Annotated in this window: 53 protein-coding genes, 1 tRNA gene and 3 pseudogenes (1 of these 57 only partly in view); 25 read left to right on the top strand and 32 right to left on the bottom strand. The window is 60.5% G+C overall.

Going from position 1 to position 56,884, the window contains the following annotated elements; genetic code table 11:
* From arcD to Q1W70_RS16565, 12 genes are all read left to right on the top strand, one after another.
* Positions 1-789: the 3' portion of an arginine-ornithine antiporter gene (gene arcD, locus Q1W70_RS16620; RefSeq protein WP_182341999.1), read on the top strand. It extends 639 nt beyond the left edge of the window; only the last 789 of its 1,428 coding nucleotides appear in the window; its start codon lies off the left edge, out of view; the stop codon is at positions 787-789.
* A gap of 37 nt (positions 790-826) precedes the next feature.
* On the top strand, positions 827-2,083 hold the full coding sequence (gene arcA, locus Q1W70_RS16615; RefSeq protein ID WP_166591011.1) for an arginine deiminase: 1,257 nt from the start codon (positions 827-829) through the stop codon (positions 2,081-2,083).
* 68 nt (positions 2,084-2,151) lie between these two features.
* Entirely contained in the window at positions 2,152-3,162 is a 1,011-nt protein-coding gene (locus Q1W70_RS16610) for an ornithine carbamoyltransferase (protein ID WP_166591010.1), read from the top strand.
* A 169-nt stretch (positions 3,163-3,331) separates the two neighbouring features.
* Complete coding sequence (gene arcC / locus Q1W70_RS16605; RefSeq protein ID WP_166591009.1) at positions 3,332-4,261, top strand: carbamate kinase; 930 nt, start codon at positions 3,332-3,334, stop codon at positions 4,259-4,261.
* 12 nt (positions 4,262-4,273) lie between these two features.
* The gene (locus Q1W70_RS16600; protein ID WP_166591008.1) at positions 4,274-4,636 is read left to right on the top strand and encodes a DUF5064 family protein; all 363 of its coding nucleotides are present in this window, start codon (positions 4,274-4,276) and stop codon (positions 4,634-4,636) included.
* 136 nt (positions 4,637-4,772) lie between these two features.
* Positions 4,773-6,281, top strand: coding sequence for a transcriptional regulator GcsR (gene gcsR / locus Q1W70_RS16595; protein ID WP_185819033.1), 1,509 nt, complete (start codon positions 4,773-4,775; stop codon positions 6,279-6,281).
* Positions 6,282-6,630: 349 nt separating this feature from the next.
* Entirely contained in the window at positions 6,631-7,014 is a 384-nt protein-coding gene (gene gcvH / locus Q1W70_RS16590) for a glycine cleavage system protein GcvH (RefSeq protein ID WP_166591779.1), read from the top strand.
* Between the two features lie 11 nt (positions 7,015-7,025).
* Entirely contained in the window at positions 7,026-9,878 is a 2,853-nt protein-coding gene (gene gcvP / locus Q1W70_RS16585) for an aminomethyl-transferring glycine dehydrogenase (RefSeq protein WP_166591778.1), read from the top strand.
* Between the two features lie 107 nt (positions 9,879-9,985).
* Positions 9,986-11,362: an L-serine ammonia-lyase gene (locus tag Q1W70_RS16580; RefSeq protein WP_302097597.1), complete on the top strand. Its 1,377-nt coding sequence runs from the start codon at positions 9,986-9,988 to the stop codon at positions 11,360-11,362.
* Positions 11,363-11,405: 43 nt separating this feature from the next.
* On the top strand, positions 11,406-12,530 hold the full coding sequence (gcvT, locus tag Q1W70_RS16575) for a glycine cleavage system aminomethyltransferase GcvT (protein ID WP_166591776.1): 1,125 nt from the start codon (positions 11,406-11,408) through the stop codon (positions 12,528-12,530).
* A gap of 401 nt (positions 12,531-12,931) precedes the next feature.
* Positions 12,932-13,144, top strand: a complete 213-nt coding sequence (locus Q1W70_RS16570; protein WP_166591775.1) for a cold-shock protein — start codon at positions 12,932-12,934, stop codon at positions 13,142-13,144.
* 97 nt (positions 13,145-13,241) lie between these two features.
* A complete protein-coding gene (locus tag Q1W70_RS16565; protein ID WP_166591774.1) occupies positions 13,242-13,730 on the top strand; it encodes an RDD family protein in 489 nt (162 codons plus the stop codon).
* 74 nt (positions 13,731-13,804) lie between these two features.
* On the opposite strand, the gene nadA is transcribed toward Q1W70_RS16565, so the two are convergent.
* The 19 genes and pseudogenes from nadA to Q1W70_RS16470 all read right to left on the bottom strand — a co-directional run bounded on the left by nadA (position 13,805) and on the right by Q1W70_RS16470 (position 29,030).
* The gene (nadA, locus tag Q1W70_RS16560) at positions 13,805-14,863 is read right to left on the bottom strand and encodes a quinolinate synthase NadA (RefSeq protein WP_166591773.1); all 1,059 of its coding nucleotides are present in this window, start codon (positions 14,861-14,863) and stop codon (positions 13,805-13,807) included.
* A 273-nt stretch (positions 14,864-15,136) separates the two neighbouring features.
* A tRNA-Lys gene (locus tag Q1W70_RS16555) sits at positions 15,137-15,212 on the bottom strand.
* A 63-nt stretch (positions 15,213-15,275) separates the two neighbouring features.
* Entirely contained in the window at positions 15,276-15,968 is a 693-nt protein-coding gene (queC, locus tag Q1W70_RS16550; RefSeq protein ID WP_166591772.1) for a 7-cyano-7-deazaguanine synthase QueC, read from the bottom strand.
* Between the two features lies 1 nt (position 15,969).
* Positions 15,970-16,617 carry a 7-carboxy-7-deazaguanine synthase QueE gene (queE, locus tag Q1W70_RS16545; RefSeq protein ID WP_166591771.1) on the bottom strand — a complete coding sequence of 216 codons (648 nt, stop codon included), beginning with the start codon at positions 16,615-16,617 and terminating at the stop codon, positions 15,970-15,972.
* Positions 16,618-16,784: 167 nt separating this feature from the next.
* Positions 16,785-17,612: a tol-pal system protein YbgF gene (gene ybgF, locus Q1W70_RS16540; protein WP_166591770.1), complete on the bottom strand. Its 828-nt coding sequence runs from the start codon at positions 17,610-17,612 to the stop codon at positions 16,785-16,787.
* Positions 17,613-17,618: 6 nt separating this feature from the next.
* Positions 17,619-18,116 carry a peptidoglycan-associated lipoprotein Pal gene (gene pal, locus Q1W70_RS16535; RefSeq protein ID WP_003178634.1) on the bottom strand — a complete coding sequence of 166 codons (498 nt, stop codon included), beginning with the start codon at positions 18,114-18,116 and terminating at the stop codon, positions 17,619-17,621.
* 52 nt (positions 18,117-18,168) lie between these two features.
* On the bottom strand, positions 18,169-19,449 hold the full coding sequence (tolB, locus tag Q1W70_RS16530) for a Tol-Pal system beta propeller repeat protein TolB (protein ID WP_166591769.1): 1,281 nt from the start codon (positions 19,447-19,449) through the stop codon (positions 18,169-18,171).
* 17 nt (positions 19,450-19,466) lie between these two features.
* Positions 19,467-20,546 (bottom strand): cell envelope integrity protein TolA, encoded by a 1,080-nt coding sequence (gene tolA / locus Q1W70_RS16525; RefSeq protein ID WP_166591768.1) that lies wholly within the window; start codon positions 20,544-20,546, stop codon positions 19,467-19,469.
* Positions 20,546-20,998 carry a protein TolR gene (gene tolR, locus Q1W70_RS16520; protein WP_162530237.1) on the bottom strand — a complete coding sequence of 151 codons (453 nt, stop codon included), beginning with the start codon at positions 20,996-20,998 and terminating at the stop codon, positions 20,546-20,548. Before tolR ends, tolA begins: the two co-directional genes overlap by 1 nt.
* 23 nt (positions 20,999-21,021) lie before the next feature.
* Positions 21,022-21,717 (bottom strand): protein TolQ, encoded by a 696-nt coding sequence (gene tolQ / locus Q1W70_RS16515; protein WP_034149144.1) that lies wholly within the window; start codon positions 21,715-21,717, stop codon positions 21,022-21,024.
* Positions 21,707-22,174: a tol-pal system-associated acyl-CoA thioesterase gene (ybgC, locus tag Q1W70_RS16510; RefSeq protein WP_027619828.1), complete on the bottom strand. Its 468-nt coding sequence runs from the start codon at positions 22,172-22,174 to the stop codon at positions 21,707-21,709. Before ybgC ends, tolQ begins: the two co-directional genes overlap by 11 nt.
* 136 nt (positions 22,175-22,310) lie before the next feature.
* Positions 22,311-23,373 (bottom strand): annotated as a pseudogene (gene ruvB / locus Q1W70_RS16505) (Holliday junction branch migration DNA helicase RuvB).
* Entirely contained in the window at positions 23,374-23,985 is a 612-nt protein-coding gene (gene ruvA, locus Q1W70_RS16500) for a Holliday junction branch migration protein RuvA (protein ID WP_166591766.1), read from the bottom strand. It lies immediately after the preceding pseudogene.
* Between the two features lie 118 nt (positions 23,986-24,103).
* Positions 24,104-24,628, bottom strand: coding sequence for a crossover junction endodeoxyribonuclease RuvC (gene ruvC, locus Q1W70_RS16495; protein ID WP_008147379.1), 525 nt, complete (start codon positions 24,626-24,628; stop codon positions 24,104-24,106).
* A 157-nt stretch (positions 24,629-24,785) separates the two neighbouring features.
* Positions 24,786-25,532, bottom strand: a complete 747-nt coding sequence (locus Q1W70_RS16490; RefSeq protein ID WP_166591765.1) for a YebC/PmpR family DNA-binding transcriptional regulator — start codon at positions 25,530-25,532, stop codon at positions 24,786-24,788.
* Positions 25,533-25,645: 113 nt separating this feature from the next.
* Complete coding sequence (aspS, locus tag Q1W70_RS16485; protein ID WP_166591764.1) at positions 25,646-27,421, bottom strand: aspartate--tRNA ligase; 1,776 nt, start codon at positions 27,419-27,421, stop codon at positions 25,646-25,648.
* Positions 27,422-27,528: 107 nt separating this feature from the next.
* The gene (locus tag Q1W70_RS16480) at positions 27,529-27,750 is read right to left on the bottom strand and encodes an FmdB family zinc ribbon protein (RefSeq protein ID WP_010457489.1); all 222 of its coding nucleotides are present in this window, start codon (positions 27,748-27,750) and stop codon (positions 27,529-27,531) included.
* 176 nt (positions 27,751-27,926) lie between these two features.
* On the bottom strand, positions 27,927-28,262 hold the full coding sequence (locus Q1W70_RS16475; RefSeq protein ID WP_166591763.1) for a ribbon-helix-helix domain-containing protein: 336 nt from the start codon (positions 28,260-28,262) through the stop codon (positions 27,927-27,929).
* Between the two features lie 294 nt (positions 28,263-28,556).
* Complete coding sequence (locus Q1W70_RS16470; RefSeq protein WP_166591762.1) at positions 28,557-29,030, bottom strand: Dps family protein; 474 nt, start codon at positions 29,028-29,030, stop codon at positions 28,557-28,559.
* A 380-nt stretch (positions 29,031-29,410) separates the two neighbouring features.
* On the opposite strand from Q1W70_RS16470, the gene Q1W70_RS16465 reads away from it, so the two are divergent.
* On the top strand, positions 29,411-30,016 hold the full coding sequence (locus Q1W70_RS16465) for a cold-shock protein (RefSeq protein WP_166591761.1): 606 nt from the start codon (positions 29,411-29,413) through the stop codon (positions 30,014-30,016).
* 96 nt (positions 30,017-30,112) lie between these two features.
* Here the strand turns inward: Q1W70_RS16465 and Q1W70_RS16460 are convergent, their stop codons facing one another.
* From Q1W70_RS16460 to Q1W70_RS16450, 3 genes are all read right to left on the bottom strand, one after another.
* A complete protein-coding gene (locus tag Q1W70_RS16460; protein WP_166591760.1) occupies positions 30,113-30,319 on the bottom strand; it encodes a SlyX family protein in 207 nt (68 codons plus the stop codon).
* A gap of 3 nt (positions 30,320-30,322) precedes the next feature.
* Positions 30,323-30,748, bottom strand: a complete 426-nt coding sequence (locus Q1W70_RS16455) for an HIT family protein (protein ID WP_095166122.1) — start codon at positions 30,746-30,748, stop codon at positions 30,323-30,325.
* 315 nt (positions 30,749-31,063) lie between these two features.
* Complete coding sequence (locus Q1W70_RS16450) at positions 31,064-31,306, bottom strand: hypothetical protein (RefSeq protein WP_166591759.1); 243 nt, start codon at positions 31,304-31,306, stop codon at positions 31,064-31,066.
* A 354-nt stretch (positions 31,307-31,660) separates the two neighbouring features.
* On the opposite strand from Q1W70_RS16450, the gene Q1W70_RS16445 reads away from it, so the two are divergent.
* Positions 31,661-32,959 (top strand): OprD family porin, encoded by a 1,299-nt coding sequence (locus tag Q1W70_RS16445; RefSeq protein WP_166591758.1) that lies wholly within the window; start codon positions 31,661-31,663, stop codon positions 32,957-32,959.
* A 247-nt stretch (positions 32,960-33,206) separates the two neighbouring features.
* On the opposite strand, the gene Q1W70_RS16440 is transcribed toward Q1W70_RS16445, so the two are convergent.
* Positions 33,207-34,043: a mechanosensitive ion channel family protein gene (locus Q1W70_RS16440; RefSeq protein ID WP_166591757.1), complete on the bottom strand. Its 837-nt coding sequence runs from the start codon at positions 34,041-34,043 to the stop codon at positions 33,207-33,209.
* A 135-nt stretch (positions 34,044-34,178) separates the two neighbouring features.
* The gene (locus Q1W70_RS16435) at positions 34,179-34,664 is read right to left on the bottom strand and encodes a YajQ family cyclic di-GMP-binding protein (RefSeq protein ID WP_166591756.1); all 486 of its coding nucleotides are present in this window, start codon (positions 34,662-34,664) and stop codon (positions 34,179-34,181) included.
* A gap of 144 nt (positions 34,665-34,808) precedes the next feature.
* Here Q1W70_RS16435 and Q1W70_RS16430 point away from each other — a divergent pair, with 144 nt between their 5' ends.
* From Q1W70_RS16430 to Q1W70_RS16420, 3 genes are read left to right on the top strand one after another with little or no spacing between them, the layout of a single operon-like run.
* Positions 34,809-35,726: a putative 2-dehydropantoate 2-reductase gene (locus Q1W70_RS16430; RefSeq protein ID WP_166591755.1), complete on the top strand. Its 918-nt coding sequence runs from the start codon at positions 34,809-34,811 to the stop codon at positions 35,724-35,726.
* A gap of 45 nt (positions 35,727-35,771) precedes the next feature.
* On the top strand, positions 35,772-37,808 hold the full coding sequence (locus Q1W70_RS16425; RefSeq protein ID WP_166591754.1) for a sensor histidine kinase: 2,037 nt from the start codon (positions 35,772-35,774) through the stop codon (positions 37,806-37,808).
* Between the two features lie 2 nt (positions 37,809-37,810).
* Entirely contained in the window at positions 37,811-38,392 is a 582-nt protein-coding gene (locus tag Q1W70_RS16420; RefSeq protein WP_182342013.1) for a cob(I)yrinic acid a,c-diamide adenosyltransferase, read from the top strand.
* 146 nt (positions 38,393-38,538) lie between these two features.
* Here Q1W70_RS16420 and Q1W70_RS16415 read toward each other — a convergent pair whose 3' ends face one another.
* From Q1W70_RS16415 to secA, 4 genes are all read right to left on the bottom strand, one after another.
* Positions 38,539-39,483, bottom strand: coding sequence for a Nudix family hydrolase (locus Q1W70_RS16415; RefSeq protein WP_166591752.1), 945 nt, complete (start codon positions 39,481-39,483; stop codon positions 38,539-38,541).
* Complete coding sequence (locus Q1W70_RS16410) at positions 39,480-40,112, bottom strand: glutathione S-transferase family protein (RefSeq protein ID WP_166591751.1); 633 nt, start codon at positions 40,110-40,112, stop codon at positions 39,480-39,482. Before Q1W70_RS16410 ends, Q1W70_RS16415 begins: the two co-directional genes overlap by 4 nt.
* Positions 40,113-40,212: 100 nt before the next feature.
* Complete coding sequence (argJ, locus tag Q1W70_RS16405; RefSeq protein WP_166591750.1) at positions 40,213-41,430, bottom strand: bifunctional glutamate N-acetyltransferase/amino-acid acetyltransferase ArgJ; 1,218 nt, start codon at positions 41,428-41,430, stop codon at positions 40,213-40,215.
* Positions 41,431-41,568: 138 nt separating this feature from the next.
* The gene (gene secA, locus Q1W70_RS16400; protein WP_095165709.1) at positions 41,569-44,304 is read right to left on the bottom strand and encodes a preprotein translocase subunit SecA; all 2,736 of its coding nucleotides are present in this window, start codon (positions 44,302-44,304) and stop codon (positions 41,569-41,571) included.
* Between the two features lie 307 nt (positions 44,305-44,611).
* Here secA and Q1W70_RS16395 point away from each other — a divergent pair, with 307 nt between their 5' ends.
* Positions 44,612-45,067 (top strand): DUF721 domain-containing protein, encoded by a 456-nt coding sequence (locus Q1W70_RS16395; RefSeq protein WP_095165711.1) that lies wholly within the window; start codon positions 44,612-44,614, stop codon positions 45,065-45,067.
* Between the two features lie 55 nt (positions 45,068-45,122).
* Here Q1W70_RS16395 and Q1W70_RS16390 read toward each other — a convergent pair whose 3' ends face one another.
* Positions 45,123-46,610, bottom strand: a complete 1,488-nt coding sequence (locus Q1W70_RS16390; protein WP_166591749.1) for a helicase HerA-like domain-containing protein — start codon at positions 46,608-46,610, stop codon at positions 45,123-45,125.
* 188 nt (positions 46,611-46,798) lie between these two features.
* On the opposite strand from Q1W70_RS16390, the pseudogene Q1W70_RS27310 reads away from it, so the two are divergent.
* Positions 46,799-47,830: pseudogene (locus Q1W70_RS27310) on the top strand (HAMP domain-containing protein); the annotation flags it as partial.
* A gap of 93 nt (positions 47,831-47,923) precedes the next feature.
* Positions 47,924-48,688, top strand: coding sequence for a methyl-accepting chemotaxis protein (locus Q1W70_RS27305; protein WP_371927886.1), 765 nt, complete (start codon positions 47,924-47,926; stop codon positions 48,686-48,688).
* Positions 48,689-48,706: 18 nt separating this feature from the next.
* Here Q1W70_RS27305 and Q1W70_RS16380 read toward each other — a convergent pair whose 3' ends face one another.
* Positions 48,707-48,880, bottom strand: coding sequence for a hypothetical protein (locus Q1W70_RS16380; RefSeq protein WP_166591747.1), 174 nt, complete (start codon positions 48,878-48,880; stop codon positions 48,707-48,709).
* A 72-nt stretch (positions 48,881-48,952) separates the two neighbouring features.
* Positions 48,953-49,801, bottom strand: coding sequence for a formyltetrahydrofolate deformylase (gene purU / locus Q1W70_RS16375; protein ID WP_095165714.1), 849 nt, complete (start codon positions 49,799-49,801; stop codon positions 48,953-48,955).
* 347 nt (positions 49,802-50,148) lie between these two features.
* Between purU and mvaT the strand changes: the two genes are divergently transcribed.
* The gene (gene mvaT / locus Q1W70_RS16370) at positions 50,149-50,523 is read left to right on the top strand and encodes a histone-like nucleoid-structuring protein MvaT (protein ID WP_083356977.1); all 375 of its coding nucleotides are present in this window, start codon (positions 50,149-50,151) and stop codon (positions 50,521-50,523) included.
* Positions 50,524-50,622: 99 nt separating this feature from the next.
* Here mvaT and sbcB read toward each other — a convergent pair whose 3' ends face one another.
* Complete coding sequence (gene sbcB / locus Q1W70_RS16365) at positions 50,623-52,050, bottom strand: exodeoxyribonuclease I (protein WP_166591746.1); 1,428 nt, start codon at positions 52,048-52,050, stop codon at positions 50,623-50,625.
* A 183-nt stretch (positions 52,051-52,233) separates the two neighbouring features.
* On the opposite strand from sbcB, the gene Q1W70_RS16360 reads away from it, so the two are divergent.
* From Q1W70_RS16360 to Q1W70_RS16345, 4 genes and pseudogenes are all read left to right on the top strand, one after another.
* The gene (locus Q1W70_RS16360) at positions 52,234-52,959 is read left to right on the top strand and encodes an RDD family protein (protein WP_166591745.1); all 726 of its coding nucleotides are present in this window, start codon (positions 52,234-52,236) and stop codon (positions 52,957-52,959) included.
* Positions 52,956-53,936 carry a stage II sporulation protein M gene (locus Q1W70_RS16355; protein ID WP_166591744.1) on the top strand — a complete coding sequence of 327 codons (981 nt, stop codon included), beginning with the start codon at positions 52,956-52,958 and terminating at the stop codon, positions 53,934-53,936. Before Q1W70_RS16360 ends, Q1W70_RS16355 begins: the two co-directional genes overlap by 4 nt.
* Positions 53,923-55,459: pseudogene (locus Q1W70_RS16350) on the top strand (DUF4129 domain-containing protein). Before Q1W70_RS16355 ends, Q1W70_RS16350 begins: the two are co-directional and overlap by 14 nt.
* Complete coding sequence (locus Q1W70_RS16345) at positions 55,456-56,616, top strand: DUF4350 domain-containing protein (protein ID WP_166591742.1); 1,161 nt, start codon at positions 55,456-55,458, stop codon at positions 56,614-56,616. Before Q1W70_RS16350 ends, Q1W70_RS16345 begins: the two are co-directional and overlap by 4 nt.
* The last annotated feature ends 268 nt before the right edge of the window (positions 56,617-56,884 follow it).

Here is a 56,884-nt window from a genome sequence, read left to right as displayed (position 1 = left end):
ATCGAGGGCGCGAGCATCTTCTCCTCCCGTGCGGAAAAACGCTCGGACGTGGGTAAAGCCACGGTGATCGGCTTCATTACCGTGCTGCTGTTCCTGGTACTGGTGAACGTGCTGTCGCTGGGCATCATGACTCAACCGGAACTGGCCAAACTGCAGAACCCGTCGATGGCCGCCGTGCTGGAGCATGTGGTGGGTCACTGGGGCGCGGTGCTGATCAGCGTCGGCTTGATCATCTCCCTGCTCGGCGCCCTGCTGTCGTGGGTCCTGCTGTGTGCGGAGATCATGTTCGCCGCCGCCAAAGACCACACCATGCCGGAGTTCCTGCGCAAGGAAAACGAGAACCACGTACCGGTCAATGCCCTGTGGCTGACCAACGCCATGGTGCAGTTGTTCCTGATCATCACCCTGTTCTCGGCCAGTACTTACCTGTCGCTGATCTACCTCGCCACCTCGATGATCCTGGTGCCTTACCTGTGGTCGGCGGCCTACGCCCTGCTGCTGGCAGTGCGCGGCGAGACGTATGAGAACGCCCTGGCCGAACGCAAGAAAGACCTGTTCATCGGTGGCGTGGCCCTGATCTACGCGGTCTGGCTGATTTATGCCGGCGGCCTCAAATACCTGCTGCTGTCCGCCCTGCTCTATGCCCCTGGCGTGATCCTGTTCGCCAAGGCCAAGCGCGAGTTGGGCAAACCGATTTTCACCAACGTCGAGAAGCTGATTTTCGCCGCGGTCGTCATAGGTGCGCTGGTAGCGGCCTATGGGCTCTACGACGGCTTCCTGACCCTGTAACACTCAAGTTTGTATTGTCATCTGGAGGATCACTGTAATGACCACGGAAAAAGTTAAGTACGGCGTACATTCCGAAGCCGGCAAACTGCGCAAAGTCATGGTTTGCTCCCCCGGCCTGGCCCACCAGCGGCTGACCCCGAACAACTGTGACGAACTGCTTTTCGACGATGTGCTGTGGGTTGCCCAAGCCAAGCGTGACCACTTCGACTTCGTCACCAAGATGCGTGAACGCGGGATCGACGTGCTGGAAATGCACAACCTGCTGACTGACATCGTCGCCATGCCCGAGGCACTGGACTGGATCCTGGAACGCAAGGTCACCGCCGACTCGGTGGGCCTGGGCCTGATCAACGAAGTGAAGTCCTGGCTGAAAAGCCTCGAGCCGCGACACATTGCCGAGTTCCTGATCGGTGGCGTGTCCGCCGACGACCTGCCGGACAGCTTCGGTGGCAAGACCATCCAGATGTTCCGCGACTTCCTCGGCCACACCAGCTTCATCCTGCCACCGCTGCCCAACACCCAGTTCACCCGTGATACCACGTGCTGGATCTACGGTGGCGTGACGCTGAACCCGATGTACTGGCCGGCCCGTCGCCAGGAAACCCTGCTGACCACCGCCATCTACAAATTCCACCCACAGTTCACCAACGCCGACTTCGAGATCTGGTACGGCGACCCGGACCTGGATCACGGCAGCTCCACCCTTGAAGGCGGCGACGTCATGCCGATCGGCAACGGCGTGGTCCTGATCGGCATGGGCGAGCGCTCGTCCCGCCAGGCCATCGGCCAACTGGCACTGAACCTGTTCAAGAACAAAGCCGTAGAGAAAGTGATCGTTGCCGGCCTGCCGAAGTCCCGCGCGGCGATGCACCTGGACACCGTGTTCAGCTTCTGCGACCGCGACCTGGTCACGATCTTCCCGGAAGTGGTGAAGCAGATCGTCGCCTTCACCCTGCGACCTGACGAAAGCAAACAAGGCGGCATCGACATCCGCCGCGAAGAAACCAGCTTCCTCGACACCGTGGCCAAGGCCCTCAACCTCAAGGCGTTGCGCGTGGTGGAAACCGGTGGCAACAGCTTCGCCGCCGAACGCGAGCAGTGGGACGACGGCAACAACGTGGTGGCGGTAGAGCCAGGCGTGGTCATCGGTTATGACCGCAACACCTACACCAACACCCTGCTGCGCAAGGCCGGGATCGAGGTCATCACCATCAGCGCCGGCGAGCTCGGCCGCGGCCGTGGCGGCGGCCACTGCATGACCTGCCCGATCATCCGTGACCCAATCGACTACTAACCTATAAACCCTGGCCGCCACTTATCGAGTGCGGCCGGGGGGATAACCGAAACCCAAGGAGATCCAAAATGGCTTTTAACATTCATAACCGCAATCTGCTGAGCCTGGAACACCACACCCCTCGCGAATTGCGTTATCTGCTCGACCTGTCCCGCGACCTCAAGCGCGCCAAGTACACCGGTACCGAGCAGCAGCACCTCAAAGGCAACAACATCGCACTGATTTTCGAAAAAACCTCGACCCGCACCCGCTGCGCGTTCGAAGTGGCCGCTTATGACCAGGGCGCCAACGTCACCTACATCGACCCGAACTCCTCGCAGATCGGCCACAAAGAAAGCATGAAGGACACCGCCCGCGTACTGGGGCGCATGTACGACGCCATCGAGTACCGTGGCTTCAAGCAGGAAATCGTCGAAGAACTGGCGAAGTTCGCCGGCGTACCCGTGTTCAACGGCCTGACCGATGAATACCACCCGACCCAGATGATCGCCGACGTGCTGACCATGCGTGAACACGCCGACAAGCCGATCCACGAGATCAGCTACGCCTACCTGGGCGATGCGCGCAACAACATGGGCAACTCGCTGCTGCTGGTCGGCGCCAAGCTGGGCATGGACGTACGCATCTGCGCCCCCAAAGCCCTGTGGCCCCATGACGACCTGGTGGGTCGCTGCAAAAAGTACGCGGAAGAAAGTGGCGCCCGCATCACCCTGACCGAAGACCCGAAAGCCGCGGTCAAGGGCGTGGACTTCATCCACACCGACGTCTGGGTATCGATGGGCGAGCCCGTGGAAGCCTGGGCCGAGCGGATCCAGCAACTGCTGCCGTACCAGGTCAACGCCGAGCTGATGAAAGCCACCGGCAACCCACGCACCAAGTTCATGCACTGCCTGCCAGCCTTCCACAACAGCGATACCAAGATCGGCAAGCAGATTGCCGAGCAGTATCCGCACCTGGCCAATGGCATCGAAGTGACCGATGACGTGTTCGAATCGCCAGCCTGCATCGCCTTCGAGCAAGCGGAAAACCGCATGCACACGATCAAGGCGATCCTGGTATCGACCCTGGCTGACCTTTAACAGCTCACTCGGCTCCCACTGACTGGACCCAGTCAATGTGGGAGCTGGCTTGCCTGCGATGGCAACACCTCGGTGCTCCTGACAGACCGTGGTGATGCTATCGCGAGCCAGCTCGCTCCTACAGGGGGCCGCGTAACCGGCTTATATTTCTTCGAAGAAGGACAGCATTATGCGTATCGTCGTTGCTCTGGGCGGTAACGCCCTCCTGCGTCGTGGTGAACCCATGACGGCAGACAATCAACGCGCCAACATCCGGATCGCCACCGAGCAGATCGCCAAGATCCACCCCGGCAATCAACTGGTGATCGCTCACGGCAATGGCCCGCAAGTCGGCCTGCTGTCGCTGCAGGCAGCCGCCTACACCTCCGTTTCCCCCTACCCGCTGGACGTGCTCGGTGCCGAAACCGAAGGCATGATCGGCTATATCATCGAACAGGAACTGGGCAACCTGCTGGACTTCGAGGTGCCGTTCGCCACGTTGCTGACCCAGGTTGAAGTCGACGCCAACGACCCGGCGTTCAAGAACCCGACCAAGCCGATCGGCCCGGTCTACAGCAAGGCGGAAGCCGAAGCGCTGGCGGCAGAAAAAGGCTGGGCCATCGCCCCCGATGGCGACAAGTTCCGCCGTGTGGTGGCCAGCCCGAAACCCAAGCGTATTTTCGAGATCCGCCCGATCAAGTGGTTGCTGGACAAGGGCAGCATCGTGATCTGCGCCGGTGGTGGCGGGATCCCGACCATGTACGACGAGAACCGCAAGCTCAAGGGCATCGAAGCGGTGATCGACAAGGACCTGTGCTCGGCGCTGCTGGCCGAACAGCTGGAAGGTGACTTGCTGGTGATTGCCACCGACGTCAGCGCGGCGTTCATCGACTTCGGCAAGCCCACCCAGAAAGCCATTGCCCAGGCGCACCCCGACGAAATGGAAAAGCTCGGCTTCGCCGCAGGCTCCATGGGGCCGAAAGTCCAGGCCGCCTGCGAGTTCGCGCGCAACACTGGAAAAGTCGCGGTGATCGGTTCACTCTCGGACATCGAAGCAATCGTCCAGGGCAAGGCCGGCACCCGTATCAGCACGTCCAAGCCTGGCATTACCTACCTGTAAGGAGAGACGTCTATGGCAATGTTTGAGCCAGGTCATTTGCATATCGAACGTCATGCGCTGACCCCGGATGATGTCAGCTACAACGTGCACCTCGACTATGAAGTCAGCAAGAACCCCAAGGGCGAGAAGGGCATCCAGTTCACCCTGCATGGCAGCATGCAGGGCAAGGACATGAGCGAGACGTTCTTCCTGCCCAAGGAAGAAGCCTACAACTTTGCCAACAACGTGACTAAAATCGCCGAGAAGTACGGCATTCCCAAGACACACAGCCAGATCGGTTCGGTGCACAAGCATTACGACCTGATGTTTGAAGACATCCGGGCGCAACTGAACATGAAATCCGGCGACCCGGTGAATATCGAAAACTTCGAGTAAACCCACCCTGTGGGTTCAAGCCTGCTCGCGATGGCGCACTGTCGACTGACACATCGCTATCGCGAGCAGGCTTTCACCACGCGCCCGCCCCAAGGCATACTTGCCCCCTCCGCACCTCAGAACCAACAAACGCCCCATGCGTATCCACGTCAGCTTCATCGACCGCGTCGGCATCACCCAGGAAGTCCTGGCCTTGCTCGGCGGGCGCAATCTCAACCTGGATGCGGTGGAAATGGTCCCGCCCAACGTCTACATCGACGCCCCGACCTTGAGCCCGCAAGTGCTCGAAGAGCTGCGCGATGCGCTGTTCAACGTGCAGGGCGTGCAAGCGGTGACCGTGGTCGACATCCTTCCCGGACAACGCCGGCACCTGCAACTGGACGCCCTGCTGGCCGCCATGACCGACCCGGTGCTGGCCCTGGACAGTGCCGGCACCATTCTGTTGGCCAACCCGGCGTTGATCGCCCTGTACGGCCGTGAACCGGCCGGGGAAAACGTCGCCGAACTGTTTGCCGACCCTGCCCTGCTGGAGACCTTGCTGGAGCACGGCTTTCGCTTGCCGCTGCGGGAAATCACGGTCAATGGCCAGACCTTGCTGCTGGGCGCCACGCCGATCACCGACGCTGGCGCCCTGCTGACCCTGTACCCACCCAATCGTATCGGCGAACAGCTCTCGGCACTGCACCACGATCACGCCGAAGGTTTTGACGCCTTGCTCGGCGAGTCGCCGGCGATCCGCACGCTCAAGGCCCGCGCGCAACGGGTAGCGGCCCTCGACGCGCCGCTGTTGATCCAGGGTGAAACGGGCACCGGCAAGGAACTGGTGGCCCGCGCCTGCCACGCCATCAGCGCCCGCCACAGCGCGCCGTTCCTGGCGCTGAACTGTGCGGCGTTGCCGGAAAACCTCGCCGAAAGCGAGCTGTTCGGCTACGCCCCCGGCGCCTTTACCGGCGCCCAGCGCGGCGGCAAGCCGGGGCTGATGGAGTTGGCCAACCAGGGCACGGTGTTTCTCGACGAGATCGGCGAGATGTCGCCGTATCTGCAGGCCAAGCTCCTGCGGTTTCTCAACGATGGCAGCTTTCGCCGGGTGGGCGGGGACCGCGAGGTCAAGGTCAATGTGCGGATCCTCAGCGCGACCCACCGCGACCTGGAGAAGATGGTCAGCGAAGGCACTTTTCGCGAAGACCTGTTTTACCGCCTCAATGTGCTCAACGTCGAAGTTCCGCCATTGCGCGAGCGCGGCCAGGACATTCTGCTGCTGGCGCGCTACTTCATGCAGCAGGCTTGTGCGCAGATCCAGCGCCCGGTCTGCCGCCTGGCGCCCGGCACCTACCCGGCCCTGCTCGGCAATCGTTGGCCGGGTAACGTGCGCCAGTTGCAGAACGTGATCTTCCGCGCTGCGGCCATTTGTGAAAGCAGCCTGGTGGACATCGGCGACCTGGACATCGCTGGCACCTCGGTCGCGCGCCAGAGCGACAGCGAAGTCGACAGCCTGGAGCAGGCCATGGAAAGCTTCGAGAAGACCCTGCTGGAAAAGCTCTACGTCAATTACCCCTCGACCCGCCAACTGGCCAGCCGCCTGCAGACCTCCCACACCGCCATCGCCCATCGGTTGCGCAAGTACGGAATTCCCGGCAAGGCCTAAACACCATTCCCCACAGTGATTGAGGGTGTTCGCAGATGGCGCCAACACCCAGCGCAAAAGCGACCTCCACCTGTACTGAAAGCGCTACAGCGGAACGATATCGCTACAGTGGCGTTCCACCAGCATTGTGCAAGGCTTTGATCCTCATAGGCTTTTTTCTTGGCCCTCGACTGTAGCGATATCGCTACAGCTGCGCTCGCGCCCCCTCTCGCAACAGTTCGTAACTCGTTGATTAGTAACAAATAAATAATATTGGCCGTGATTTTGCTAGGTAACCCTCCATAAAGCAGGGCTTTGCCCGAGCCTTCCATCGCGTCCACCAGACCTGTCTGGCCCCTGAGGAGTTTCCATGAGCGAGTTGCGTTTTACTGAAGATCACGAATGGCTGCGTACCGAAGCTGACGGCAGCGTTACAGTCGGCATCACCGCCTTCGCCCAGAATGCCTTGGGCGACGTGGTTTATGTGCAACTGCCTGAGCTGCAGGCCTACGCCCAAGGCGCTGAAGCCGCCACCGTCGAATCGGTAAAGGCTGCCAGCGGCGTCTACATGCCACTGGACGGTGAAGTGTTGGAGACCAACCCGGCCCTGGAAAGCAGCCCGGAACTGGTCAACGAAGATCCGCTGGGGCAAGGCTGGTTCTTCCGCTTCCAGCCAAGCGACGCCGCCGCAGTCGGCCAACTGCTGGATCAGGACGCCTACGACCGCCTGATCAAAGCCCAAGCCGACGCCTGAGGAGAACGCACATGACTCACGTCAACCTGAGCACTGCCAACGAATTCATCGCCCGGCACATCGGCCCGCGCGCCAGTGACGAGCAAGCCATGCTCAACACCCTGGGTTTCGACTCCCTGGAAGCCCTGAGCGCCAGTGTCATTCCCGACAGTATCAAGGGCACCAGCGTGCTGGACCTGGGCGCAGGGCAGAGCGAAGCCGAGGCCCTGGCCGCGATCAAGGCCATTGCCGGCAAGAACCAACTGTTCAAGACCTACATCGGCCAGGGCTACTACAACTGCCACACGCCGTCGCCGATCCTGCGCAATCTCCTGGAAAACCCGGCCTGGTACACCGCCTACACCCCGTACCAGCCAGAAATCTCCCAGGGCCGCCTGGAAGCCCTGCTGAATTTCCAGACCCTGATCAGCGACCTCTCCGGCCTGCCGATCGCCAACGCCTCGCTGCTCGATGAAGCCACCGCCGCTGCCGAGGCCATGACCTTCTGCAAGCGCCTGAGCAAGAACAAAGGCAGCCACGCCTTCTTCGCCTCCGTGCATTGCCACCCGCAAACCCTCGACGTGCTACGCACCCGTGCCGAGCCGCTGGGGATCGAGGTGGTGGTGGGCGACGAGCGTGAACTGAGCGACGTGACGCCGTTCTTCGGCGCGCTGCTGCAATACCCGGCCAGCAACGGCGACCTGTTCGACTACCGCGAGCTGACCGCACGGTTCCACGCGGCCAACGCCCTGGTCGCCGTGGCGGCCGACCTGCTGGCCCTGACCCTGCTGACTCCGCCGGGCGAGTTCGGTGCCGACGTTGCCATCGGCAGCGCGCAACGCTTTGGTGTACCGCTGGGCTTCGGTGGCCCGCACGCGGCGTACTTCTCCACTAAAGATGCGTTCAAGCGCGACATGCCGGGCCGTCTGGTCGGTGTCTCGGTCGACCGCTTCGGCAAGCCGGCCCTGCGCCTGGCGATGCAGACCCGCGAGCAACATATCCGCCGTGAGAAAGCCACCAGCAACATCTGCACTGCCCAGGTACTGCTGGCCAACATCGCCAGCATGTACGCCGTGTACCACGGCCCGCAGGGCCTGACCCAGATCGCCCAGCGTATTCATCACCTGAGCGCGATCCTGGCCAAGGGCTTGAGCACACTTGGCCTTAAGGTCGAACAGGCTCACTTCTTCGACACCCTGACCCTCAACACCGGCGCCAACACGGCCCAGTTGCACGACAAGGCGCGGGCGCAGCAGATCAACCTGCGGGTGATCGATGCCAACCGCCTGGGCCTGTCCCTCGACGAAACCACCTCGCAAGCCGACGTGGAAAACCTCTGGGCGTTGCTGGCCGACGGCAAGACCCTGCCGGACTTCGCGGCCCTTGCCGCCACCGTACAGAGCACCATCCCGGCCGACCTGGTTCGCCAGTCGCCGATCCTCAGCCACCCCGTGTTCAACCGGTACCACTCGGAAACCGAGCTGATGCGCTACCTGCGCAAGCTGGCCGACAAGGACCTGGCCCTCGACCGTACGATGATCCCGCTGGGCTCGTGCACCATGAAACTCAACGCCGCCAGCGAAATGATCCCGGTGACCTGGGCCGAATTCGGCGCCCTGCACCCGTTCGCCCCGGCCGAGCAAAGCGCCGGCTACCAGCAGTTGACCGATGAACTGGAAGCGATGCTCTGCGCCGCCACCGGTTATGACTCGATCTCCCTGCAGCCGAACGCCGGTTCCCAGGGCGAGTACGCCGGCCTGCTGGCGATCCGCGCCTACCACCAGAGCCGTGGCGAAGATCGCCGCGACATCTGCCTGATCCCCTCCTCCGCCCACGGCACCAACCCGGCCACCGCCAACATGGCCGGCATGCGCGTGGTGGTGACGGCCTGTGATGCCCGCGGCAACGTCGACATCGAAGACCTGCGCGCCAAGGCCATCGAGCACCGCGAGCACCTGGCGGCCTTGATGATCACCTACCCGTCCACCCACGGCGTGTTCGAAGAAGGCATCCGCGAGATCTGCGGGATCATTCATGAGCACGGCGGCCAGGTGTACATCGACGGCGCCAACATGAACGCCATGGTCGGCCTCTGCGCCCCAGGCAAGTTCGGTGGCGACGTGTCTCACCTGAACCTGCACAAGACCTTCTGCATCCCCCACGGCGGTGGCGGTCCGGGTGTCGGCCCGATCGGCGTCAAGTCGCACCTGGCCCCATTCCTGCCCGGCCACGCGGCCATGGAGCGCAAGGAAGGCGCGGTCTGCGCCGCACCGTTCGGCAGCGCCAGCATTCTGCCGATCACTTGGATGTACATTCGCATGATGGGCGGCGCCGGCCTCAAGCGTGCTTCGCAGCTGGCGATCCTCAATGCCAACTACATCTCCCGCCGCCTGGAAGAGCACTACCCAGTGCTGTACACCGGCAGCAACGGCCTGGTGGCCCACGAATGCATCCTCGACCTGCGTCCGCTCAAGGACAGCAGCGGCATCAGCGTCGATGACGTCGCCAAGCGCCTGATTGACTTCGGTTTCCACGCCCCGACCATGTCGTTCCCAGTGGCCGGCACGCTGATGATCGAGCCGACCGAAAGTGAATCCAAGGAAGAACTGGACCGCTTCTGCGACGCCATGATCCGCATCCGCGAAGAAATTCGCGCAGTGGAAAACGGCACCCTGGACAAGGACGACAACCCGCTGAAGAACGCCCCGCACACTGCGGCGGAAATCGTCGGCGAGTGGACCCACCCCTACAGCCGTGAACAGGCGGTGTACCCAGTGGCGTCGTTGATCGAAGGCAAGTACTGGCCACCGGTTGGCCGGGTCGACAACGTGTTTGGTGATCGCAACCTGATCTGCGCCTGCCCGTCGATCGAAAGCTACGCTTGATCCATAGGGGGGCGGGTTTGCCCGCCTCCCTATCTCCCTTCGTGGGAGCGAGCCTGCTCGCTCCTCAGATTCCGCCAATTCCTATAACAAGAAACCGGAGAACAACCATGTCGTTAAGCGTGTTCGACCTGTTCAAGATTGGCATCGGCCCCTCCAGTTCCCACACCGTCGGCCCGATGCGTGCCGCTGCGCGTTTTGTCGAAGGTCTGCGCCGAGACAACCTGCTGACGGCCACCACCTGCGTCAAGGTTGAGCTGTATGGCTCACTGGGCGCCACCGGCAAGGGCCACGGCAGCGACAAGGCGGTGTTGCTCGGCCTGGAGGGCGAGCACCCGGACACCGTGAACACCGAGAACATCGCTGCGCGCCTGCACGACATCCGCAGCAGCGGCCGCTTGAGTCTGCTCGGTGAGCACCCGATCGACTTCAATGAAAAACTGCACCTGGCGATGATTCGCAAGCCATTGGCCTATCACCCCAATGGCATGATCTTTCGCGCCTTCGATGCCGCCGGCCTGCAGATCCGCAGCCGCGAGTACTACTCGGTCGGCGGCGGTTTTGTGGTCGACGAAGACGCCGCCGGCGCTGACCGGATCGTCGAGGACGCGACGCCACTGACCTTCCCGTTCAAAAGCGCCAAGGACTTGCTCGGGCATTGCGCCACCTACGGCCTGTCGATCAGCCAGGTGATGCTGACCAACGAAAGCGCCTGGCGCCCGGAGGCGGAAACCCGCGCCGAGCTGTTAAGGATCTGGCAGGTGATGCAGGACTGCGTCGATGCCGGCTGTCGCAACGAAGGCATCCTGCCTGGCGGCCTCAAGGTCAAGCGCCGTGCCGCGGCCTGGCACCGGCAACTGTGCAAGAACCCGGAGTCGTCACTGCGCGACCCGCTGTCGGTGCTGGACTGGGTCAACCTGTATGCCCTGGCGGTCAACGAAGAAAACGCCAACGGCGGGCGCGTGGTCACGGCCCCCACCAATGGCGCGGCGGGCATCGTCCCTGCCGTCCTGCATTACTACATGCGCTTTATTGCGGGTGCCAGCGAAGACGGTGTGGTGCGTTTTCTGCTCACCGCCGCCGCCATCGGCATCCTGTACAAGGAAAACGCCTCGATCTCCGGGGCCGAAGTCGGCTGCCAGGGTGAAGTCGGCGTGGCCTGCTCGATGGCCGCCGGGGCGCTGTGCGAAGTGCTGGGCGGCACCGTCCAGCAAGTGGAGAACGCCGCCGAGATCGGCATGGAACATAACCTTGGCCTGACCTGCGACCCCATCGGTGGCCTGGTCCAGGTGCCGTGCATCGAGCGCAACGCCATGGGCTCGGTCAAGGCCATCAATGCGGTGCGCATGGCCTTGCGTGGCGACGGTCAACACTTCGTCTCCCTCGACAAGGTGATCCGCACCATGCGCCAGACCGGCGCCGACATGAAAAGCAAGTACAAGGAAACCGCCCGTGGCGGTTTGGCCGTCAACATTATCGAATGCTGATGCGTGCTCACCCGCATCCGCTGAATTTTTTCAGGAGCTGAATATGTCCACCGAAACCCTGTCGAAAACCCCGCTGCATGCGCTGCACATCGAACTGGGCGCGCGCATGGTGCCGTTCGCCGGCTACGACATGCCGGTGCAGTACCCGTTGGGCGTGATGAAAGAGCACCTGCACTGCCGTGAGCAGGCCGGGCTGTTCGATGTCTCGCACATGGGGCAGATCCGCCTGACCGGTGCCCATGCGGCCAAGGCCCTGGAAACCCTGGTGCCGGTGGACATCATCGACCTGCCGGTGGGCATGCAGCGCTACGCCATGTTCACCAACGAGCAGGGCGGCATCCTCGATGACCTGATGGTCGCCAACCTGGGTAACGACGAACTGTTCCTGGTGGTCAATGCGGCCTGCAAGGACCAGGACCTGGCCCACCTGCGCCAGCATCTGGGCGATCAGTGCCAGATCGAGCCGCTGTTCGAGGAACGCGCCCTGCTCGCCCTGCAAGGCCCGGCGGCGGTGACCGTGCTCGCTCGCCTGGCGCCGCAGGTAGCGCAGATGACCTTCATGCAGTTCACCCGCGTGACCCTGCTGGGGATCGAGTGTTTTGTCAGTCGTTCGGGCTACACCGGCGAGGACGGTTTCGAGATCTCCGTGCCCGCCGCCAACGCCGAAGCCCTGGCCCGCGCCCTGCTGGCCGAGCCGGAAGTGGCCGCCATCGGCCTCGGCGCGCGTGACTCGCTGCGCCTGGAAGCCGGCCTGTGCCTGTATGGTCATGACATGAACAGCGACACCACCCCGATCGAAGCCAGCCTGCTGTGGGCCATCTCCAAGCCGCGCCGTGCCGATGGCGTGCGTGCCGGCGGGTTCCCCGGGGCCGAAGCGATCTTCGCCCAGCAACAAAACGGCGTCAGCCGCAAACGTGTCGGCCTGCTGCCCCAGGAACGTACCCCGGTGCGTGAAGGCGCAGAAATCGTCAACGCTGCCGGCGAGATCATCGGCAGCGTCTGCAGCGGTGGTTTCGGTCCTTCCCTCGGCGGTCCATTGGCGATGGGTTACCTGGACAGTGCCTACGTGGCACTCGATACCCAGGTCTGGGCGATCGTGCGTGGGAAACAGGTGCCATTGCTTGTTAGCAAAATGCCATTCGTCCCACAACGCTACTATCGTGGCTGATAGACTGTTCCCATAAGTAACGCAGTTGCGTAACAGTGCACTAATCTGTAACGCAACTGCCATAAAACAGTGCAGACTTTTGACTCTAAGCTTCGATTTTGAACTTGCGTTATAACAATCGAAAACAACTGAACGAGCCTATCGAATAAGCCGCAACGGCCCACCCCAAAATAGCCACAGGCCCAGCTATACAAGGCTTGCAGGGGGGCTTGTTTTTCCTGCCGTAGTTGGCGTAGAGTTTGTCCACTGTGTTTGCATGGGTCGCTTGGAATCGTGACCTGGGCAGTAGCCAACAAGTTTGCTACACCCGTTCTACGTCTTTCTTCTTTCCTGCAACCAGCCCCAGTACTCTTTCATGAGAAAGAGGCTGTCATCAATTTTTGCGTCAAAGGAAATAAGAAATGTCTCAACGTCAGAGCGGCACCGTCAAGTGGTTTAACGACGAAAAAGGTTTTGGTTTTATCACTCCAGAAAGCGGCCCGGATCTGTTCGTGCATTTCCGTGCCATCCAGGGCAACGGCTTCAAGAGCCTGAAAGAAGGCCAGAAAGTGACCTTCGTTGCGGTGCAGGGCCAAAAAGGCATGCAGGCTGACGAAGTTCAAACAGAAGCCTAATCTTCTGTAACGAAAAAGCCCCTGATGCTGACATCAGGGGCTTTTTTGTGCGCGCAAACCCGTAAAATGGCTTCCTTTTTCAATCGAGAGCCACTCCATGTCGAAACGCCTGCTAAGCCCCCAGGGTGATTTCCCCGTCGCCGGCCTGGGACGTCGCCTGGCAGCGATGTTCTACGATTTCCTGCTGTGCACCGCCCTGATGATCGTCACTGGCGGCCTCTACAAGATGGCGCAGATGGCAATCATCGGCGAAGAGCGGATGCGCGCATTGACCGATGCCGGCGCATTGGATGGCGATCCCTTGCTCTCCACGATCCTGCTGTTTGTGCTGTTCGGTTTTTTTGCCAAGTTCTGGACCTACTCCGGCCAAACCCTGGGGATGCAGGTGTGGTGCATCCGCGTGCAGAACGCCGACGGCTCGGCCATCAGCCTGTGGCAAGCCTTGCTGCGCTTCGTGGTATCGATTGCGTCACTGCTGTGCGTCGGCCTGGGCTTCTTCTGGACGCTGTTCGACAAACAGCAGCGCAGCTGGCACGACATGTACTCCAATACGCAGTTGGTGCGGATTCCGAAAAAAACCAAGTAATTTCAGCAGACAAAAATCACTGTGGGAGCGAGCTTGCTCGCTCCCACAAGTGTTGTGTGCCTAGCTGACAGCCCTCAGGCGTTGCCGGCGAGCTTCATCCGCGCCGCCGCCGTGAAGTCGAGCATGCGCTTGAGCGGGCGAATCGCCTGCGGGATCAACGCCGGATCGACGAAAATCTCCCCAGAGCCCTCACGCAGGCACTGTAGCGTGCGTTCCAGGGTGTTCATCGCCATCCACGGGCAATGTGCACAGCTGCGGCAGGCCGCGCCGTTGCCGGCCGTAGGGGCTTCGATAAACACCTTGTCCGGGCACAGCTGCTGCATCTTGTAGAAAATCCCGCGGTCGGTGGCCACGATCAGCGTCTTGTGCGGCAGGCTCTGTGCGGCCGCGATCAACTGGCTGGTGGAACCCACCGCGTCGGCCAACTCGATCACCGCCGTCGGCGATTCCGGGTGCACCAGAATTGCCGCGTCCGGGTACAGCGCCTTCATGTCTTCGAGCTGCTTGGCCTTGAACTCTTCGTGGACGATGCAGGCACCATCCCAGAGCAGCATGTCGGCACCGGTCTTGCGCTGGATGTAGGTACCCAGGTGCTTGTCCGGACCCCAGATGATGGTCTCGCCGTTGTCCATCAGGCTTTCGACGATCTCCAGTGCGCAACTGGAGGTCACCACCCAGTCCGCCCGCGCCTTGACCGCTGCCGAGGTGTTGGCATAGACCACCACGGTGCGTTCCGGGTGCTGGTCGCAGAACGCCGAAAACTCGTCGACCGGGCAACCCAGGTCCAGCGAGCAGGTCGCTTCCAGGGTCGGCATCAGCACGCGTTTTTCCGGGTTGAGGATCTTCGCGGTCTCCCCCATGAACTTCACGCCGGCCACCACCACGGTCTTGGCCGGGTGGGCGTTACCGAACCGGGCCATTTCCAGGGAATCGGAAACACAGCCCCCGGTTTCTTCGGCCAGGGCCTGAATGATCGGGTCGCAATAGAAGTGGGCAACCAGCACCGCGTCCTGAGCCTTGAGCTCGGCGGCGATGGCGGCGCGGTAATGGGCCTCCTCTGCGGCGGTCAGCGGCTTGGGCTGCTTGGCGTCGAGGTGGGCTTGAACCAGAAGGCGTTCGGAAATTTGCGTCATGATCGCAAGACCTGCGGGCGCTTTCGCGCGAAAGTCGAGTATACACCCGGCTCCGGACCGATCAGGGTACCGCCGGGAGAGTGAGTATTCATCAGGCACGGACAGCGTTGAAGCTGCGCAAGGCTACAGAATATCCCTGAGTTGCAAAAGACCATTCTGCACCCAGGCGCGCGGTGCAAGCATTGCGATTGCCCAAGACAGGAATCGCAGGCAAAAAAAAACCCGGAAATCCTCACTTTCGTGGGCCTTCCGGATTTTCTAAACCGCCAAATATGGTGGGTCGTGTGGGATTCGAACCTACGACCAATTGGTTAAAAGCCAACTGCTCTACCAACTGAGCTAACGACCCGCTTCGTTGTGGTGCGTATAATACTGATTTTTAAGGACTATTCAACACCTAAGTGAAAATAAATCAAAAATAGTTGGTCGGGTCGCTGATTCCGGCTGCGGCGAAGCCTTCCGCACGCAGGCGGCAGCTGTCGCATTTGGCGCAGGCACGGCCTTCATCGTCCGCCTGATAGCAGGAAACGGTCAGCGCGTAGTCGACCCCAAGCTTCACGCCCGCCTCGACGATCTGCGCCTTGCTGAGATTCTGCAGCGGCGCCTGGATGCGGAAACCATTGCCCTCGACCCCGGCCTTGGTCGCCAGGTTGGCCATGCGCTCGAAAGCCTCGACGAACTCCGGACGGCAATCCGGGTAACCGGAGTAGTCCACGGCGTTGACCCCGATGAAGATGTCCCGCGCGCCCAGCACTTCGGCCCACCCCAGGGCCAGGGACAGGAACACCGTGTTGCGTGCTGGCACATAGGTCACCGGGATGCCTTCACCCGGGGTCTCAGGCACGTCGATGCTGCTGTCGGTCAGGGCCGAGCCGCCGATCCCGTTCAGGTTCAGGCCGATCACCTTGTGCTCGATCACACCCAGGTCGCGGGCCACCCGCGCAGCGGCGTGCAGCTCGGCGTGTGAGCGCTGGCCGTAGTCAAAACTCATGGTGTAGCAGCTGTAGCCTTCGGCGCGAGCCATGGCCACGACCGTCGCCGAGTCCAGGCCACCGGACAGCAGGATGACCGCACGTTTTTCTACAGTGTTCAGTTGTTCAGTCATGTCAGCGCCCCGGCTCGTCATTCCAAAGATATTTGTGCAACTGCAATTGCAAGCGCACTGGCAGGTTGTCGGCAACCACCCAGTCCGCCAGGTCGCGTGCATTGAGATCGTGATGGCTCGGTGAGAACAGGACTTCACCGGCCCGCCGATCAAGACCGTACTGGATCAGCTTGGAGACCGCCCAGTCGTAGTCCTCGCGGGAACAGATCACGAACTTGACCTGGTCGTTGGGTGTCAGCAGCTCGATATTCTCGTAGCGGTTACGGTGTGCTTCCTTCGAGCCCGGGGTCTTCAGGTCGACCACCCGGCTGACCCGCGAATCTACCGCCGAGATGTCGATCGAACCACTGGTTTCCAGCGACACTTCGTAACCGGCGTCACACAGCTGCTTGAGCAAAGGGATGGCGTTAGGCTGGGCCAGCGGTTCGCCGCCGGTCACACAGACATAACGGGGACGGAAACCGGCCACCTGCTCGAGGATATCGTCGAGCGATCGCACGGTGCCGCCCGTGAAGGCATAGGCACTGTCGCAGTACTGGCAACGCAATGGGCAACCGGTCAGGCGCACAAAAACAGTGGGCAGCCCGGCAGTGCGCGTTTCACCCTGCAACGAGTAAAAAACTTCGGTAATTCTCAATGTGTCTTGCATAGTCGCCACGGGCGTAACAGCTAAACAGGCTGTCCGCCTCCGTCAGGCACTTGATGGAACCCCGCCAACGCGCAGATCCCAAAAAGCGGTGTTGCTAAAAAGGGCGTGAATTCTAACGAAAAAACCCGCGACAAGCGCGGGTTTCTTGAAACACGGGTCAAACTGCCTTACATGCGCTGCAAATCACGCTGGGCCAACTGAGCAGCGGAGGTACCAGGGTACTGGCTGACCACCTGCTGCAAAATGCCCTTGACCTTGTCGGCGTGCCCCAGGCGACGCTCGACATCAGCCAGCTTGTACAGCGAGTCCGGCACCTTGTTGTGCTTGGGATACAGCTGCGAAACCTTGGCAAACGACTGGCCGGCGCCTTGCAGGTCGCCTTTGGCCAGGTTCACTTCACCCAGCCAGTATTGGGCATTGCCCGCGTACTGGCTGTTCGGGTATTTGCGCAGGAACGCGGCAAAAGCCAGGCTGGCCTTGTCGAAGTCCTTGGCTTTGATCAGGTCGAAGGCAGCATCGTAGTAGAGCTTTTCCTTCGCCGGATCACCCGGTTCGCTGCTGGCGGCAGGGGCTTGCGCCGCAGCGCCCGCACCTGCAGCCGCACCGGCGGCGCTATTGCCACCGGCTGGAGAATTCTCAGGAGCCGCAGCGGGTGCACCGCCCGATCCTATGCGCCGGTCAAGATCCTGGTATCGCTCCAGGGCTTCTTGCTTCATGCGCGAAACATCATTTTGCAAAACTTCGATCACGCCTTGTTGGCGCGCGATCTGTTCCTGCATCTGTTGCAGTTGGTTGAACAGCTCGCCCTGTGCCGAGACAGGGGCCGTAACCCCTCCCCCGGCATAGGCGCCGTTCGTACCGTAACCCGCAGGCGGATAACTGCTCCCGCTATTGTTATAACCGGAATTGTTATCGACCACAGGAACCGCAGCCCACGCCATGAATGGCGCGAGGCTGAGAGCCAGGACAGTTACAGCACGACGGCACGTTCGCATGACGAATTACTTACGCAGTTCGACGCGACGGTTTTGAGCCCAGGACTGCTCGTCGTTGCCGGTAGCAACTGGACGCTCTTCGCCGTAGGAAACCAGTTCCAGCTGAGCTGGGGAAACACCTTGCAGTACCAGGTAGCGTTGAACGGCTTTCGCACGACGCTCGCCCAGTGCCATGTTGTACTCACGAGTACCACGTTCGTCGGTGTTGCCTTCCAGAACAACGCGAGCGCCGTTTGCTTTCAGGTCTTTGGCGTGAACGTCCAGAGCGCGCATGGCTTCTGGCTTCAGGTCCGAGCTGTCGTATTCGAAGTAGAAGGTGGTGATTGCGCGCAGAGCAGCTTCTTCGCTCAGGGAGCCGTCAACAGCACCAGTGTTAGCGCCGTAACCAGCGTTTGGATCAACAGCGCCTTCACCGGCGTTGTCGCCGCCTTTGGACGAGCAACCTACAGCTACAGCCATGGCCAGAGCCAGCGCAGCAAACTTACCAAACTTCAGCATTTCCATCGTGAAACTCCTAATGAACCCCAATGTGTTAAGTACAACGTATAGCGCCGCGTCAGTTCAGGTAAGGGGACCAGGAAGGTTCTCTGACTTCGCCTTGTGCGGTAGGAAGCGGGAGCCTTACGCGTCCATTGATGGACACGAGCATCAAGACTCCCCGGCCCTGCTGGCGGGTGGCGTAGATTACCATGGTGCCGTTGGGCGCAACAGTAGGTGACTCGTCCAGAGTGCTATCAGTTAGGATTTTTACGCTACCGCGCTGCAAATCCTGGGCCGCCACCTTGAAATTGGTGAAACCTTCCTGGCGATGGATCATCACCAGGGTCTTTTCGTCAGCCGACAATTTCGGGTTGGCATTGTAGTTGCCGATGAAGGTCACACGCTCGGCACCGCCGCCACTGGCGCTGGTCTTGTAGATCTGCGGTTTGCCGCCACGGTCGGAGGTGAAGTAGATGGTCGAGCCATCCTTGCCCCAGAACGGTTCGGTGTTGATGCCAGGCCCTGCGGTTACGCGGGTGATCTGGCGCGAACCCAGGTTCATCACGTAGATATCCGGGTTACCGTCCTTGGACAGTACGAATGCCAGGCGCGAACCGTCCGGCGACCAGGCTGGAGCACCGTTGAGTCCTTCAAAGTTGGTGATCTGCTCACGACGACCGGTGTCGATGTTCTGCATGAAGATCCGCGGACGCTTCTGCTCGAAGGAGACATAGGCGATACGCTTGCCATCGGGGGCAAAACGTGGCGACAGGATCGGCTCGCGGGACTGCAGCAGGGTCACGGCACGTGCACCGTCGTAGTCCGAGCGTTGCAGGGTGTAGCGGGTGTTCTTCTCGGAGAAACGCTCGGCCGTCACGTACAGCAGACGGGTCGAGAACGCGCCCTTGATACCCACCAGCTTCTCAAACGACTGGTCCGAAATGTAGTGCGCCATGTCGCGCAACTGGTCGACGCCGCCGGAAACGCTGCCGGTCAGCACTTGCTGCTCGGTGTTGACGTTGAACAGGGCGTACTGCACCTGCAGGCGACCGCCGGCCGGAACAATGCTGCCGACCATGATGTACTGGGCGCCCAGGGCCTTCCAGTCGCGGTAGATGACTTCGCTGGCCTGGGTCGGCTGGCTGATCATGTTCTGCTTGGGAATGGGCGAGTAGTAACCCGAGTTGCGCAAATCATTACCAATGATTTCCGCCATGTCATCCGGCAGCACGCTGCCGCCCTGCCAGCCGAACGGCACTACCGCAATCGGGGTCGCCCGATCACTGCCGCTGGTGACCAGAATGTTCTTTTCATCCGCCGCCGCTATCCCTGCCATGCAGCAAATAACGACAAGCATTCCTCGAAGAAGGTTTCTCACAAGGCTAGATCCTCAGGTGTGAATGTCATCTTGAATGAACGATAGGGAGCGAAATCGCTCGGCTTCATTCCCTGCATTTCTGTCAAACGTCCAATGTTCTTGACCGCTGCTACAGCCGAGCTGTCGAACGGACCATCGCCACTGGACTTGGAAACCGTGACCGAGGTCACCGTCCCATCGGGCAACATGCCAATTTGCAGCACGACCGTCATGTTCTTGCGTGCCGAAGGAGGACGCGCCCAGCCTTCCGCTGCCCGTGCTCGAATCAGGTCGTCGAAACTGCCCGCGACTTCATCGCCTTGTTCATCGGCCAAGGCCTGCTGACGCTGCGGCGTGTCGGAAAGCAAATCTGCCAGGGCCTGGGCCTTTTTCTCTTCGGCGGATTTACGTGCCGCTTCCTGCGATTTTTTCTTCGCAGCATCGGCAGCAGCTTTCTTCTTCGCATCCTCGGCGACTTTCTTCTTCGCCTCGTCCGCTTCAGCTTTCTTCTTGGCGTCTTCCGCGGCTTTTTTCTTCGCGTCTTCGACTACTTTCTTCTTCGCTTCTTCAGCGGCCGCTTTCTTGGCCTCTTCTTCAGCTTTCTTCTTGGCTTCTTCTTCGGCTTTCTTCTTGGCTATATCAGCCAATTGTTTCTCTTCTGCCTTCTTGGCTTCGGCGGTCTTCTTCGCTTCATCGGCTTTCTTGGCTTCATCAGCCTTTTTCGCTTCTTCGGCTTTCTTCGACTCGTCGGCCTTCTTGGCTTCCTCGGCCTTTTGAGCCGCCTCTTCTTTCTTTTGTTCCGCAGCCTTCACCGCTTCCTGCTCGACCTTTTTCTGTTCCATCTGTTCGACTTCGGTCTGGCGCGCAGCGGATTTCTTCGCTTCACCCGCAATCTTCTGATTGGTCTGGGTGGTTGCCTGACTTTTCGATTTCAACTGGTACAGGGTCGCCTGGACAATCGGCTTGGCCGGCGGCAGCTCCGGGGTAAAGGCAAAGCTGACGAACAGCATGCCGAACACCAGCACGTGCAAGCCAATTGCCCAGACACTAGGCCAGAAGTAGCTTTCCGAGGCTGTTGGCTCTCGCTGTTGCTGCATCAGGGCGCCTCGGTAATCAAGCCAACGTTACCGACTCCGGCTTTCTGCAACCCACCCATTGCGCCCATGACGGCGCCGTAGTCGACGGTCTTGTCGCCACGAATGAACACTTGGGTGTGTTTGCCACCTTCGTTGCCGGCGCGAATGATCTTGGTCACCGCATCCGTCATCTGCGGCAGGGTCATTGCCCGGTCCTGCTGCTTCTCGGTGTCGACTTCGCTGCCAAGGTTCCAGTAGTAGGTCTTGTCAGCCTTGATCGAAATGGTCAGGACCTGGGTGTTGTTGTCTTGCGGCAAGGCTTCGCTGGAAACCTTGGGCAGATCAACTTTCACGCCCTGATTGAGCATCGGCGCGGTCACCATGAAGATGACCAGCAGTACCAGCATCACGTCGATGTAAGGCACCACGTTCATCTCGGCGACCGGCTTGCGCTTTTTGCGAGCTCGAGCGATTAAAGCCATTGGGAAATACCTGCTTATTCTTCGCTGGTGTGCACTTTACGGTGCAGGATCGCCTGGAATTCATCGGCGAAGGTGTAGTAGCGGCTGATCAGGGTTTCGCTGCGCGCGGCAAAGCGGTTGTACGCGATAACGGCCGGGATGGCGGCGAACAGACCGATGGCGGTAGCGATCAGTGCCTCGGCGATACCCGGGGCCACGGTGGCCAGGGTCGCTTGCTGGGCAGTGGCCAGGCCACGGAAGGAGTTCATGATGCCCCAGACGGTACCGAACAGACCGATGTACGGGCTGACCGAGCCGACGGTGGCGAGGAATGGCAGGCTCTGCTCGAGCTTTTCTTCTTCGCGGGAAATAGCCACGCGCATGGCACGGGCCACGCCTTCCATGACCGCTTCCGGGTCCACACCCGGTTGCTGGCGCAGACGGGAGAATTCCTTGAAGCCGGCACGGAAGATCTGCTCGACGCCCGAATCCGGATCAGGGTTGCTGCCGGCCTGACGGTACAGCTTGGACAGGTCGATACCCGACCAGAAGCGCTCCTCGAAGCTCTCCAGGGCACGTCGACCGGCACGCAGCAAATTGCTGCGCTGAAAGATCATGATCCATGAGGTCACCGATGCGGCTACCAGGGTCAGCATTACCAGTTGCACCACGATACTGGCATTGCTGACCAGGCTCCACATGGAGGAATGGTCGACGACGTTAGCTTCCACGCTTTATCTCCTGCTTTGAGTGTGTACCCGCGCCGCTCACGTCGGCAAAGGCCGCACGTAGAGCTTCGGGAATGGCCCGGGGTTTCAAACTATGGGTGCGCACACAGGCCACCAAAAACTGCCCTTCGCAGAGCAGTGCATTATCCGTGGCTCGCCTGACCTGCTGCTTGAAGCGCAGGCTGACACGGTTCAATTCGATTACTTCAGCACTTACCACAAGCTCGTCGTCCAGTCGCGCCGGCGCGTGGTAGCGCGCTTCGCTGGAATGCACGACAAACAACAGGTCCTCGCCTGCCAGCTGTGACTGGGCAAAGCCCAACTCACGTAGCCGCTCGGTCCGAGCCCGTTCCATAAACTTGAGGTAATTAACGTAATACACGATGCCGCCGGCATCGGTGTCCTCGTAATAAACGCGACAACGATGTGCGAACGACTCTAGCCCGTTTTGCGCGCGCATACTCTAGTGCTTACTCCTCAGGTTGCCAATCCGGCCAGGCAACTGTTTTTCATTCTTCTGCGCCTTTGCAGCCAAACAAGGGTTCGCCAGCCACCTAGGACCACACAAAACCGGAATAAATCGGCGCAGACCGTCATTAATCGTCCACTGCATCCAGAAACGCGTCTACTGCGGGCATTTCGCCCATGCGTGTCGGAATGTTCAGGCCAAAGTGCAAATAAGCATGCCGGGTCACTACCCGTCCACGGGGCGTACGCATGATGTAGCCCTGCTGGATCAGGTATGGCTCCAGCACGTCTTCAATGGTGTGCCGCTCTTCGCTGATGGCCGCCGCCAGACTGTCCACCCCCACCGGACCGCCATCGAACTTCTCGATCATGGTCAGCAGCAAACGCCGGTCCTGGTGATCGAAACCACGCTCATCGACGTCCAGCAGGTTGAGCGCCAGGTCGGCGATCGGCTTGGTGATGTGGCCCTTGGCCCGAACTTCGGCAAAATCCCGCACCCGCCGCAGCAGGCGGTTGGCGATACGGGGCGTGCCGCGGGCCCGCCGGGCGATTTCAAACGCCCCTTCAGGGTCCAGCGGCAGCCCGAGGATACCGGCCGAACGACTGACGATGGTCGCCAGGTCGGCGGTGCTGTAGAACTCCAGGCGCTGGACGATGCCGAAGCGGTCGCGCAGCGGGTTGGTCAGCATGCCGGCGCGAGTGGTCGCCCCCACCAGGGTGAACGGTGGCAGGTCGAGCTTGATGGAGCGTGCTGCCGGGCCTTCGCCGATCATGATGTCGAGCTGGAAGTCCTCCATGGCCGGGTACAGCACTTCCTCGACAATCGGCGACAGGCGATGGATTTCATCGATGAACAGCACGTCATGGGGTTCGAGATTGGTCAGCAGTGCGGCCAGGTCGCCGGGACGCTCCAGGACCGGCCCCGAGGTGCTTTTGATCGACACGCCCATTTCCTGGGCGATGATGTTGGCCAGCGTGGTCTTGCCCAGGCCCGGCGGACCGAAGATCAGCGTATGGTCCAAGGATTCGTTGCGCCCGCGCGCCGCCTGGATGAACAGTCTCCATCTGCTCGCGAACGGTCGGCTGACCGATGTATTCGGCCAGGCTGACCGGGCGGATGGCGCGGTCCTGGACTTCTTCGCGGTCACGCGGGCCACCGGTGGCGGCAATCAGACGATCAGCTTCAATCACTTAGATCATTCCCTTCAGTGCACGACGAATCAGGTCTTCACTGCTCAAGCCTTTCTCCTTGATCGCGGAAATCGCCTTGCTGGCTTCCTGCGGCTTGTAGCCCAGGGAGATCAGCGCGCTGACCGCATCATTCTCCGCCGAGACCACCGGTTGCGCCGGGCCATCAGGCTGGTTCGGCACCAGGGCAAACATGCTCGGCACGGTTTCCCAGGCCTTGAAGCGGTCCTTGAGTTCCACCAGCAAGCGCTCGGCGGTCTTTTTGCCGACACCGGGCACCTTGGTCAGCGCCGAAGTGTCCTGGGCCTGCACACAACGCACCAGCTCATCGACCTCAAGGCTCGACATCAACGCCAGCGCGAGCTTGGGACCCACCCCATTGAGGCGGATCAACTCGCGGAAAAAGTCCCGATCACGCTTGCCGATGAAACCATAAAGCAACTGGGCGTCTTCGCGCACCACCAAATGGGTGTGCAGGGTGATCGGTTCTCCGATCGACGGCAGTCGATAGAGGGTGGTCATCGGCACTTCCAGCTCATAGCCCAGGCCGTTGACATCCAGTATCAGGTGCGGCGGCTGTTTCTCAGCCAAGGTGCCGCGCAAACGTCCAATCACGTTTCAAATCCTTAAGCGTTAGCCAGATCAGGCGTTCGAAGAGCAAAGTGAGCGAGGTGGCCGACAGTACAGGCGCAAAACGCTCAACCAAAAAAACCAGTCGGTGGATGCTATCAGATCACAGGCGCAGGCGACCGCCACGACTGCGCGCCGTCCCCAGGCCATGGGGCAACAGGCTGGAGCGGGTATGGGCATGGCAAATGGCAATTGCCAGGGCATCGGAAGCATCGATTTGCGGCTTGCTGGTGAGCTTGAGCATGTGCATGACCATCATCTGCACCTGCTCCTTGTTGGCCGCGCCGGTACCGGTGACCGCCTGCTTGACCTGGGTAGCGGTGTATTCGGCAATCTCCAGGCTCTCTTCGGCCCCCGCGACAATCGCCGCACCACGGGCCTGGCCGAGCTTGAGCGCGGAGTCGGCATTGCGGGCCATGAACACCTTCTCGATGCCCATGGTCACCGGGCCGTAGGTCTGGATCACCTCACGCACGCCGCGATAAACAATTTGCAACCGTTCATGTAGCTCACCGCTGCCGGTGCGAATACAACCCGACGCCACATACACGCAGCCACGACCGGTATCGCGTACCACGCCATAACCGGTAATGCGTGAACCGGGGTCGATACCAAGAATTAAAGTCATAACGCCTGCGGGTCAAAAAAGCACGATATTCGATGATCCGAATAAACAAATGTGGGAGCGAGCCTGCTCGCGAAAGCGGTTTCCTATTGAGCAACGATGTTGCCCGAAAGTCCGCATTCGCGAGCAGGCTCGCTCCCACAGTAGATCCTAGTCGCCTTTAACCGAGCTGTGCAGCTACCGACTCAGGGATATCGGCGTTGGAATAGACGTTCTGCACGTCATCCAGGTCTTCGAGCATATCGATCAGCTTGAGCACCTTCTCGGCGCCTTCCAGGTCCAGTTCGGCACTGGTGGTGGGCAGCATCACGATTTCCGCGTCATCAGCCTTGAAGCCTGCCGCTTCCAGGGCGTTGCGCACGGCATAAAAACCGGCGAACGAGGTGAATACGTCGATCGAACCGTCTTCGTTGGTCACCACGTCGTCGGCATCAGCCTCCATCGCCGCTTCCATCAAGGCGTCTTCGTCGATACCCGGGGCAAAGGAGATCTGCCCCTTGCGCTCGAACAGGTAGGCCACCGAGCCATCCGTGCCCAGGTTGCCGCCGCACTTGCTGAAGGCATGTCGAACCGCCGCCGCCGTGCGGTTGCGGTTATCGGTCATGCACTCGACCATCACCGCCACGCCACCCGGGCCATAACCTTCGTAGCTCAGCTCGACCATGTCATCGGTGTCGGCAGCGCCAGCCCCACGGGCCACCGCACGATCGATGATGTCGCGGCTCATGTTCGCACCCAGGGCCTTGTCCAGCGCCAGGCGCAACCGCGGGTTGGAGCCGGGATCGCCGCCGCCCTGACGGGCCGCAACTGTCAGCTCACGAATCCACTTGGTGAAAATCTTGCCTTTCTTGGCATCCTGACGTTCTTTGCGGTGTTTGATGTTCGCCCACTTGGAATGACCCGCCATAACTCGCTCCGAATTCTCTTTAAAACAATGCCCGCACACCCTGGAAGGCGAGCGGGCAATACACGCTGGATCTGACCCCTGGCGTATCCACAGATACGCCAGGGTGGCCAGCCTTACTCAGCCTTTGGCTGTTCGCGCAAACGGATGTGCAGCTCGCGCAGAGCCTTGGCATCCACCAGGCCCGGGGCCTGGGTCATCACGCATGCCGCGCTCTGGGTTTTCGGGAACGCGATCACTTCACGGATCGACTGGGCGCCGGTCATCAGCATCACCAGACGGTCCAGGCCGAAGGCCAGGCCGCCGTGGGGCGGTGCACCGTACTTCAGGGCGTCGAGCAGGAAGCCGAATTTCTCTTCCTGTTCCGCTTCGCTGATACCCAGCAGGCGGAATACCGATTGCTGCATTTCCTTGCGGTGGATACGGATCGAACCGCCACCCAGTTCAGTGCCGTTGAGCACCATGTCGTAGGCGCGCGACAGGGCGGTCGCCGGGTTGGCTTCCAGCTCTTGCGGCGTGCACTTCGGCGCGGTGAACGGGTGGTGCAGAGCAGTGAAGCTGCCGTCGTCGTTCTCTTCGAACATCGGGAAGTCGACCACCCACATCGGGGCCCACTCGCACGTCAGCAGGTTCAGGTCGTGACCGAGCTTGATCCGCAGTGCGCCCAAGGCTTCGCTGACGATCTTGGCTTTGTCGGCACCGAAGAACACGATGTCGCCATCGACTGCGCCAACGCGGTCGAGGATCACGTTCAGGTTGTCTTGCGGAATGTTCTTCACGATCGGCGATTGCAGACCGTCAACCCCGGCAGCGCGCTCGTTGACCTTGATGTAGGCCAGGCCCTTGGCACCGTAGATGCCGACGAACTTGGTGTAATCGTCGATCTGCTTGCGCGGCATGCTCGCCCCGCCTGGAACGCGCAGTGCCGCGATACGGCATTTCGGGTCGTTGGCCGGGCCGCTGAACACCTTGAATTCAACGTCTTTGAGCTGGTCGGCAACGTCAACCAGTTCCAGCGGGTTACGCAGGTCCGGCTTGTCGGAACCGTAACGACGCATGGCCTCGTCCCAGGTCATGTGCGGGAAATCGCCGAATTCCAGACCCAGCACTTCCTTGAACAGGTTGCGGATCATGCCTTCGGTCAGGCCCATGATGTCTTTTTCATCAAGGAAGCTGGTTTCGATGTCGATCTGGGTGAATTCCGGCTGGCGGTCGGCACGCAGGTCTTCGTCGCGGAAGCACTTGGCGATCTGGTAGTAGCGATCGAAGCCAGCGACCATCAGCAGTTGCTTGAACAGCTGAGGCGATTGCGGCAAGGCAAAGAAGCTGCCGGCGTGAGTACGGCTTGGCACCAGGTAGTCACGGGCGCCTTCTGGCGTGGCACGGGTCAGGATCGGCGTCTCGACGTCGAGGAAGCCGTTCTCGTCCAGGTAACGACGGATGCTGGTGGTCATGCGCGAACGCAGGCGCAGCTTCTCGAGCATTTCCGGGCGACGCAGGTCGATGAAGCGATAGCGCAGGCGGGTTTCTTCGCCGACGTCGGAGAACTCGTTGAGTGGGAACGGCGGGGTTTCCGCTTCGTTCAGCACTTCCAGTTCGTAACCCAGGACTTCGATCATGCCCGAGGCCATGTTGGCGTTGCCGGCACCGGCCGGACGCAGGCGCACCTTGCCGGTGACCTTGACCACATATTCGCTGCGCACGCGGTCGGCGGCGGCGAAGGTTTCAGCACGATCCGGGTCGAACACCACCTGGGCCAGACCATCACGATCACGGATATCGAGGAAAATCACCCCGCCGTGGTCACGACGACGATGGACCCATCCGCAAAGGGTAATTTCCTGACCTTCCAGGCTTTCGTTCAGTTGGCCGCAATAATGGCTGCGCATCATGGTAGTGGTTTCACTTCTCGTAATTCGAAATTCGATGGGAGGTCTTGCTGCACCGCCGCACTTGAATGAAGTGCCAGATAATGCAAGAGCTCGGTGTGTCGTTCAACTCAGTCAGCTTTGTCGCCACCGGCCAGATTCTTCTTCGAACCGGTCTTGAAGTCGGTTTCGTACCATCCGGTACCACTCAGGCGGAAGCCCGGCATCGACAACATTTTTTTCAGTTCGGGCGCCTGGCAGGCAGGGCAGTCGACCAACGGTGCTGCGCTGATCTTCTGAATGGCTTCCAACTGATGACCACAGGAAGCACATTGATAGTCGTACATCGGCATGGGGTTGTCTCGGCGATCAGGTTCATCCCGCGCAAACAATGGGTTTGGCGGCAAAGAGCGGGATTATATCGATTAAATCGAGCCTGTGCAGCCGTAACGCTGCACAGGGGCCGCATCCGGGGCCGATGGCGACCGGCACTTGGGCGTACCGGCCGCACTGCCCCGGCCCCTCGACGTCATTCCATGCCCACGGCGCCCTGGTCCAAGCTGTGCACGACACACATCACCCGGACCAGGCCACTGAAGTTCTTCACCCCGCCATGGCGCAGGTGCACCTCGCGATCAACCCGGGACAGCAAGGCGTTGACCGAACAGCAATTATTCCTGGCAATACTGGCCAGGATATTCCAGTACACCTGTTCCAGCCGCAGGCAGGTGGCAAACCCATTCAAGCGGACCGACCTGGCCAAAGGCTGTGCCAGGCCCATGTCAAACTCACGTACGAAGGGATCGATCTTTATATCCTGAGGCCTGGAAACTTCATCGGCTCCTGTCGCTAAAATTCTAACCATATGTCTGACACTCCTTTGCCATTCCATTTATAACAACGTTCCATGTCGTTATAAAAACGTAAGCAGATACATATTTCCAGATGCTTTTATAACCGCAGACGTAGGACAAGCCGACAGCAACAACAAGACTATTAGCACTCTCCTACATGCAACAGCGAAACGGAAAGATGGCGCAGGAAGAGTCCCGCAAGAGGCACGGAAAAGCGCCATCAGTGCCCGAGACCTTTCCCGAACCCGGACGCGACAACTCGCGCGGATGGCGCCGGCAGACCGGCGCCATCAATCAGCTCAGAATTACTGGCCGTCCAGCAGCGAACGCAGCATCCAGGCGGTTTTCTCATGGACTTGCATGCGCTGCGTCAGCAGGTCCGCGGTGGGTTCATCGCTGACTTTTTCCAGCAGGGGAAATATCCCGCGCGCGGTACGGGTGACCGCTTCCTGCCCCTGGACAAGTTGCTGGATCATCGCTTCGGCACTGGGTACCCCCTCCTCTTCTTTAATGGAAGAAAGTCGTGCGTAAATTGAATAGGCGCCTGGGGCCGGAAAACCCAATGCACGAATACGCTCGGCAATCAGATCCACCGCCAGGGCCAACTCGGTGTACTGCTCTTCGAACATCAAGTGCAGGGTCCGAAACATGGGACCGGTGACATTCCAGTGGAAGTTATGGGTTTTCAGATAGAGCACATACGTGTCCGAGAGCAACCGCGAAAGCCCATCGACGATGGACTTGCGATCCGCCTCGCTGATACCGATATCAATTGCCATGCTGTTCCCCTTGTCAGTGATGAAGTCCATTGCACAGGTGCGCCCTCACTGTAGCAAGAGTCCCGGCTCTGTGCCGGTTGCTTCTTTGCTGGCCGATCGGCGCCCGCCAATAGGGGCTGAAGCCTCTAAAACAAGCCTTCGGCCACCACCCCCCGATGCCCCGACGCAAATCGCCGACCACCCCGGCGCACGCGCCCTCTGCGCTGATTTGAGAAGGTACGGTCTTTGCTGTTAAATAGACGCCGTGTCACTGCCGCTATTTCCCCGCGTGCCGTGCATAGGCTGATACCGGGTACGTGTCCAACGCCTCCCATTGTTCAGAAGCGAACCGTACTCAATCAGCTCTTCCTTGCGATCCGTCTTAACGTGAGTCAATTAAAATGTTGAAAATCGTCCACCTGCTAACGGGCGCAGCAGCTTTGCTGTTGTCCTTCATCCCTAGCTTGCGAACCGAAGCCATACCTTACCTGCAACAACCTGACGCGCTGTACCTGGCGTTCTTCGGTCTGCTCAACCTGACCCTCGCTCCGGTGATCCCTTACTGGAACAAAGGTCCTCGCCATCAACTGCAAAACCTGGTCAGCGCCTTGCTGGTGCTTGCCGTTGTCCTGCAAACCCTGACACTGCTGGCACCGATGCCGGAAATCGGCGGTCACCCCGCAGTGCTGTTCAGCCTCATCGTTGCGTTGGTCGCAGTCCTGCTGCACCTGGCCATCAGCTTCTACAAGTCCTCACCCGCTGCCGCGACTCATCAAAACTACGACATGACCAACCGGGATACCGGCACCGTGAAGTGGTTCAACACCTCCAAGGGTTTCGGTTTCATTTCCCGTGACTCCGGAGATGATATTTTTGTGCACTTTCGCGCCATTCGTGGCGAGGGTCACCGCGTTCTGGTCGAAGGCCAGCGCGTGGAGTTCTCGGTGATGAACCGGGATAAAGGCCTGCAAGCGGAAGACGTGATCGCGGCCCTGCCGCGTCGCTGATCCCGACCTCGTTACCCGCTCGAAAAAAAACCGCGATGCAGCCAGGCTGCTTCGCGGTTTTTTTATTGCCTGCCGATGGGCAGTCGCCATTGACACTCAATAGTGCGGTGGCGGCGCTTCCTCTTCGAACGCCTCGAACTGGCCGCCCATTTCTTCCTGACGCTTGAGCAGCGCTGCCATCTGCAACTGCAGTCGCTCGACGACCCGCTGCTGAGTGACCAGCACATCATTCATCGCCTCGATGGCGTCATCCTGAAACGCCAGGCGACTTTCCAGGTCCATAACGCGCTCTTCCAGGCTCATGGCTCAACCCTCCAGAAAAGTGAAACCATCGCTCAACACCAGACGCAGGCGCTCACGAATCGCCGCCACTTGCTCGGCGGTATAGGGACGTGCCGGGTGCTTGCCCCAGACCGGTGCCGGCCAGGCGGCATCCTCACGCTTGCGCACGATGACGTGCATGTGCAACTGGCTGACCACATTACCCAGGGTCGCCACATTCAACTTGTCGGCGTCGAACGAATCCTTGAGTGTCTCGGCCAACAGCGTTGTTTCCCGCCACAACTGCTGTTGATCGGCCGCCTCTAACTGAAACAACTCACTGATATCCGCACGCCGCGGAACCAGGATGAACCAGGGATAATTCGAGTCATTGGACAACAGCAAGCGGCTGAGCGGGAAATCCCCAATGGTCAGGGTGTCTTGTTCAAGTCGTGAATCCAAAGCAAACACCGCGGGCACTCCTGCATAGTCGATGATTGAAGCCTGGCGCCAGCCTTCAAGGCTAATGCGCCGGCCATACATGAGCAGCATACCCGCGAACCCGATGCGGTTCACGGCGAAAAATCAGCTCCCTGCACGCAAAAACCCGACACCCTACCGCGCTCTAACCGGCAAACGCCCCAACACAGGACATTTGCCATCCCCGCGCACCATGAAGGAACCGTCGCCCCGCCAGCCCAAAAGCGAACACCCCTCCAGGACCCGCGCCGCCCTCGGCAAAAGTGTGAAGTCCATGTAAAAGATGAAAAAAAATCCAGCAAAAAATCAATCCACGTCTAAGCTGATTTCTCCGAGCATCCGCCGTTTACACACCCCAAAGGGTGAACCGGTAACATTTTTCACGTTCACCCATGCACAGGCATGGTGCAACACCAGAAGAGCTACGGAGTCAAGTCCAAACAAAACGGTCTCGAAAGCCCCGTATTTATTCGGTTTGGTGAGTTGAAACGGGCGTTTCATAAAAAAACGCAGGTAAAAAGCCGATTTGTGCACGCTTGTTGCATTCATTCCCACATCGTCTATAAGGCACCCGCTGGAAGTGGAACCCTTTAGACCTATAAGAATAGCGGCACGGAAGCCCACGGAGATTCAAGTGCAAGACAAGGACACTTTTTCTGACGCACACGCCTTGTAAAACAGCGCTGAAGTTGTCAGTCCGAATGCACAGATTTTGCAAAAATACGACCTCCAACGCGCATATTGCGACAAGGCCGTAAAGAAGCTGAAAGGTTGAAAGCGCAAGTATCGCCAACATTGTCGGCGTGATATAAGTTTGCGCCGACACAAAAAGAAAGAGCCGCCCAGATAAAAAAACAGGTGGGACGGCAGAACTCTTCAAAAAAACCAAAGGAGCAAATCACGATGCGCGTGATGAAGTGGAGCATGATCGCACTGGCTGTTTCAGCAGGCACCTCGCAGTTCGCAATCGCGTCCTCCCAGGACGAAGCCAAAGGCTTTGTTGAAGACCAAAGTCTGAAAGCCAAGACTCGTATCGAGTACATGAACCGTGACTTCCGTAACGGCGCTGGCAACATTGCCAAGCCAGGTGGCGGCTACAAGAGCGGCTATCGTCAGGACACCGGTATCAGCGAACTGATCACCTACGAGTCCGGCTTCACTCAAGGCACCATCGGCGTAGGTCTGGACGCCTTTGTTGGCGGTACTGCCAAGCTGGATGGCGGCGCAGGTCGCGCTGGTAACGGTCTGTTCGCTCGCGACAGCGATGGCAACCCGGAAGACACCCAATCGAAAGGCGGCGCGGCAGTCAAATTCCGTCTCTCCGACACCACTCTGAAATACGGCCGTCAATTCGTTGCCAGCCCGGTTTTCTCGACTGACGACAGCCGCCTGCTGCCAGAAGTTGCTGAAGGCACCATCATCACCAGCAAGGAAATCAAGGGCCTGGAAGTCAACCTGGGTCGCTTGACTGCGCTGAGCTCGCAGACTGGCATGGGCAAGGACAGCATCAACGGTCCGCACTCGCCTGGCCTGACCAGCGCCAACATCGGTGGTGCTACCTACCAGTTCACCGATAACTTCGTAGCCGGCTTTGCTGCTTCCGACGTAGACGACTACTTCAAGAAGCAATACATCAACGCCAACTACACCCTGCCGATCAATGACGATCAGTCGCTGAACTTCGACCTGAACGCCTACAAGACCAAAGACCAGGGCGCAGCGCTGTACGGCCCACTGGACAACAAACTGTGGAGCTTGGCAGCCGCTTACAGCCTGGGCGCACACAAATTCACCCTGGGCTACCAGCAGTCCTCCGGTGACACCAACTACCTGTACGGCGTTGATGGTAACGGCACGATCTTCGTAGCCAACTCCATCCAGATCTCCGACTTCATCGGCAAGGACGAGAAGTCGTACCAGGCTCGTTATGACCTGAACATGGCCACCTACGGCGTGCCAGGCCTGAGCTTCATGTCCCGTTATGTCTACGGTAACAACATCGATACCACTAGCGGTTCGGAAGGCAAGGAACACGAATTCAACTTCGAAACGAAGTATGTGTTCCAGGAAGGTCCGGCCAAGGATCTGTCCCTGCGTCTGCGTAGCGCAATCTACCGTGCAAACAACGCTTACAACGCTGATTACACCGCCGACAACAACGACGTGCGTATCATCGCTGAATACCCTCTGAACATTTTGTAATCAGTGGTTATTGCCTAGCGTCTTGAGCCTGGCTCAAATAAAAGCCCCTCCCCCGAAAAGGTGAGGGGCTTTTTTATTGCAACTTGATGACAGGCGCACACACTCTTCAGAAACAATTAAGTAGCAAGCTAATAGTAAGCAGCCACTCTATTTGAAAGCTACCGATATAAAAAAACCCAAGGGGTTTATCGCCCCTTGGGTTCTAAGTCACTGCCTGGCCAGTAAGCCAAGCGGTAGCGCTTTTACGTTACGCCATTTCTTGAACTACACGAATCACGCGCTGCGGAAACGGAATATCAATTCCCGCCTCTTTCAAGCGATCACGGGAGTGTTCATTAAAGTGGAACATCACGTCCCAGTAGTCTGCTGTCTTCACCCAAACACGCAGCGATAGTGTGATCGCGCTATCACCCAGGACCGAAACCACCGCCACCGGCGCAGGATCGGTCAGGACCCGCGCATCCTTGGCCAGTTCCAGCAGCACGGCACGGGCCTTCTGCAGGTCCGCTTCGTAGTCCACGCCCACATCGAATACCACTTTGCGGGTCAACTGACGGTTGGTGTTGGTGATGATGCCGTTGGACAGCACGCCGTTCGGCACAATGACGGTCTTGTTGTCGCCAGTACGGATGATCGTATGGAAAATCTGGATGCTGTCGACAGTACCCGCCGTGCCCTGGGCTTCAATGAAGTCACCGATACGGAACGGACGGAACAGCAGGATCAGCACCCCACCGGCGAAGTTCGCCAGGCTGCCTTGCAACGCCAGGCCAATGGCCAGGCCCGCGGCACCGATCGCGGCGACAAAGGAAGTGGTCTCGACGCCGATCATCGACGCGACACTGACGACCAGCAGCACCTTGAGAACGATGTTCGCCAGGCTGCTGATAAACCCCTGCAAGGCCAGGTCGGCATTGCGCAGCGCCAGCAGTTTGCCAACCTTGGTGGTCAGCTTGTTGATCAACCACCAGCCAATGGCCAGGGTGAGGACCGCCAGCAGCACCCGGCTGCCGTACTCCATGATCATCGGGATCCAGGCCTGGGAAGCCTTGACCAGGTTGTCCACTTCAGCGTTCAAATCCATCTTTTTCTCCTGATTCCCGGCTACCCGGCACTTAAAAACCAAGCAGCAGAAAGATCGAACCGCCAGGGCTCAATCATTTCTGCTATTGCTTGGGCCTCGGACGTCAATTACGCCGAGAGGTTCCCTGATGACTGATCAGTCGCGAAAGTTGTTGAACTGCAGCGGCATGCCGAATTCCTTGGCGCGCAACGCGGCGATCGCGTCTTGCAGGTCATCACGCTTCTTGCCGGTGATGCGTACCTGCTCGCCCTGGATGGCGGCCTGGACCTTGAGCTTGGCGTCCTTGACGTGAGCCACGATCTTCTTCGCCAGCTCTTTGTCGATGCCTTCCTTGAGGACCGCTTCCTGCTTCACCAGCTTGCCGGAGGCGAAGGCATCCTTGACCTCAAGGCACTGTACGTCGATCTTGCGCTTGACCAGCGCCAGCTTGAGGATCTCGATCATCGCCTCAAGCTGGAAGTCGGCCTCGGCGGTCAGGTTGACGGTCAGGTCCTTTTCCTTGAACTCGAAGCTGCCTTTGCCTTTCAGGTCATAACGACGGTCGAGTTCCTTGACGGCGTTTTCGACCGCGTTGGTGACTTCGTGTTTGTCCAGTTCGGATACCACGTCGAACGACGGCATGTAATCTCTCCAATTAAAAATGGGCGCGCACAATAACTCAGGTGTACGCCTGGCTTGCGGTTAAAATCCGCGCTGATTATAACGGGTCTTGCCCATTCGAATCTGCGAGCCGCACATGCACCTGCCAATCAGAGCACAAAACTGATGTCGACCACCTGGCATATCCTCGGCGCAGGCAGCCTCGGCACCTTGTGGGCCACCCGCCTGGCGCGCGCCGGCCTGCCGGTACGGTTGATCGTGCGCGATACGGCACGCCTACAGGCTTATCAGGCGGCCGGCGGCCTGACCCTGGTGGAACAAGGCCAGGCCCAGTGTTATCCGGTGCCGGCCGAAACCCTCGCCAATGACGCGCCAATCGAGCGTCTGCTGGTGGCCTGCAAGGCGTACGACGCCGAGGCCGCCGTCGCGCAACTGGCCCATCGCCTGGCCCCTGCTGCCGAGTTGATCCTGCTGCAGAACGGTCTCGGCAGCCAGGACGCCGTCGCCGCACGGGTGCCCCAGGCGCGCTGCATTTTTGCCTCCAGCACCGAAGGCGCGTTTCGCGATGGCGACTGGCGGGTCGTGTTCGCCGGCCATGGCTACACCTGGCTCGGCGATAGCAGCCATCCGGTGGCACCGATCTGGCTCGACGACCTTGAAGCCGCCGGCATCCCCCATGCCTGGAGCGTGGACATCCTGACCCGGCTGTGGCGCAAACTGGCGCTCAATTGTGCGATCAATCCGCTGACGGTGCTCCACGATTGCCGCAATGGTGGCCTGCAGCAGCACCAATGCGAAGTCGCCACCCTGTGCAGTGAACTGGCTCTGTTGCTCGAACACTGTGGCCAGCCCGCAGCGGCGCAAGACCTGCAGCAGGAGGTCGAGCGGGTGATCCTGGCCACCGCCGCCAACTACTCGTCCATGTACCAGGACGTGGCCAACCAGCGCCGTACCGAAATCAGCTACCTGCTGGGCCACGCCTGCGAGGTCGCCGCACGCCATCAACTGGTGCTGCCACACCTTAATCAGTTGCAGCAGCGCCTGATGGCCCACCTGCGCACACGCGGATTGCCCAGCGACTGAGCAGCGGCTACGCTGGCCTCCTGTTCTTCTTCAGCGACGACCCCGATGCCCTTGCGCCAGCGCCTTGAAAACCTACCGGTCGGCCAGAAACTGCTGGCGGCCCTGTTGGTGCTGTTGATCACCGTCCTGCTGGTGGCCAACCTGACCTTTATCAGCGCCGCCTATTGGATCTCCCAGGAAAGCATGGCACCACAGGCCCTGCAGACCATCGGCCGGCTGGTCGCCAACCCATCGATTGCCAGCCAGGCCCTGAACTCGCCGGCAGACGGGGAAAAACTGCTCCACGAACTCAACAGCTATACGCCCCTGCGCGCCGCCGCGCTGTACGACGCCGAGGGTCGACTGCTGGCCCAGATGCAACGGGGCGACCCCCTTGAGCTGCCCAAGCGCTATCGCCATGTCGAAGACTGGCAAGCCACCGAGTTTCGCAGCAATCAAGTGATCACCCTGCTGCGTCCGGGCCAGGAGCCCGGTCATTTGCTGCTGGTAGCCAGTAGCGAATTACCGATGGCGTTCTACACGGGCACGCTCACCGCCAGCCTGGGCATCCTGATTTTCAGCGTGCTGCTGTGGCTGCTGATTGCCCAGCAGATCAAACGCCTGATTACCCAGCCGATCCATCAACTCGAGGAGCTGTCCCGCCAGGTCACCCGCGAAGAGAACTACGCCCTGCGTGCCTCCCGCGGCAACCTCGATGAAATCGGCAGCCTCGCCGAAGCCTTCAACACCATGCTCTCGCGTATCGAAGCCCGCGAACAACAACTCAAGCGCGCCCGGGACGACTCCCAGGCCGCCTACGACCAGGCCCAGGGCCTGGCCGAGGAGACCCGGCACACCAACCGCAAGCTGGAACTGGAGGTCCAGGTACGCAGCAAGATCGAGAAGAAGCTCACCGGGTTCCAGAACTACCTCAACAGCATCATCGACTCCATGCCCTCGGCGTTGATCGCCCTCGACGAGCAGCTCTACGTGACCCAGTGGAACCAGGAGGCCAGCGCGCTTTCCGGGACCCGCCTGGACGAAGCGTTGAACCAGCCGATCTTCCTTGCCTTTGAACCGCTCAAGCCGTTCCTGCCACAGCTCAAGGAAACCGTCGAGCAGCACAGCGTGGTCAAGATCGAGCGGGTCACCTGGGTCAAGGACGATGAAGCCAGGCACTATGCCCTGACCTTCTACCCGTTGATGGGTGGCGCCGGGCGCGGCGTGGTGATTCGGATCGACGACATCACCCAGCGCCTGTCCCTGGAAGAAATGATGGTGCAATCGGAGAAGATGCTCTCGGTCGGCGGCCTGGCGGCGGGCATGGCCCACGAAATCAACAACCCCCTGGGCGCCATCCTGCACAACGTGCAGAACATCCGTCGGCGGCTGTCGAACGAGCTGCCGAAAAACCTCGAGACGGCTGAGCAGCTTGGCGTCGAGCTGGACAACGTCAATCAATACCTGCGCAGCCGAGAAGTCCCGCAACTGCTGGATGGCATCCAGCAGGCCGGAGCCCGCGCCGCGAAGATCGTCACCCACATGCTCAGCTTCAGCCGCCGCAGCAACCGACAGATGGCCCCTTGCGACCTGCCGGCCCTGATCGACCAGGCCGTGGAGATTGCCGGCAACGACTTCGACCTGGCCATTGGCTTCGACTTCAAGGGCCAGGCCATCATTCGACAGTTCGACCCGCAACTGGGGCCGGTGCCCGGCACCGCCAACGAACTGGAACAAGTGCTGCTCAACCTGCTGAAAAACGCAGCCCAGGCGATTCACCTGCGCGAAGACGACAGCGAACCCGGGCGCATCATCCTGCGCACCCGCCTGAACCCGCCCTGGGCCGAGATCCAGGTCGAGGACAACGGCATCGGCATGAGCGAGAACGTGCGCAAACGCACCTTCGAACCCTTCTTCACCACCAAGGAAATCGGCCAGGGCACGGGCCTGGGGCTTTCGGTGTCATATTTCATCATCACCAACAACCACAAGGGCCAGATGGAAGTGCAGTCGACCCTGGGTCAAGGCACCTGTTTTACCTTGCGCCTGCCCCTGGCCGGCTCCCCCCTCGCCTCTCACGAACTCAAACAACTGGAGCGCTAAGCATGGGCTTTCGCCTGTCGAAGATTTACACCCGCACCGGCGACGCCGGTGAAACCGGGCTGGGCGACGGTCGTCGCGTGCCCAAGGACCATCCGCGGGTCGAGGCCATCGGCGAAGTCGACACCCTCAACAGCCAACTCGGCCTGCTGCTGGCAGCACTGGCTGAACAGAGCCACAACTATCCGGGCCTGAGGCAAATCAGCGACGTGCTGGAGCCATGCCAGCATCGCCTGTTCGACCTCGGCGGTGAGCTGGCAATGCCGGTGTACCAAGCGCTGAATGGGGCGGAAGTCGAACGCCTGGAATCGGCCATCGATACCTGGAACGAGGAACTGGGACCACTGGAGAATTTCATTTTGCCAGGCGGCTCGGCACTGATCGCCCAGGCGCACGTCTGCCGTAGCCTGGCCCGCAGCGCCGAACGCCGTTGCCAGCAGCTGAACGCAATCGAGCCCTTGGCCGGGGTGGGCCTGGCCTACATCAATCGTTTGTCGGATCTGTTGTTCGTGGCGGCGCGCTTGATTGCCAAGCGTCAGGGGATCAACGAAATTCTTTGGCAGGCGGCGGCCAAACCTGAGGCTTAGCCTCGAAGATCAGCCGCGCATTCAAGGCCGTCATCGCGGGCAAGCCCGCTCCCACAATGGTTTGGAGTATCTGTAGATCCTGCATATATCCAAAAACCTGTGGGAGCGAGCCTGCTCGCGATGGGGCCGGCAAATGCAACAACCCATCAGGCCCCAGGCCAGAACGCCCGAATCCCCGCGACACCCTGGGCCCCTGCGTCCCAGGCCTTCTGCCGTTCTTCAGGACCAACCCCGCCCAACAGGAACACCGGCTTGCTGAAACCGGTGATCAACTGCGAAGCCTGCTCCCAGCCCAATGGCGCAGCGTCAGGATGAGTCTGGGTCGGCTGCACTGGCGACAGGGTGACAAAGTCCACGCCCATCTGCTCGGCCAGGCTCAGTTCCTCAGCGTTGTGACAGGACGCCGCCAACCAGCGCGAAGCCGGTAACGGACGACCTGCACTGGCATACTTGCGCAGCTGCGCCGCCGTGATGTGCCAACCGGCCGAAGGGAAATCCCCCAACCACTCGAACGGCCCCTTGAGCATCAATTGCGCCTTGCCGGCACACAAGCCCACCGCATCCACCGCCAGATCGCGGTACTTGGGGTCATAACCGTTGGGTGCCCGCAGCTGGATCAGCTTGATCCCGCCGGCGATGGCTTTCTGGATTCCACGCAGCAGGGCCGGGGTTTCCAGGTCCTCTGGGGTAATCAGGTACTCAGCCGGCAAGCGCGCCGCCGCGACGATCGGCTGGTTGGCCGCGGGAAACTCGTAGTCGCCCAGCTCCCGTGCGGTCACCCAGGCCAATGGCTGGCCTTCGGCACCGTGGGGCTCGCCGTTGAAGGCCGACACTTCCCAGACATCCAGCAGCACCTGTTTGTCCGGATAATCATGCTGGACCTTGATCAACGGCCGCGCGGCCGTGACGCCGATGCCCAGCTCTTCCTGCAGTTCGCGGGCGAGCGCAGCCTGCACGGCTTCACCCTCCTCGACCTTACCCCCGGGAAACTCCCAGAGGCCGCCCTGGTGTTGGGTATCGGCGCGGCGCGCGATCAGGATCTTGCCGCTGGCATCGCGGATCACCGCTGCGGCTACATGGACTCGTTTCACCGCGCTACTTCCTCCAGACCAGCTTGCTGCCAGGCCTTGAAGGCTGGCCATTGGTAAATCGTCTCGACATAGGCCGCGTCGACCGGCGGTAACTCGACTTGATAGGTGCGCAGGCGCACGGCAATCGGGGCAAAAAACGCGTCGGCCAGGCTGACTGTGCCGAACAGGAACGGCCCGGCTTCTGCAGCGGCGGCGCGGCACTCGGCCCACAGCGCCAGCATCCGCTGGATCTCGGCCTGCACCTCGGCCGGCATCGGCGTCAGCGGCGCGTCACGGCTCAGGTCAAACGGCATGTTGCCGCGGATTGCAAAAAAACCGCTGTGCATCTGTGCGCACGCCGAACGCGCCTGGGCACGGGCGGCGATGTCCTTGGGCCAGAGCCCGGCATCAGGGAAACGCTCGACCAGGTACTCGGCAATCGCCAACGAGTCGGCAATGGTCCCGTGCTCGGTCTTGAGCAGTGGCACCTTGGCCGTCGGCGAATGCTTGAGCAGCCTCTCGCGGGTATCGGGCTGGTTGAGTTTGATCAGTTCTTCGGTGTAGGTCGCGCCAGCGAGATCCAGTGCCAGGGCACCGCGCAGGGACCAGGAGGAGTACAGTTTGTCGCCGATGATCAGGTGGTAGCTCATGTTCGGGGACCTTTGGCTGAGGGGACAAGCGGCAGGCCTGCGGCCTGCATCGCGGGCAAGCCTTGCTCCTGCAGGAGAAGCAAGGCCTGCCCTGAGTGCGTCAGGTGCGGTATTCGGCGTTGATCTTCACGTATTCGTGGGACAGGTCGGTGGTCCAGATGGTTTCGCTGCAGTCACCACGGCCCAGCTCGATGCGAATGGTGATTTCCTCACGCTGCATCACCGCCGAACCCTGGGCCTCGGTGTAGCTGGCCGCGCGGGCGCCACGGCTGGCGATGCACACTTCGCCAAGGAACACGTCGATCTTGCTCACGTCCAGGTTCGGCACGCCGGCACGGCCGACAGCGGCCAGGATCCGGCCCCAGTTCGGGTCGGAGGCGAACAGCGCGGTCTTGATCAGCGGCGAGTGTGCCACGGTGTAGCCCACGTCCAGGCACTCCTGGTGGTTGCCGCCGCCATTGACTTCGACGGTGACGAACTTGGTCGCCCCTTCGCCGTCACGCACGATGGCCTGTGCCACGTCCATGCACACCTCGAACACCGCCTGCTTGAGCGCCGCGAACAACGGGCCGCTGGCCTCGGTAATTTCTGGCAGTGCCGCCTGGCCGGTGGCGATCAGCATGCAGCAATCGTTGGTCGAGGTATCGCCATCGATGGTGATGCGGTTGAACGACTTGTTGGCACCGTCCAGCATCAGGTTCTGCAGCACTTCGCGGGACACTTTGGCGTCGGTGGCGATGTAGCCCAGCATGGTCGCCATGTTCGGGCGAATCATCCCGGCGCCTTTGCTGATGCCAGTGACGGTGATGGTCACGCCGTCGTGCTGGAATTGCCGGCTGGCGCCCTTGGGCAGGGTGTCAGTGGTCATGATCCCGGTGGCCGCGGCTTCCCAGTTGTTTTCCGACAGGTCATCGAGGGCGGCCTGCAGCGCGCCTTCGATCTTCTCCACGGGCAACGGTTCGCCGATCACCCCCGTGGAGTACGGCAGCACCTGGCTCGCGTCGACACCGGTCAGTTCGGCCAGCTTGGCGCAGGTCCGCTCGGCGGCAGCCAGGCCCGGCTCACCGGTGCCGGCGTTGGCGTTGCCGGTGTTGGTCAGCAGGTAACGCACTGCGCCCTGGACTCGTTGCTTGGCCAGGATCACCGGCGCGGCGCAGAAAGCGTTCAAGGTGAACACACCGGCGACGGTCGAGCCTTCGGCACAGCGCATGACCACGACATCCTTGCGCCCAGGGCGCTTGATGCCAGCCGAAGCGATACCGAGTTCAAAACCGGCAACCGGGTGCAACGTGGGCAAAGGACCAAGACCAACAGCCATGAATGCGCTCCTCACTAGATAATGTCTGCACCCGGGGCGCCACGCTTTCTGACGCGCGGCGTCGGTGCTTCGAATGGTAAAACGCCGCGACGGCTGATGCCGGTCGCGGCGTGGGTATTTCAGCGTTGACGACGGGTTTTACTGGATCTGCCCGTGGCAATGCTTGAATTTCTTGCCCGAACCGCAGTAGCACAGCTCGTTGCGGCCCAGCTTCTGCTCGTTGCGTACCGGCGCGGTGGCGAGGGCCACATCGACCTCTTCACCCAACAGCTCCGGTTGCTCCAGGCCAGGTGCTTCGTCGTGCAGGAACTGCATGCGAGCGGCCAGCGCCTCGGCTTCCTGACGCAGGCGTTGCTCTTCTTCGATCGGATCTTCGCGACGTACCTGAACGTGGGACAGAACCCGGATCGAGTCGCGCTTGATCGAATCCAGCAGCTCGGAGAACAGCGTGAACGACTCGCGCTTGTATTCCTGCTTCGGGTTCTTCTGGGCGTAGCCACGCAAGTGGATACCGTGGCGCAGGTGGTCCATGGTCGACAGGTGGTCTTTCCACAGGTCGTCCAGCACGCGCAACACGATTTGCTTCTCGAAGGTGCGCAGGGCTTCGGCGCCCGCCTGGTCTTCTTTTTCGTTGTACGCGGCGATCAGCTCTTGCATCAGCTTCTCGCGCAGGGTTTCTTCGTACAGGTGATCGTCTTCGTCGAGCCATTGCTGGATCGGCAGCTTCACCCCGAAACCGCTTTCCAGCTCGGCTTCCAGACCGGCAACGTCCCACTGTTCAGGCAGCGATTGCGGAGGAATGTGCGCCGAAACGGTGGCGTTGAGCACGTCCTGGCGGAAGTCGGCGATGGTCTCGCCGATGTTGTCGGCGGCCAGCAACGTGTTACGCATGTGATAGATCACTTTACGCTGTTCGTTGTTGACGTCGTCGAACTCCAGCAATTGCTTACGGATGTCGAAGTTACGACCTTCCACCTTGCGCTGGGCCTTTTCGATGGCGTTGGTCACCATGCGGTGCTCGATCGCCTCACCAGGCTGCATGCCCAGGGCCTTCATGAAGTTTTTCACCCGGTCAGAGGCGAAAATACGCATCAGGCTGTCTTCCAGCGACAGGTAGAAGCGGCTGGAACCGGCGTCACCCTGGCGACCGGCACGACCACGCAGTTGGTTGTCGATACGGCGCGATTCGTGACGCTCCGAAGCGATCACCTGCAAGCCGCCCGACTCGAGCACCTGCTGGTGACGCTTCTGCCAGTCGGCCTTGATCTGGGCGATCTGCTCCGGCGTCGGGTTCTCCAGGGAAGCCACTTCCACTTCCCAGTTACCGCCCAACAGGATGTCGGTACCACGACCGGCCATGTTGGTGGCGATGGTCAGCGCGCCTGGGCGACCGGCCTGGGCAATGATCTCGGCTTCCTTTTCGTGGAACTTGGCGTTCAGAACCTTGTGTTCGATACCTTCCTTGTCCAGCAGGCGCGACATGTGCTCGGAGGTTTCGATGGTCGCGGTACCCACCAGAACCGGGCGCCCCGCTGCCATGCTTTCCTTGATGTCGGTGACGATGGCGGCGTACTTCTCGTCCGCGGTGAGGAACACCAGGTCGTTGTAGTCTTTACGCGCCAGCGGCTTGTTCGGCGGGATGACCATGACCTGCAGGCCATAGATCTGGTGGAATTCGAACGCTTCGGTGTCGGCCGTACCGGTCATGCCGGACAGTTTGTTGTACAGACGGAAGTAGTTCTGGAAGGTGGTCGATGCCAGGGTCTGGCTCTCGGCCTGGATGTTCAGGTTTTCCTTGGCCTCGATGGCCTGGTGCAGGCCTTCGGACAAACGACGGCCCGGCATGGTACGGCCGGTGTGTTCGTCGACCAGGACTACCTGGCCGTCCTGCACGATGTATTCGATGTTGCGGTGGAACAGCTTGTGCGCGCGCAGGCCGGCATACACGTGGGTCAACAGGCCCAGGTTGTGCGCCGAGTACAGGCTCTCGCCTTCAGCCAGCAGGCCGATGCGGGTCAGCACTTCTTCGATGTACTGGTGACCGGCTTCGTTGAGTTCGACCTGGCGGGTCTTCTCGTCGACGCTGTAGTGACCGGCCTTGGTGACGACGCCTTCCACTTCCTCGACATGCAGCTCCAGTTGCGGGATCAGTTTGTTGATCTCGATATAGAGCTTGGAGCTGTCTTCGGCCTGACCGGAAATGATCAGTGGGGTACGGGCTTCGTCGATGAGGATCGAGTCGACTTCGTCGATCACGGCAAAATTGAGTTCGCGCTGGAATTTTTCTTCCATGCTGAACGCCATGTTATCGCGCAGGTAGTCGAAACCGAATTCGTTGTTGGTGCCGTAGGTGATGTCGCAGGCATAGGCCGCGCGCTTCTCTTCCGGCGGCTGGAACGGCGTGACCACGCCGACCGTCAGGCCGAGGAACTCATAGAGCGGACGCATCCAGTTGGCATCGCGGCGGGCCAGGTAGTCGTTCACCGTGACCACGTGCACGCCTTTGCCGGACAGTGCGTTGAGGTAAACGCCCAGTGTCGCCACCAGGGTCTTGCCCTCACCGGTACGCATCTCGGCAATCATGCCTTCGTGCAGGGTCATGCCGCCGATCAATTGGACGTCGAAGTGGCGCATGCCCATGACACGCTTACCGGCTTCGCGGGCTACCGCAAAGGCCTCGGGCAGCAGTTTGTCGAGAGTCTCCCCTTTGGCGAAGCGGGCCTTGAACTCGTCTGTCTTGGCACGCAATTGATCGTCCGAAAGGGCCACCATTCGCTCTTCGAAGGCATTGACGAGTTGCACCGTCTTGAGCATGCGTTTGACTTCACGCTCATTCTTGCTTCCAAAAAGTTTCTTTAACAAAGGCGCAAACATATCGGCAGGATCTTCCACACTAAAGGGATGGAGGGCGGCCCCGTGAGTCGCCCGAGCAGCCCTCATGGCCGCATGCGAACGAGCATTCTACCCGGAAACGATGGTGAGGAAAGTGGCGTTATTCCACGATGCTGGCACAGCGCTGTGACGGGGCTCACTTAAAATAAGGGCTTTTTACTGAACTTCAAGCCATTTGCAGCAGAAGTTACTCATTGATTTAATGGGTAAAGCGGTAACAAAGCAATGGGGCGGGTGTATCCCACGCTTTCTGCTACCATGGCGGCTCTGTTACTTCAGGTGTCTGATCATGGCATTTCGCCCTCTTACGGCCAGAGCACCCGCCGTTCTACTACGCGAAGCCAAACCGTTAAAAGCCATATTCGGCCACGCACAACGCCTGGGTCATCTGCAGCGCTTGCTCGAAAGCCAATTACAGCCGGCCGCCCGGGAACATTGCCACGTGGCTTCCTGGCGCGAAGGCAGCCTACTGTTGATCGTCACCGACGGACACTGGGCCACCCGCTTGCGCTACCAGCAAAAACGCCTGCAACGTCAACTGCAGGCCTTCGACGAATTCGCCAGCCTGACGCGGATTCTGTTCAAGGTTCAACCGCCCACCGTGCAGCAAGGCGCGGCCGGCCACACCATGGACCTGTCCAGTGACGCGGCGGCCACCATCCAGGCCACGGCCGACGGGATTACCGACCCCAATCTGCGGGCAGCCCTGGAGCGCCTGGCGGCACACGCCAAGCCCAAGGCCTGAGCGGTCGAAGAATGCAGGCGGGAACAGGCTCACGATAGCGCCCGCTCCCCCACCTTCAGCGGCGCTTGCTGCCGCCCAGCAACGACCCCATCAACCCACGCACCAACTGCCGGCCCAACTGGTTAGCCGCCTGGCGCATTGCTGACTTCAGCGCCTGCCCGGCAGCGGTGCCGAGAAACTCGCCGGCCTGCTCGGTGAAGCTCGGCCCCTCTGCCGCCGGCTTATCCGGCACAGCCTCGGCCTCCGGCGCCAGGCCCTTGCGCCCCATCAGCACTTCATAGGCCGACTCGCGGTCGATCGGCTTGTCGTAACGCCCGACCAACGGTGAGCTGGCAATCAGCGCGGCACGTTCAGCTTCGCTCAATGGCCCGATACGCGATTGCGGCGGCGCCACCAGGACCCGCTGGACCATCTCCGGCGTGCCCTTCTCTTGCAGAGTCCCCACCAGTGCCTCGCCAATCCCCAGGTCGGTCAGCACTTGCAGTGCGCTGAACGCCGGGTTGGGCCGGAAACCGTCTGCCACCGCTTTCAGGGATTTCTGCTCCTTGGCGGTAAATGCCCGCAGCCCGTGCTGGATGCGCAAGCCCAACTGGGCCAGCACGTCATCGGGCAGGTCGCCCGGCGACTGGGTGACGAAATACACCCCCACGCCCTTGGAGCGGATCAACCGCACCACCTGTTCCAGACGCTCCTGCAGGGCTTTGGGCGTGCCGGCGAAGAGCAAGTGGGCCTCGTCGAAAAACAACGCCAGCAGCGGTTTCTCGGCATCGCCGCGCTCCGGCAGTTGCTCGAACAGTTCGGCCAGCAACCACAGCAGGAAAGTCGCGTAGACCTTCGGCGCCTCGTGTACCAGGCGGCTGGCATCCAGCAGGTGGATGCGCCCGCGACCATCGCAGGCCGGGGCGAGAATGTCTTGCAGCTGCAACGCCGGCTCGCCGAACAGCGCCTCGGCCCCCTGCTGTTCCAGGGTGGCCAGGCGCCGCAACAGCGCCTGGCTGGAACCGGTGGTCATCAGGGCGGCGTCATCGCCGAGCAGTTCGGGGTTGTCCTTCAGGTGGTTGAGCAGGGCCTTGAGGTCCTTGAGGTCCAGCAGCAACAACCCCTCGCGATCGGCCACCTTGAAGGCGGCGTACAGCGCCGACTGCTGGCTGTCGGTCAGTTCCAACAGGCTGCCGAGCAACAACGGCCCCATTTCACTCAAGGTCGTACGCAACGGATGACCAGACTGCCCATGGATATCCCACAACGTTACCGGATAGGCCGCCGGCTGGTAGTTGAGCCATGGCATGCCGGCAATCCGCTCAGCCACTTTGCCCTGGGGATTGCCCGCGGCCCCGAGCCCGCACAGGTCGCCCTTGATGTCGGCGGCAAACACCGCGACCCCGGCGTCACTGAAGGCTTCGGCCAGACGTTGCAGGGTGACGGTCTTCCCGGTGCCGGTGGCACCTGCCACCAATCCGTGGCGGTTGGCCAGGCGCATGGCCTGGGCAATCGGCTGGCCTTGAAGGTCGGCACCAATAACGAGTTTCAATGAATCAGGCATTTTGTCACCCATGATTAAGCTTTGGTCCTACACAGCCGATAGAGATAAGCGAGAGACCAGACTGAATATCAGGTCAGATAATTCCCTAAGGAACGACGGAAATATCAGCTTATGTGCAACAGCGCCTATCGTGCGCGCTTTTTTGTCGCAACACGCCCCACACAAGACATTAGCGGACACCACAAGCCATGAACAACAATCTGCGCTTCAGCCACAAAATCCTGCTTGCCGCCGCCCTTATCGTCATTGCCGCGTTCGCCACATTTACGCTGTACAACGACTATCTGCAGCGCAATGCAATTCGCCAGGACCTCGACAGCTACCTCAATGAAATGGGGAATGTCACTGCGAGCACCATTCAGACCTGGCTGTCCGGTCGCATCCTTCTGATCGATAACCTGGCGCAGAACATCGCCATCAATGCCGATGATGCGCACGTCGCCGAACTGCTGGAACAAAAAGCCCTGACGTCAACCTTCATGGCCTCTTACCTGGGCAATGCCGGTGGCAGCTTCACCATCCGTCCAGATGTGAAAATGCCCGACGGCTTCGACCCGCGCGGTCGGCCCTGGTACACCGGCGCGCAGAACAGCGCCACCGCCACGCTGACCGAACCCTATATCGATGCGGCCACCGGCCAAACCATCATTTCCATTGCCAGCGCCTCGAAAAAAGCCGGTAGCAATGTCGGTGTGGTGGGCGGCGACCTGAGCCTGCAGACCCTGATCGACAACCTCAAGGCCGTGGATTTCGACGGCATGGGTTATGCCTTCCTGGTCAACGCCGACGGCAAGATCCTGGTGCACCCGGATAAATCCCTGGTGATGAAGTCCCTCAGCGAAGCGTATCCGCGCAACACCCCGCGCATCGGGAGCGACTTCAGCGAAGTCGAGGTGGATGGCAAGACGCGCATTTTCACCTTCAGCCAGATCAAGGGCCTGCCCTCGGTCAACTGGTACATCGGTCTGTCGGTGGACAAAGACACGGCCTTCGCGATGCTCAGCGAGTTCCGCACCTCGGCGATCGTCGCCACGGTGATTGCCGTCACCGTGATTATTGCCCTGCTCGGCATGCTGATCCGCTTGTTGATCCAGCCGTTGCACGTCATGACCCGCGCCATGCAGGACATTGCCGACGGTGAAGGCGACCTGACCCGACGCCTGACAATCCAGAACCACGATGAGTTCGGCACCCTGGGCGTCGCCTTCAACCGTTTCGTGGAGCGCATCCACGGTTCGATCCGCGAAGTTTCCTCAGCCACCGAGCAAGTCAACGAAGTCGCCTTGCGGGTGGTCAGCGCCTCGAACTCGTCGATGCTCAACAGTGACGAACAATCGAGCCGCACCAACAGCGTCGCGGCCGCCATCAACCAGTTGGGAGCCGCCACCCAGGAAATCGCCCGCAACGCCGCACAAGCCTCGCACCAGGCCAGCGATGCCCGCAGCCTGGCCGAAGATGGCCAGCAAGTGGTGGATCGCAGCATCGCCGCGATGAATCAACTGTCGAGCATGCTCAGCGCTTCCAGCAGCAACATCGAGTCGCTCAACAGCAAGACCGTGAACATCGGGCAGATTCTCGAAGTGATCACCAGCATCTCCCAGCAAACCAACCTGCTGGCACTCAACGCGGCTATCGAGGCTGCGCGGGCCGGTGAGGCCGGACGCGGTTTTGCGGTAGTGGCCGATGAAGTGCGCAACCTGGCGCACCGCACCCAGGAGTCGGCACAACAGGTGCAGACCATGATCGAGGAGCTGCAAGTCGGCGCCCGCGAGTCGGTCAGCACCATGGGTGACAGCCAGCGCCATAGCCAGGACAGCGTGGAGATCGCCAACCTGGCCGGTGAGCGGCTGAGCAGCGTGACCCTGCGCATCGGCGAAATTGACGGCATGAACCAGTCGGTGGCCACCGCCACCGAGGAACAGACTGCCGTGGTGGAGTCGATCAACGTCGACATCACCGAGATCAACACCCTGAATCAGGAAGGCGTGGAAAACCTGCAGTCGACCTTGCGGGCCTGCTCCGACCTGGAACAACAGGCGGCGCGCCTCAAGCAACTGGTGGGCAGTTTCCGTATCTGAATGCGCGTGCAGGAGCTGTCAGGGCTTGCCTTCAGGCTCCGGCGGGGCCTGCAACTGCTGCCATAACTCGGCTGCACCGGGAAACTCGGTGCCGTCCTCGCTGCTCAAGTCATCGGGGTCGTAACGGCTCAGGCAGCCTTCGCCCAGGGTGGCAGGGGCTGTGGAAGTGGCCTTGTCCAGTGGATCGCTCATGGTCCGCACCCGGCAACAAAAAAGGGCCTCAAGCGTACAACGCTTGAGGCCCTTTTGCCTGTCGGCGACGAATCAGAACACCACGGTCTTGTTGCCATGCACCAGCACGCGGTCTTCCAGGTGATAGCGCAGGCCGCGGGCCAACACCATCTTCTCGACGTCACGGCCGAAACGCACCATGTCTTCGATGCTGTCGCTGTGGCTGACGCGCACCACGTCCTGCTCGATGATCGGACCTGCGTCCAGCTCTTCGGTGACGTAGTGGCACGTGGCGCCGATCAGCTTCACACCGCGCATCGAGGCCTGGTGGTAAGGCTTGGCCCCCACGAACGACGGCAGGAAGCTGTGGTGGATGTTGATCACCTTGTGTGCGTACTCGCTGCACAGCTCAGGCGGCAGGATCTGCATGTAGCGCGCCAGCACCACGACTTCTGCATCGTGCTGCTTGACCAGGCGCGACACTTCGGCAAACGCCGGCTCTTTGTTCTGCGGGTCCACCGGCACATGGTAGTAAGGAATGCCGTGCCACTCGACCATGCTGCGCAGGTCGTTGTGGTTGGAGATCACGCAGGAAATCTCGCAGTCCAGCTCATCGCTGTGCCAGCGGTGCAGCAGGTCGGCCAGGCAGTGGGACTCACGGCTGGCCATCAGCACCACGCGTTTTTTCTGCGCGGTGTCGGTGATACGCCAGTTCATTGAGAACTCTTCGGCGATCGGGGCAAATGCCTCACGAAAGGCCTCCAGACCGAACGGCAGGGAGTCGGCCCGAATTTCGTGACGCATGAAGAACCAGCCACTGAGATTGTCCGAGTGATGGCTCGCTTCAGTGATCCAGCCATTGTGTGACGCCAGAAAGTTACTGACCTTAGCAACGATGCCGACGCCGTCCGGGCAAGCGATCACTAGCCGAAAAGTGCGCATAGGGGGGAAACTCCAGAACTTCGCAAAGGCCGCCATTCTAGCGATTGCGCAGCAAAACTGCAGTATTGATCAGCAATGACCCTGCCTGCTGCCTGCGCAACTGGACCAACATCGACCGATTAGCGACCCTGCAGGCTGACGCAGGACGCCTTGTGAAAATACGCAAGAACGGTTTTGTGAATAACTGTGATGATTAGCGCTGATGTTTTAACTGTGAGTGTATTCTCCTCCTCATTGACTCTAATCAAATCAAATAAAACTCCGCTTATATGTTTACTTGATGAAACACCCTGACTATTATTGCGCCACTGTCCCCTGCATCCTGTGCCTAACATAAGGTAGTCCTCATGTCCCTGATCAACGAATACCGCGCCACCGAAGAAGCTATCAAAGAGCTGCAAGCCCGTTTGAAGAACCTGTCCCAAGACGACAAACTGCAAACCGAGCTGGAATTCGAAGGCAAACTGCGCACCCTGATGGGCGAATACTCCAAATCCCTGCGCGATATCATCGCCCTGCTGGATCCGGAATCCAAAGTTAAAGCCCCACGCGGCGCAGTGAAAACTACCGGCACCAAGCGTGCTCGCAAGGTTAAACAATACAAGAACCCGCACAACGGCGAAGTCATCGAAACCAAAGGTGGCAACCACAAGACTCTGAAAGAGTGGAAAGCCAAGTGGGGCGGCGACGTGGTTGAAAGCTGGGCAACCCTGCTGGGCTAAGCCGCAACCCGTCTCGCAGGTTCACTTGCGAACAAAAAAACGCCAGCTTTCGCTGGCGTTTTTTTATGGGTGTTATTCAATACATTTCATCAGGGCATTTCAAATATTCAAACGCTTGCGCAATAGCGCCACGTACTCGCGCCATTCCTGCAGAACCTCAAGCGTTCCGCCCGTGGCATTCTGCGACCATTGCTCGCAGGCTTCATCAAATGCCTGCACGGTATTGGGCGCCCCCCACCGAGCATCGCTCAAACGCTGCTGACAGAATAATTTCCAGCGCTCTTGCTCCTGTTCACTCAAGGTTTCAGGGAAGTTACGTGCGCGATATCGAAATAATAATTCCGGTAAACGTTCATCATCGAACGGCCATTGTTCTTGCGCTAATTGCTGTGGATCGGCCGCTCTCACTTGCTCGCATAAACGTCGGTCGCGGTCGCCAATGAAACCGTCGTACAACTGTTGTTCCGGATCATCGCTGGGGGTGAAGTCCTCCTGGGCATAAATGGCCTGGACTTTATCTCGCCAAAGTTCCTGTGCGTCACTTAGCCGCAGCGCCCGCGCCTGATACAGCGCCATGTCCAATTGCAGTCGTTGCTGATCCTCAGCGCGCAATACCGATAACGGCGCCACTACCGGACAGCGGTTGATATGAATCAGTTTGAGCGGCACCGGCAGCGTCCCTTCGGGCAAATCCGCACGGCGGCTGTACAGGCGCTGACGCAGGGTTTCGACGTCATCTGCCAGCAAGCCCTCGGGATCCAGGTGCAGGTCGCAGACAATCAGTGCATTACGATTGCGCGGGTGCCAGGCCAGCGGCAGGACGACTCCCACATAACTGCGGTCGGCAGAAAAGCGCCCGGAAATATGCACCATCGGTTGCAACAGGCGAATCTGGTCCATGACTTTCTGTTTGCTGCGCAACTTGAACAGCCAGTCATAAAGCTTGGGCTGCCGATCGCGAATCAGCCGCGCCAGGGCAATGGTGGCGCGCACATCGGACAAGGCTTCGTGGGCCTGGCCATGGTCCAGGCCGTTGGCGGCCGTCAGGCGTTCAAGCTTGAGCGTGACACGCCCCTCCTCCTGCGGCCAGACGATACCGTCCGGGCGTAACGCATAGGCTGCACGCACCACATCGATCAGGTCCCAGCGGCTGTTGCCGCCCTGCCACTCACGGGCATAGGGGTCGAAAAAATTGCGATACAGGCTGTAGCGCGTCATTTCATCGTCGAAACGCAAGGTGTTGTAACCGGCGCCGCAGGTCCCGGGCGCGGCCAGTTGCGCATGCACCCGGGTCATGAAATCCGCTTCGCACAGGCCCTTTTCGGCCAGGCGCGTCGGGGTGATCCCGGTGATCACGCAGGCGGCCGGATGCGGCAGGATGTCGTCACTGGGTCGACAGTAGAGATTGACCGGGGCCTCGATCTCGTTGAGGTCGAGGTCAGTGCGAATGCCGGCCATTTGCAGCGGTCGGTCGCAACGCGGGCTGATACCGGTGGTTTCGTAGTCGTACCAGAAAATGGAAGTCACGGGCTGTTCCTGAACTTGAGACTGGCGAAGTCTAGGCGCTCACACCGGGTGCCGACCAGTCATGCTGTTATTCAAGTACCGATGGTTGTTACCGGGTGCTACATAGATATGTCGTTCCCCGGAACGAAGGCTGCTAGCATCGGCCCTACGTACGTGACCATCAGGCCCCTCACCAGGCAGCCAATGACTCAGACTTCAGCACCGCCAAGGAACGCACCGCTGCCCCCGCCACTGGATACCCGCTACCAGGTCGAAACGCCCGAAGGCATCGACCTGCCATTGCGTCCGGCGGGGTTGTTGCCGCGTGCCCTGGCATTTGCCATCGACTTGGGACTGCGCGCCCTGGTCCTGGGGCTGCTGTTCGTGACCCTGGCGTTTTTTGGCAAGGTCGGCGTGGGCCTTGGCTCGCTGCTGCTGTTTGTTCTCAGTTGGTGGTACATGGTGTTGTTCGAGGTCCTCAATCAGGGCCGCTCGCCGGGCAAACAGTGGATGGGACTGCGGGTCGTGCAGGACGACGGCACCCCCATTGGCTGGTCGGCTTCGCTGATCCGCAATCTGCTGCGCTTCGTCGATATGCTGCCCTTCGTCTACAGCCTCGGCGCCATCAGTTGCCTGCAGCACCCGGCCTTCAAACGCCTGGGCGACATTGCCGCCGGCACCCTGGTGATCTATCGCGAACAAGCCGTAACGCGCCCGCCGCTACCGGCTGCAATGCCCCTCCGGGCACCTTTCAACCTGAGCCTGGCTGAACAACGCGCCGTATCGGATTTCGCCGAACGCCAGTCCCAGCTTTCCGCTGAGCGGGTGCAGGAACTCGCCGCATTGCTGGCTGAGCCGCTGAAGGTCAGCCCACCGCGCGCGGTTGCCGAACTCAACGGTATTGCCCTGGGCTTGCGAGGACCGGTATGAAACAGAGCCAGTTCGAGAGCCTCCATCAGCCGCAGTGGGACGCGTATCGCCAAGGTCTCGATCTGCTGGAGCGCGGCAAGGCCAGCGCCGAGCACGCCCGCTCATTCCCCAGGGACTATCGGCGCCTGTGCCAGCACCTGGCCTTGGCACAGGAGCGCGGTTACAGCACTTGCCTGATCGACCCCTTGCAGCAACTTGCACTGCGTGGACACCAGTTGCTCTACCGCCATCGCAGCAGCGTGCGGCCCCAACTGCTGGCGTTTGTCCTCGCCGACTTCCCACGTTTGGTGCGTGAGTCATGGCCGTTCGTACTGGTGGCGGGACTGTTGTTCTTCGGCTCACTGCTGGGCATTGCGCTGTTGGTCTACCTGTTTCCCGACCTGATCTACAGCCTGTTACCGGTCGAGCAGGTGGGCGAAATGCAAAGCATGTACGACCCCGCCGCCGGGCACCTGGGCCGCGATATGGAACGTGCAGCGAGTGATGACTGGATGATGTTCGGCTACTACATCATGCACAACATCGGTATTGCCTTTCAGACCTTCGCCAGCGGCCTGCTACTCGGGCTTGGCAGCGTGTTTTTCCTGGTGTTCAACGGCCTGCTGATTGGAGGCATCGCCGGCCATCTGACCCGCATCGGCTTCGGCGAAAACTTCTGGTCGTTCGTCATCGGCCATGGCGCCTTCGAACTCAGCGCCATTGCCATTGCCGGCGCGGCCGGCCTGCAACTGGGGTGGTCGTTGATCGCTCCCGGTCGCCTCAAACGCGGCGAAGCCTTGCGCCTGGCTGCGCGCAAAAGCGTCCTGTTGATGTGCGGCGTGATGCTGTTGCTGTTGATCGCCGCCTTCATCGAAGCCTACTGGTCATCGCGCAACGCCACGCCCCCTCTCGCCAAATATCTGGTGGGGGCCACCCTGTGGGCACTGGTAGTGCTCTATCTGATGACTGCCGGACGGACACGCCATGCGCCTGAATGAGGCCAGTGTCGTCATCCGTCCGCGCACGAGTTGGGAGGCCATGGACCTGGGCGTATTGCTCAGCCAGCGTCACCGACGACTGTTGATGGTCGAGCTGGGCACTGATCACGTTGCCGGTATTCGCCCTGCTGACCGGCCTGTTCTGGAACTCCCCAGGCATCGCCCTACTGATCTTCTGGTGGTTGAAACCTGCGTTCGAACGCCTGCCGTTGTACCTTCTCTCCGAAGCCTTGTTCGGCCAGGCGCCCAGCCTGAAACAGGCATTGCGCCAATGGCCGCGACTACTCAAACCGCAACTGCTCGCCAGCCTGACCTGGCGCCGCCTGAGCCTGAGCCGGAGTTTCTGCCTGCCGGTGGTTCAGCTCGAAGGTCTCGCCGGGCAGGCACGCCAGCAACGTCTGGCGGTCCTGCAACAACGCGATGGCGAGGCCGCGCGTTGGTTGACCCTCCTAGGCGCACTGCTGGAATCCAGCCTGTGGTTGGGCTGCATGGCCCTGTTCTACCTGTTCCTGCCCATGCAAATCGAACTGGATTGGGACTGGCAAACGCTGATCGACGCCAGCGAACAGGACTGGCTGTGGCTCGAGCACCTGATCAACGGCCTCTATGCGCTGGTCCTGATCATCTGGGGACCGGTCTACGTCGCCTGCGGATTCAGCCTGTACCTGAACCGCCGGACCGTACTGGAAGCCTGGGACATCGAACTGCAATTTCGCCGCCTGCGCCAGCGCCTCAGCGGCTTGGGCGTCGCGCTGCTGGTGCTCGGCCTGCTGTGGCTGCCGATGCCGCAGGCGGTGTATGCCGACGAGCCTGACGCCCCAAGCGCCCCGCGCCTGCTCCAGCAGCCCCTGACCAGCCAGGCCGCCAGCCGTGACATCAACGCATTGCTTCAGGCGCCACCTTTCAAGAATTCGCAGACGATTACCCGCTATCGCTTCGGCGAAGAAGCCACTGATCCAGTCGAAGACGCTCAGCCCCCGGCATGGCTCAAGGCACTCTTGGAATTGTTCGACAGTCAGCGCTTCAAAGGGCTGGCCCAAGTCATCGAGGTGCTGCTATGGACCGCGCTCGCGGGATCGATTGCCTTGCTGGTCTGGCACTACCGCGACTGGCTGCAGACCTTCGTCAGCCGCCGCAAGCCTCTTCACGCTCCGGGTACTTCGCCCTCACCCACCCAATTGTTTGGTCTCGATCTCGATCCCGAGTCACTTGCGCAAGACATCGCCAGCCAGGTCGAATCGTTGTGGCTGGAGCATCCCCGCGAAGCTCTCGGACTGCTCTATCGGGCTTTGCTCAGTCGCCTGCTGCACGACTTCGGTCTCCCCCTGAAAAGTGCCGACACCGAAGCCGAGGTCCTGGCGCGGGTCCAGCAGTTGCAGGACCCGGAGTTGCAGAACTACAGCCAAAGCCTGACGCTGCACTGGCAGAACATCGCCTATGGTCATCGTGTGCCGCCTGCGGCGCTGCAACAGCAACTCTGCCAGGGCTGGCGCGCATTATTTGACCCGCGAGCCCAGCAATGAGTCGACGTCTGGCAGCTCTCGGCGTACTGATCGGCGCATTGCTCTGTGCAGTGGCAACGTACCTGTACCTGCACGCCACGCCCTATCAAGAAAACATCGACCACGGTCCCTCCCCCGAAGCCCAGAACAATCCCTACCTGGCAGCCGAACGCTTTCTGCGCAAGCAAGGTTTGAGCGTGCATCACGTCAATAGCCTGGACAGCCTGCCCACCCTGCAACCACGCCAGCACAGCCTGTTGCTGCTGGGCGAACGCGCCAACATGACCCCGGCCCAGATCGACCAGGTGCTGGACTGGGCGCGAGATGGCGGGCGCCTGCTGTTTGTCGCGCAGGCCTTGTGGAATGAGCAGACCGGCAACAGTCAGGACCTGCTGCTGGACCAGGTGCACGTGCAGCAGTTCATGAGCAAAGACCTCAAGTATGTGCCTGCCGAAGCAGCGAAGGACCGCTATCCGAACCTGACCAAACTTTATCTGGAAAACGAAGAGGCACCGGCCTATGCCGGCTTCGACCCGCAGTTCCACCTCGAAGACCCGCAAGACCTGGCACAGGCCTGGGCCAACAGCGCCAAGGCCACACACCTGATGCAGTTGCCCTGGGGTGAGGGTTCGATCACCGTGGTGACCGATGCCGAATTGTGGAAGAACAGCGCGATCGGCCAATACGACAACGCCTGGCTGCTGTGGTACTTGTTCGCCGACACCGACGTCACGCTGTTATTCGACATTGACCACGACAACCTGCTGAGCTTGCTGTGGCGTTATTTCCCCCAGGCCTTGGTGGCGCTGCTCGCGTTGATCGGTTTAGGGCTATGGCACGCCGGCTGGCGCCACGGTCCGGTGCAGCCCGCAGCACCCAAGGCCCGCCGCCAGTTACAGGAACATCTGCGCGCCAGTGCCGATTTTCTCGTCCGTCGCGCCGGGCAACAGAGCCTGTTAGAGGGCTTGCAGCACAATGTGCTGCGACGTGCCAGACAACGTCATCCAGGCCTCGATCAACTCGACACGTCCGAACAGTGGCAAGTGCTCGCCCGCTTGACCGGGCACTCGCCCGAGAGCATTGCCCAGGCCCTCGGCCCGCCCCGTAAACGAAGGCTGTCGAGCAGCGAGTTCAGCAGCCAGGTGGCCCACCTGCAGAACCTCAGGAATGCCTTATGATCTGGCTCCTTGCAGCAGTTAGATCTGCATGATATTAGAGATCATAGATCTATCTGACAGGGAGTGGAGGGCCGCAGCAACAGCCTTCACACAATCCATGCAGACAGAGCAAACGTGATCTGTTGATGAATGGGTGGTAGATGGAGCTTGTGTGGGGCACAGAGGATTTCCTGATCGCAGGACAGCCGTACCGAGGGTTTCCGATTCTGCTGTGGGACTCGATGGAGAGTGAATCGCCCCGGGTTTCGTAGACACCTCCATGCCTTAA

It is taken from the genome of Pseudomonas kielensis, from assembly GCF_030505375.1.
Classification (GTDB): Bacteria; Pseudomonadota; Gammaproteobacteria; order Pseudomonadales; family Pseudomonadaceae; genus Aquipseudomonas; species Aquipseudomonas kielensis.
This window is presented reverse-complemented; position numbering and strand designations above follow the sequence as displayed.

What these genes read in the sequence shown, in the direction of transcription:
- Q1W70_RS16420 (WP_182342013.1), top strand. Translation starts at nt 37,811, where the DNA reads ATGGGCTTTCGCCTGTCGAAGATTTACACCCGCACCGGCGACGCCGGT.
- Q1W70_RS16345 (WP_166591742.1), top strand. Translation starts at nt 55,456, where the DNA reads ATGAGTCGACGTCTGGCAGCTCTCGGCGTACTGATCGGCGCATTGCTC.
- Q1W70_RS16430 (WP_166591755.1), top strand. Translation starts at nt 34,809, where the DNA reads ATGTCGACCACCTGGCATATCCTCGGCGCAGGCAGCCTCGGCACCTTG.
- Q1W70_RS16355 (WP_166591744.1), top strand. Translation starts at nt 52,956, where the DNA reads ATGAAACAGAGCCAGTTCGAGAGCCTCCATCAGCCGCAGTGGGACGCG.
- Q1W70_RS16460 (WP_166591760.1), bottom strand. Translation starts at nt 30,319, where the DNA reads ATGAGCCTGGAAGAGCGCGTTATGGACCTGGAAAGTCGCCTGGCGTTT.
- queC (WP_166591772.1), bottom strand. Translation starts at nt 15,968, where the DNA reads ATGACTGAACAACTGAACACTGTAGAAAAACGTGCGGTCATCCTGCTG.
- Q1W70_RS16390 (WP_166591749.1), bottom strand. Translation starts at nt 46,610, where the DNA reads ATGCCTGATTCATTGAAACTCGTTATTGGTGCCGACCTTCAAGGCCAG.
- secA (WP_095165709.1), bottom strand. Translation starts at nt 44,304, where the DNA reads ATGTTTGCGCCTTTGTTAAAGAAACTTTTTGGAAGCAAGAATGAGCGT.
- Q1W70_RS16445 (WP_166591758.1), top strand. Translation starts at nt 31,661, where the DNA reads ATGCGCGTGATGAAGTGGAGCATGATCGCACTGGCTGTTTCAGCAGGC.
- queE (WP_166591771.1), bottom strand. Translation starts at nt 16,617, where the DNA reads ATGCAAGACACATTGAGAATTACCGAAGTTTTTTACTCGTTGCAGGGT.
- Q1W70_RS27305 (WP_371927886.1), top strand. Translation starts at nt 47,924, where the DNA reads ATGCTCAACAGTGACGAACAATCGAGCCGCACCAACAGCGTCGCGGCC.
- ruvC (WP_008147379.1), bottom strand. Translation starts at nt 24,628, where the DNA reads ATGACTTTAATTCTTGGTATCGACCCCGGTTCACGCATTACCGGTTAT.
- gcvT (WP_166591776.1), top strand. Translation starts at nt 11,406, where the DNA reads ATGTCCACCGAAACCCTGTCGAAAACCCCGCTGCATGCGCTGCACATC.
- Q1W70_RS16425 (WP_166591754.1), top strand. Translation starts at nt 35,772, where the DNA reads ATGCCCTTGCGCCAGCGCCTTGAAAACCTACCGGTCGGCCAGAAACTG.
- Q1W70_RS16490 (WP_166591765.1), bottom strand. Translation starts at nt 25,532, where the DNA reads ATGGCGGGTCATTCCAAGTGGGCGAACATCAAACACCGCAAAGAACGT.
- pal (WP_003178634.1), bottom strand. Translation starts at nt 18,116, where the DNA reads ATGGAAATGCTGAAGTTTGGTAAGTTTGCTGCGCTGGCTCTGGCCATG.
- Q1W70_RS16410 (WP_166591751.1), bottom strand. Translation starts at nt 40,112, where the DNA reads ATGAGCTACCACCTGATCATCGGCGACAAACTGTACTCCTCCTGGTCC.
- Q1W70_RS16580 (WP_302097597.1), top strand. Translation starts at nt 9,986, where the DNA reads ATGTCGTTAAGCGTGTTCGACCTGTTCAAGATTGGCATCGGCCCCTCC.
- aspS (WP_166591764.1), bottom strand. Translation starts at nt 27,421, where the DNA reads ATGATGCGCAGCCATTATTGCGGCCAACTGAACGAAAGCCTGGAAGGT.
- argJ (WP_166591750.1), bottom strand. Translation starts at nt 41,430, where the DNA reads ATGGCTGTTGGTCTTGGTCCTTTGCCCACGTTGCACCCGGTTGCCGGT.
- Q1W70_RS16480 (WP_010457489.1), bottom strand. Translation starts at nt 27,750, where the DNA reads ATGCCGATGTACGACTATCAATGTGCTTCCTGTGGTCATCAGTTGGAA.
- gcvP (WP_166591778.1), top strand. Translation starts at nt 7,026, where the DNA reads ATGACTCACGTCAACCTGAGCACTGCCAACGAATTCATCGCCCGGCAC.
- purU (WP_095165714.1), bottom strand. Translation starts at nt 49,801, where the DNA reads ATGCGCACTTTTCGGCTAGTGATCGCTTGCCCGGACGGCGTCGGCATC.
- gcvH (WP_166591779.1), top strand. Translation starts at nt 6,631, where the DNA reads ATGAGCGAGTTGCGTTTTACTGAAGATCACGAATGGCTGCGTACCGAA.
- ybgF (WP_166591770.1), bottom strand. Translation starts at nt 17,612, where the DNA reads ATGCGAACGTGCCGTCGTGCTGTAACTGTCCTGGCTCTCAGCCTCGCG.
- Q1W70_RS16450 (WP_166591759.1), bottom strand. Translation starts at nt 31,306, where the DNA reads ATGAATGCAACAAGCGTGCACAAATCGGCTTTTTACCTGCGTTTTTTT.
- Q1W70_RS16440 (WP_166591757.1), bottom strand. Translation starts at nt 34,043, where the DNA reads ATGGATTTGAACGCTGAAGTGGACAACCTGGTCAAGGCTTCCCAGGCC.
- mvaT (WP_083356977.1), top strand. Translation starts at nt 50,149, where the DNA reads ATGTCCCTGATCAACGAATACCGCGCCACCGAAGAAGCTATCAAAGAG.
- Q1W70_RS16465 (WP_166591761.1), top strand. Translation starts at nt 29,411, where the DNA reads ATGTTGAAAATCGTCCACCTGCTAACGGGCGCAGCAGCTTTGCTGTTG.
- tolA (WP_166591768.1), bottom strand. Translation starts at nt 20,546, where the DNA reads ATGCAGCAACAGCGAGAGCCAACAGCCTCGGAAAGCTACTTCTGGCCT.
- ybgC (WP_027619828.1), bottom strand. Translation starts at nt 22,174, where the DNA reads ATGCGCGCGCAAAACGGGCTAGAGTCGTTCGCACATCGTTGTCGCGTT.
- Q1W70_RS16380 (WP_166591747.1), bottom strand. Translation starts at nt 48,880, where the DNA reads ATGAGCGATCCACTGGACAAGGCCACTTCCACAGCCCCTGCCACCCTG.
- arcA (WP_166591011.1), top strand. Translation starts at nt 827, where the DNA reads ATGACCACGGAAAAAGTTAAGTACGGCGTACATTCCGAAGCCGGCAAA.
- Q1W70_RS16565 (WP_166591774.1), top strand. Translation starts at nt 13,242, where the DNA reads ATGTCGAAACGCCTGCTAAGCCCCCAGGGTGATTTCCCCGTCGCCGGC.
- Q1W70_RS16360 (WP_166591745.1), top strand. Translation starts at nt 52,234, where the DNA reads ATGACTCAGACTTCAGCACCGCCAAGGAACGCACCGCTGCCCCCGCCA.
- Q1W70_RS16395 (WP_095165711.1), top strand. Translation starts at nt 44,612, where the DNA reads ATGGCATTTCGCCCTCTTACGGCCAGAGCACCCGCCGTTCTACTACGC.
- gcsR (WP_185819033.1), top strand. Translation starts at nt 4,773, where the DNA reads ATGCGTATCCACGTCAGCTTCATCGACCGCGTCGGCATCACCCAGGAA.
- Q1W70_RS16570 (WP_166591775.1), top strand. Translation starts at nt 12,932, where the DNA reads ATGTCTCAACGTCAGAGCGGCACCGTCAAGTGGTTTAACGACGAAAAA.
- nadA (WP_166591773.1), bottom strand. Translation starts at nt 14,863, where the DNA reads ATGACGCAAATTTCCGAACGCCTTCTGGTTCAAGCCCACCTCGACGCC.
- Q1W70_RS16435 (WP_166591756.1), bottom strand. Translation starts at nt 34,664, where the DNA reads ATGCCGTCGTTCGACGTGGTATCCGAACTGGACAAACACGAAGTCACC.
- Q1W70_RS16600 (WP_166591008.1), top strand. Translation starts at nt 4,274, where the DNA reads ATGGCAATGTTTGAGCCAGGTCATTTGCATATCGAACGTCATGCGCTG.
- Q1W70_RS16475 (WP_166591763.1), bottom strand. Translation starts at nt 28,262, where the DNA reads ATGGTTAGAATTTTAGCGACAGGAGCCGATGAAGTTTCCAGGCCTCAG.
- Q1W70_RS16610 (WP_166591010.1), top strand. Translation starts at nt 2,152, where the DNA reads ATGGCTTTTAACATTCATAACCGCAATCTGCTGAGCCTGGAACACCAC.
- tolB (WP_166591769.1), bottom strand. Translation starts at nt 19,449, where the DNA reads ATGCTTGTCGTTATTTGCTGCATGGCAGGGATAGCGGCGGCGGATGAA.
- Q1W70_RS16470 (WP_166591762.1), bottom strand. Translation starts at nt 29,030, where the DNA reads ATGGCAATTGATATCGGTATCAGCGAGGCGGATCGCAAGTCCATCGTC.
- arcC (WP_166591009.1), top strand. Translation starts at nt 3,332, where the DNA reads ATGCGTATCGTCGTTGCTCTGGGCGGTAACGCCCTCCTGCGTCGTGGT.